The 57,671-nt window shown below is 72.3% G+C and carries 48 protein-coding genes (2 of these 48 running past the window's edge); 32 read left to right on the top strand and 16 right to left on the bottom strand.

Annotation, left to right across the window (positions count from 1 at the left end):
* On the bottom strand, positions 1–983 hold the 5' portion of the coding sequence (locus tag JOF43_RS20600) for a phytoene desaturase family protein (RefSeq protein ID WP_209905009.1). Its footprint begins 535 nt before the window's first position; only the first 983 of its 1,518 coding nucleotides appear in the window; the start codon lies at positions 981–983; the stop codon falls past the left edge of the window.
* Between the two features lie 81 nt (positions 984–1,064).
* Between JOF43_RS20600 and JOF43_RS20605 the strand changes: the two genes are divergently transcribed.
* The 6 genes from JOF43_RS20605 (at position 1,065) to JOF43_RS20630 (ending at position 7,938) form a co-directional block, all read left to right on the top strand.
* Positions 1,065–1,931, top strand: coding sequence for a siderophore-interacting protein (locus JOF43_RS20605; RefSeq protein ID WP_209905010.1), 867 nt, complete (start codon positions 1,065–1,067; stop codon positions 1,929–1,931).
* A complete protein-coding gene (locus tag JOF43_RS20610; RefSeq protein ID WP_209905011.1) occupies positions 1,931–2,578 on the top strand; it encodes a DNA-3-methyladenine glycosylase I in 648 nt (215 codons plus the stop codon). Before JOF43_RS20605 ends, JOF43_RS20610 begins: the two co-directional genes overlap by 1 nt.
* A gap of 95 nt (positions 2,579–2,673) precedes the next feature.
* Positions 2,674–3,993: an O-acetylhomoserine aminocarboxypropyltransferase/cysteine synthase family protein gene (locus tag JOF43_RS20615; RefSeq protein WP_209905012.1), complete on the top strand. Its 1,320-nt coding sequence runs from the start codon at positions 2,674–2,676 to the stop codon at positions 3,991–3,993.
* Positions 3,990–5,144, top strand: a complete 1,155-nt coding sequence (locus JOF43_RS20620) for an FAD-dependent oxidoreductase (RefSeq protein ID WP_377782577.1) — start codon at positions 3,990–3,992, stop codon at positions 5,142–5,144. The genes JOF43_RS20615 and JOF43_RS20620 overlap by 4 nt, the downstream gene beginning before the upstream one ends.
* A gap of 29 nt (positions 5,145–5,173) precedes the next feature.
* Positions 5,174–5,935: a PIG-L deacetylase family protein gene (locus JOF43_RS20625; RefSeq protein WP_209905013.1), complete on the top strand. Its 762-nt coding sequence runs from the start codon at positions 5,174–5,176 to the stop codon at positions 5,933–5,935.
* A gap of 134 nt (positions 5,936–6,069) precedes the next feature.
* Positions 6,070–7,938 (top strand): transketolase, encoded by a 1,869-nt coding sequence (locus JOF43_RS20630; protein WP_209905014.1) that lies wholly within the window; start codon positions 6,070–6,072, stop codon positions 7,936–7,938.
* Positions 7,939–7,988: 50 nt separating this feature from the next.
* Here JOF43_RS20630 and JOF43_RS20635 read toward each other — a convergent pair whose 3' ends face one another.
* The 3 genes from JOF43_RS20635 to JOF43_RS20645 form a co-directional block, all read right to left on the bottom strand.
* Positions 7,989–9,455 (bottom strand): sugar porter family MFS transporter, encoded by a 1,467-nt coding sequence (locus JOF43_RS20635; protein WP_209905015.1) that lies wholly within the window; start codon positions 9,453–9,455, stop codon positions 7,989–7,991.
* A gap of 73 nt (positions 9,456–9,528) precedes the next feature.
* Positions 9,529–11,331 carry a methionine--tRNA ligase gene (gene metG, locus JOF43_RS20640; RefSeq protein WP_209905016.1) on the bottom strand — a complete coding sequence of 601 codons (1,803 nt, stop codon included), beginning with the start codon at positions 11,329–11,331 and terminating at the stop codon, positions 9,529–9,531.
* Between the two features lie 33 nt (positions 11,332–11,364).
* Positions 11,365–12,030: an HAD family hydrolase gene (locus JOF43_RS20645; protein WP_209905017.1), complete on the bottom strand. Its 666-nt coding sequence runs from the start codon at positions 12,028–12,030 to the stop codon at positions 11,365–11,367.
* A gap of 266 nt (positions 12,031–12,296) precedes the next feature.
* Between JOF43_RS20645 and JOF43_RS20650 the strand changes: the two genes are divergently transcribed.
* The 3 genes from JOF43_RS20650 (at position 12,297) to JOF43_RS20660 (ending at position 16,605) form a co-directional block, all read left to right on the top strand.
* Complete coding sequence (locus JOF43_RS20650) at positions 12,297–13,814, top strand: ATP-binding cassette domain-containing protein (RefSeq protein ID WP_209905018.1); 1,518 nt, start codon at positions 12,297–12,299, stop codon at positions 13,812–13,814.
* Positions 13,815–13,857: 43 nt separating this feature from the next.
* Positions 13,858–15,246, top strand: coding sequence for a UTP--glucose-1-phosphate uridylyltransferase (locus JOF43_RS20655; RefSeq protein WP_209905019.1), 1,389 nt, complete (start codon positions 13,858–13,860; stop codon positions 15,244–15,246).
* A 336-nt stretch (positions 15,247–15,582) separates the two neighbouring features.
* Positions 15,583–16,605, top strand: coding sequence for a hypothetical protein (locus JOF43_RS20660; protein WP_209905020.1), 1,023 nt, complete (start codon positions 15,583–15,585; stop codon positions 16,603–16,605).
* Positions 16,606–16,822: 217 nt separating this feature from the next.
* On the opposite strand, the gene JOF43_RS20665 is transcribed toward JOF43_RS20660, so the two are convergent.
* The 3 genes from JOF43_RS20665 to JOF43_RS20675 all read right to left on the bottom strand — a co-directional run bounded on the left by JOF43_RS20665 (position 16,823) and on the right by JOF43_RS20675 (position 22,832).
* Positions 16,823–18,103 (bottom strand): glycoside hydrolase family 76 protein, encoded by a 1,281-nt coding sequence (locus JOF43_RS20665; protein ID WP_209905021.1) that lies wholly within the window; start codon positions 18,101–18,103, stop codon positions 16,823–16,825.
* Between the two features lie 107 nt (positions 18,104–18,210).
* The gene (locus tag JOF43_RS20670) at positions 18,211–19,323 is read right to left on the bottom strand and encodes an acyltransferase family protein (RefSeq protein WP_209905022.1); all 1,113 of its coding nucleotides are present in this window, start codon (positions 19,321–19,323) and stop codon (positions 18,211–18,213) included.
* A 35-nt stretch (positions 19,324–19,358) separates the two neighbouring features.
* Complete coding sequence (locus JOF43_RS20675; RefSeq protein ID WP_209905023.1) at positions 19,359–22,832, bottom strand: bifunctional proline dehydrogenase/L-glutamate gamma-semialdehyde dehydrogenase; 3,474 nt, start codon at positions 22,830–22,832, stop codon at positions 19,359–19,361.
* A 288-nt stretch (positions 22,833–23,120) separates the two neighbouring features.
* Between JOF43_RS20675 and JOF43_RS20680 the strand changes: the two genes are divergently transcribed.
* Positions 23,121–23,507 carry a hypothetical protein gene (locus JOF43_RS20680; protein WP_209905024.1) on the top strand — a complete coding sequence of 129 codons (387 nt, stop codon included), beginning with the start codon at positions 23,121–23,123 and terminating at the stop codon, positions 23,505–23,507.
* A 12-nt stretch (positions 23,508–23,519) separates the two neighbouring features.
* Here the strand turns inward: JOF43_RS20680 and JOF43_RS20685 are convergent, their stop codons facing one another.
* Together JOF43_RS20685 and JOF43_RS20690 are read right to left on the bottom strand one after the other, a co-directional pair.
* A complete protein-coding gene (locus tag JOF43_RS20685; RefSeq protein ID WP_209905025.1) occupies positions 23,520–24,146 on the bottom strand; it encodes a thymidine kinase in 627 nt (208 codons plus the stop codon).
* A gap of 79 nt (positions 24,147–24,225) precedes the next feature.
* Positions 24,226–25,452, bottom strand: coding sequence for a GNAT family N-acetyltransferase (locus tag JOF43_RS20690; RefSeq protein ID WP_209905026.1), 1,227 nt, complete (start codon positions 25,450–25,452; stop codon positions 24,226–24,228).
* A gap of 65 nt (positions 25,453–25,517) precedes the next feature.
* Between JOF43_RS20690 and JOF43_RS20695 the strand changes: the two genes are divergently transcribed.
* The 8 genes from JOF43_RS20695 (at position 25,518) to holA (ending at position 36,463) form a co-directional block, all read left to right on the top strand.
* Positions 25,518–26,471: a sugar phosphate isomerase/epimerase family protein gene (locus JOF43_RS20695; protein ID WP_209905027.1), complete on the top strand. Its 954-nt coding sequence runs from the start codon at positions 25,518–25,520 to the stop codon at positions 26,469–26,471.
* Positions 26,472–26,650: 179 nt separating this feature from the next.
* Complete coding sequence (locus JOF43_RS20700; RefSeq protein WP_209905028.1) at positions 26,651–27,682, top strand: 3-oxoacyl-ACP synthase III; 1,032 nt, start codon at positions 26,651–26,653, stop codon at positions 27,680–27,682.
* A 59-nt stretch (positions 27,683–27,741) separates the two neighbouring features.
* Entirely contained in the window at positions 27,742–30,375 is a 2,634-nt protein-coding gene (locus JOF43_RS20705) for an alpha/beta fold hydrolase (RefSeq protein ID WP_209905425.1), read from the top strand.
* The gene (locus JOF43_RS20710) at positions 30,372–31,370 is read left to right on the top strand and encodes an NAD-dependent epimerase/dehydratase family protein (RefSeq protein WP_209905029.1); all 999 of its coding nucleotides are present in this window, start codon (positions 30,372–30,374) and stop codon (positions 31,368–31,370) included. The genes JOF43_RS20705 and JOF43_RS20710 overlap by 4 nt, the downstream gene beginning before the upstream one ends.
* Positions 31,371–31,425: 55 nt before the next feature.
* Positions 31,426–32,127, top strand: a complete 702-nt coding sequence (locus JOF43_RS20715) for a vitamin K epoxide reductase family protein (RefSeq protein ID WP_209905030.1) — start codon at positions 31,426–31,428, stop codon at positions 32,125–32,127.
* 126 nt (positions 32,128–32,253) lie between these two features.
* The gene (locus JOF43_RS20720) at positions 32,254–33,081 is read left to right on the top strand and encodes a ComEA family DNA-binding protein (protein ID WP_209905031.1); all 828 of its coding nucleotides are present in this window, start codon (positions 32,254–32,256) and stop codon (positions 33,079–33,081) included.
* Positions 33,078–35,441, top strand: coding sequence for a ComEC/Rec2 family competence protein (locus JOF43_RS20725; protein ID WP_209905032.1), 2,364 nt, complete (start codon positions 33,078–33,080; stop codon positions 35,439–35,441). The genes JOF43_RS20720 and JOF43_RS20725 overlap by 4 nt, the downstream gene beginning before the upstream one ends.
* A gap of 35 nt (positions 35,442–35,476) precedes the next feature.
* Positions 35,477–36,463: a DNA polymerase III subunit delta gene (gene holA, locus JOF43_RS20730; protein ID WP_209905033.1), complete on the top strand. Its 987-nt coding sequence runs from the start codon at positions 35,477–35,479 to the stop codon at positions 36,461–36,463.
* 118 nt (positions 36,464–36,581) lie between these two features.
* Here holA and rpsT read toward each other — a convergent pair whose 3' ends face one another.
* Complete coding sequence (rpsT, locus tag JOF43_RS20735) at positions 36,582–36,845, bottom strand: 30S ribosomal protein S20 (RefSeq protein ID WP_209905034.1); 264 nt, start codon at positions 36,843–36,845, stop codon at positions 36,582–36,584.
* Positions 36,846–37,127: 282 nt separating this feature from the next.
* Positions 37,128–37,736, bottom strand: coding sequence for a type II toxin-antitoxin system PemK/MazF family toxin (locus JOF43_RS20740; protein ID WP_209905035.1), 609 nt, complete (start codon positions 37,734–37,736; stop codon positions 37,128–37,130).
* A 72-nt stretch (positions 37,737–37,808) separates the two neighbouring features.
* Here JOF43_RS20740 and JOF43_RS20745 point away from each other — a divergent pair, with 72 nt between their 5' ends.
* The 5 genes from JOF43_RS20745 to JOF43_RS20765 all read left to right on the top strand — a co-directional run bounded on the left by JOF43_RS20745 (position 37,809) and on the right by JOF43_RS20765 (position 42,924).
* Positions 37,809–39,488: a circularly permuted type 2 ATP-grasp protein gene (locus JOF43_RS20745; RefSeq protein ID WP_209905036.1), complete on the top strand. Its 1,680-nt coding sequence runs from the start codon at positions 37,809–37,811 to the stop codon at positions 39,486–39,488.
* Entirely contained in the window at positions 39,466–40,383 is a 918-nt protein-coding gene (locus tag JOF43_RS20750) for an alpha-E domain-containing protein (RefSeq protein WP_245354639.1), read from the top strand. The genes JOF43_RS20745 and JOF43_RS20750 overlap by 23 nt, the downstream gene beginning before the upstream one ends.
* A 21-nt stretch (positions 40,384–40,404) precedes the next feature.
* Entirely contained in the window at positions 40,405–41,028 is a 624-nt protein-coding gene (locus JOF43_RS20755) for a M23 family metallopeptidase (protein ID WP_209905037.1), read from the top strand.
* Between the two features lie 67 nt (positions 41,029–41,095).
* A complete protein-coding gene (locus tag JOF43_RS20760) occupies positions 41,096–42,229 on the top strand; it encodes an L-talarate/galactarate dehydratase (protein ID WP_209905038.1) in 1,134 nt (377 codons plus the stop codon).
* A 2-nt stretch (positions 42,230–42,231) separates the two neighbouring features.
* Positions 42,232–42,924, top strand: a complete 693-nt coding sequence (locus JOF43_RS20765) for a FadR/GntR family transcriptional regulator (protein ID WP_209905039.1) — start codon at positions 42,232–42,234, stop codon at positions 42,922–42,924.
* An 8-nt stretch (positions 42,925–42,932) separates the two neighbouring features.
* On the opposite strand, the gene JOF43_RS20770 is transcribed toward JOF43_RS20765, so the two are convergent.
* The 4 genes from JOF43_RS20770 to JOF43_RS20785 are packed head-to-tail and all read right to left on the bottom strand — an operon-like array spanning position 42,933 to position 46,485.
* Positions 42,933–43,328 (bottom strand): universal stress protein, encoded by a 396-nt coding sequence (locus tag JOF43_RS20770; RefSeq protein ID WP_209905040.1) that lies wholly within the window; start codon positions 43,326–43,328, stop codon positions 42,933–42,935.
* On the bottom strand, positions 43,325–44,866 hold the full coding sequence (locus tag JOF43_RS20775) for a tripartite tricarboxylate transporter permease (protein ID WP_209905041.1): 1,542 nt from the start codon (positions 44,864–44,866) through the stop codon (positions 43,325–43,327). The genes JOF43_RS20770 and JOF43_RS20775 overlap by 4 nt, the downstream gene beginning before the upstream one ends.
* 22 nt (positions 44,867–44,888) lie before the next feature.
* Complete coding sequence (locus tag JOF43_RS20780; protein WP_209905042.1) at positions 44,889–45,398, bottom strand: tripartite tricarboxylate transporter TctB family protein; 510 nt, start codon at positions 45,396–45,398, stop codon at positions 44,889–44,891.
* A gap of 52 nt (positions 45,399–45,450) precedes the next feature.
* Entirely contained in the window at positions 45,451–46,485 is a 1,035-nt protein-coding gene (locus JOF43_RS20785; protein ID WP_209905043.1) for a tripartite tricarboxylate transporter substrate binding protein, read from the bottom strand.
* 155 nt (positions 46,486–46,640) lie between these two features.
* Here JOF43_RS20785 and JOF43_RS20790 point away from each other — a divergent pair, with 155 nt between their 5' ends.
* From JOF43_RS20790 to JOF43_RS20830, 9 genes are all read left to right on the top strand, one after another.
* Positions 46,641–47,525, top strand: coding sequence for a LysR substrate-binding domain-containing protein (locus JOF43_RS20790; RefSeq protein ID WP_209905044.1), 885 nt, complete (start codon positions 46,641–46,643; stop codon positions 47,523–47,525).
* A gap of 138 nt (positions 47,526–47,663) precedes the next feature.
* Complete coding sequence (gene kdgD, locus JOF43_RS20795) at positions 47,664–48,638, top strand: 5-dehydro-4-deoxyglucarate dehydratase (RefSeq protein WP_209905045.1); 975 nt, start codon at positions 47,664–47,666, stop codon at positions 48,636–48,638.
* A 39-nt stretch (positions 48,639–48,677) separates the two neighbouring features.
* Complete coding sequence (locus tag JOF43_RS20800) at positions 48,678–50,285, top strand: aldehyde dehydrogenase (NADP(+)) (RefSeq protein WP_209905046.1); 1,608 nt, start codon at positions 48,678–48,680, stop codon at positions 50,283–50,285.
* A 53-nt stretch (positions 50,286–50,338) separates the two neighbouring features.
* The gene (locus JOF43_RS20805; RefSeq protein WP_209905427.1) at positions 50,339–51,607 is read left to right on the top strand and encodes an enolase C-terminal domain-like protein; all 1,269 of its coding nucleotides are present in this window, start codon (positions 50,339–50,341) and stop codon (positions 51,605–51,607) included.
* Positions 51,608–51,614: 7 nt separating this feature from the next.
* Positions 51,615–52,553 carry an AEC family transporter gene (locus tag JOF43_RS20810; protein WP_209905047.1) on the top strand — a complete coding sequence of 313 codons (939 nt, stop codon included), beginning with the start codon at positions 51,615–51,617 and terminating at the stop codon, positions 52,551–52,553.
* A 78-nt stretch (positions 52,554–52,631) separates the two neighbouring features.
* Positions 52,632–54,557, top strand: coding sequence for a translation elongation factor 4 (gene lepA / locus JOF43_RS20815; protein ID WP_245354640.1), 1,926 nt, complete (start codon positions 52,632–52,634; stop codon positions 54,555–54,557).
* A complete protein-coding gene (locus JOF43_RS20820; RefSeq protein WP_342592248.1) occupies positions 54,554–55,348 on the top strand; it encodes an MOSC domain-containing protein in 795 nt (264 codons plus the stop codon). The genes lepA and JOF43_RS20820 overlap by 4 nt, the downstream gene beginning before the upstream one ends.
* Positions 55,349–55,356: 8 nt before the next feature.
* A complete protein-coding gene (gene hemW / locus JOF43_RS20825; protein ID WP_209905428.1) occupies positions 55,357–56,514 on the top strand; it encodes a radical SAM family heme chaperone HemW in 1,158 nt (385 codons plus the stop codon).
* 48 nt (positions 56,515–56,562) lie between these two features.
* The gene (locus tag JOF43_RS20830) at positions 56,563–56,934 is read left to right on the top strand and encodes an iron chaperone (RefSeq protein WP_209905049.1); all 372 of its coding nucleotides are present in this window, start codon (positions 56,563–56,565) and stop codon (positions 56,932–56,934) included.
* Between the two features lie 80 nt (positions 56,935–57,014).
* On the opposite strand, the gene JOF43_RS20835 is transcribed toward JOF43_RS20830, so the two are convergent.
* A protein-coding gene (locus JOF43_RS20835; protein ID WP_209905050.1) for a DUF4870 domain-containing protein crosses the window boundary here: on the bottom strand, positions 57,015–57,671 show its 3' portion. 153 nt of this gene lie beyond the right edge of the window; only the last 657 of its 810 coding nucleotides appear in the window; its start codon lies beyond the right edge, outside the window; it ends in the stop codon at positions 57,015–57,017.

Here is a 57,671-nt window from a genome sequence, read left to right on the forward strand (position 1 = left end):
CCGCCCAGATGCTGGGTGCCGGCACGGCCCACCTCGGGGTCGCGCCACGGCACGGGGCCGGACAGGACGAAGTCGACCTTGGCCGCGGCGTCCCCGCGCGGGAAGCGCCGCAGCTGTGCCTCGAGGGAGCGGGGGAGCCGGTTCGCGAGGACGTCCGCTGCTGCCCCGGCCGTGGTGTCCAGCAGGACGGCGCGGGCGGCCGGCACGTCGCGCCAGGTGCGGACGCGGTGCCCGGTGATGATCTCGCCTCCGTGGTCCCGGAGATCCGCGACCAGGGCGTCGGCGATCGCCTGGGACCCGCCTTCGGGGATGGGCCAGCCCACGCCGTGAGCGAGGGCTCCCAGCAGGGTGGAGGTCGCGCTCAGGCCGAGGGAGGGGATGCGGCCGATCGCGTGGGCGGCGACCCCGTTGAGCAGGGCGCGGGCGCGGTCGGTGCGGAAGGGCAGGTTCCAGGCCGGCGTCCCTTGGAGGCCGAGCAGTCCACCGAACAGCGGGGCGACCGCCAGAGTGCGCGGGGTCAGCAGCGCGGGCGCCGCGGAGCGCTTGTCGCCGAGTGCGAGCTCAGCCACCAGGTCCCACTGCCGGGACAGGGTCCCGAGCGTCGCCCGCCAGGCAGGGCCGTCGACCCCGAGCCCGTCCGCGGTGCGTTCCACATCGTGCCAGGCGATCGCGGCGGGTTCGTTCTCCAGCGGCTGCGCGTAGGAGGCCTCCGGTGCGATCATCCGCACCCCGCGCGCCTCGAGGCCGAAATCGCGGAAGAAGGGGCTGGCCAGGGCCAGGGGATGCACCGCGGAGCAGAGGTCGTGGACGATCCCGGGGGCCAGCGAGAGGTCGAGGGTGCGGGCGCCGCCGCCGATGGAGTCCTGGGACTCGAGCACCTGGACGCGCAGACCGGCCCGGGCCAGGGTGACGGCCGCGGCGAGGCCATTGGGGCCGGAGCCGACGACGACGGCATCGAGTTCCGGGGACGCGGAGGCGCTCATGACCCCAGCCTAGACGGGCGCGCGCGGTCCGTCCCGCGGTCGACGTATTTACGAAACCCACGTGTCGCGTAATCTGGGGGCATGGAGTCCACCACCGAAGCGACCGCGCCCACGCCTCCCGCCGCCCGGAGCCCCCGCGGTCCGAAGCCGCCCCGGAAGCAGGCAGTGCTCGAGGTCCTCGGCAAGACCCGCATCTCGCCCCGCCTGCTGCGCGTGCGCCTCGGCGGCGAGCAGTACGCCCACCTGAACCGCAACGAGCACAGCGACGCCTACGTGAAGCTGCTGATCGCCGATCCGGCCTCCGGCCTCACGCCGCCCTACGACCTCGAGGCTCTGCGTGAGGAGAGCCCCGAGCTGCTGCCCGCGCGCCGCACGTACACCGTGCGCCGCTGGGACGACGAGGCCCGCACCCTCGACCTCGATTTCGTGCTGCACGGCCACGGCGCGGACAGCGGCACCGCCGCCGGCTGGGCCGACGAGGCGCTGCCGGGGGACCGTCTCGCCCTGATGGGCGCCGGCGGTGGATACACCCCGGACCCCTCCACCTCCGCCCACCTGCTGATCGGCGACCACGCCTCCGTGCCGGCGATCGCCGCGTCGCTCGAGTCCATGGACCCCGACGCCACGGGACTGGTCCTCCTCCAGCTCGAGCACGAGGAGGACGTGCTCGAGCTCGAGCGCCCTGCCGGCATCGAGCTGCGCTGGGTGTTGGGCGAGCGTGAGCAGCTGCTGGAGACCGTGTCCTCCCTGGACCTCTCGGCCACCGCGGGCCTGCAGGTGTTCTGCCACGCCGAGCGCGGGCTGACCAAGCAGCTGCGCCGCGTCCTGGTCACGGAGGCGGGGATTCCCCGCGAGCAGATCTCGATCTCCGCCTACTGGGCGCTGGGCCGCATCGAGGACCAGTTCCAGGCCGAGAAGCGCGAGCCGATCGGGAAGATCGATGAGTGATGAGTGAGGACCTCGTCGTCGGGGAGGACGGGCTGGCCCGGCCCCGCTGGGCCGCCGTCCACGAGGACCTGCGCAGCTATTACGACACCGAATGGGGCCTGCCCGTGCGCGACGAGCGCGGGGTGTTCGAGCGCCTCGCCCTCGAGGGGTTCCAGTCGGGGCTGTCCTGGGCGACGATCCTGAGGCGCCGCGAGGGGTTCCGTCGCGCCTTCGCCGGCTTCGACGTGGACGCCGTCGCCGCCTTCGGCCCCGCCGACGTCGAGCGTCTGCTGGAGGACGAGGGCATCATCCGCCACCGCGGCAAGATCGAGGCGACGATCTCCAACGCCCGCGCCACCTGCGACCTGCGCACCCGTGACGGCCTCGGCGCGGGCGGCGAGCTCGGGCCGGGCAGCGACCTCGCCGAGCTGATCTGGTCCTACCGCCCCGAGCGGACCCCGGTCCCCGTCGCCGCCGCCGAGGTGCCCACCACGAGCACCCAATCGCACGCCCTGGCCAAGGAGCTCAAGCGCCACGGTTTCCGTTTCGTCGGCCCCACCACGATGTTCGCACTGATGGAGGCCCTCGGCCTCGTCGATACCCACCTCGTCGGCTCCCACCGGCGCGGGACCTCCGGCCTCTGGACGGTCGACGGCGCCATCGCCTGAGAGCCACATTCCGTCACAGATCTCGCCCCGCCCCCTGGCGCCGTCACATCCTGGGTCACGACCACCGCATCGTCGACATCTGCCCAGGAGGCCACGTGAGCACTGCAGCGATCCACGCCGGCTGGAGAGCGGACGACATGCACGGCGCCCTCACGCCGCCGGTCTACTCCTCCAGCGCCTACGCGCACGAGGACCACGCCTCGCTCAAGGACCTGTTCGCCCGGCGGAGCGCAGGCTTCGCCTACTCCCGCTCCGGCAACCCCACCACGGCTGTGCTGGAAGAACGGGCGGCCGCTCTCGAGGGAGGGGCCGGCGCGATCGCCGTGGCCAGCGGCCAGGCCGCCACCACCATCGCGCTGTGCGCCCTGCTCGAGCCGGGCAGCCACGTCGTCGCCTCCCAGCTGCTGTACGGCGGGACCACCGAATTCCTCGACGACACCCTCGCCGACCTCGCCGTCACCTCCACCACCGTCGACCCGTGGGACCTGGAGGCCTGGGAGCGCGCGATCACCCCGGCCACCCGCGCCGTCGTCGTCGAGTCGGTCGCGAATCCCGGGGCGCAGCTGGTGGACCTCGCGGCGATCAGCTCGATCGCCCACGCCCACGACGTCCCCGTCGTGGTCGACGCCACGCTCGCCAGCCCGGCGCTGTACCGGCCGGGCGAGCACGGGGCCGATGTCGTCGTCCACTCCGCGACCAAGTACCTCTGCGGCCACGGCACCACGATCGCCGGCCTCATCGTGGACACCGGCCGCTTCGACCCGCGGCGATGTCCCGAGCGCTGGCGGCGACTGACCTCACCCAACCGACGCTTCGGCGTCACCTTCGCCGACGAGTACGACCGCGGCTGCTCGGGACTGCTCGCCTACGCCCGCGCCAAGTACGTCACCGACTTCGGGGCCACCCTCCCCGCCGCCAGCGCCCAGCAGATCCTGGTGGGCATCGAGACCCTCGACCTGCGGATGCGCAAGATCAGCGCCGACGCCGCCGCCCTCGCCGCCCGCCTGCACGGCTCGGTCGGCACAGCCCGGGTCGAGCACCCCACCATCCCCGGTCGGCCCGACGCCCACCTCGCCGACCGGGACTTCCCGCACGGCACCGGCGGGGTGTTCGCCCTCGACCTGGACGGGGGAGAGGACGCCGCCGCCGCGTTCTGCGACGCCCTGGAGCTGTTCACCCTCGCCGTCAACATCGGCGACGCGCGCTCCCTGGTCTGCCACCCCGCCACCACCACCCACTGCCACCTGGAGGAGAGCCAGCGTCGCGCCTGCGGCGTCGGCCCCGGCACCGTGCGACTGAGCATCGGACTCGAGAACGTCGAGGATCTCTGGGCCGACCTCGAGCGGGGCCTGGCCGCCGCTCGCGCCGTGAGCGGTGCCGCCGAGCCGGAACAGGCGGTCGCCCGGCGGGGATGAGCCCCGTCGCCTCCGGGAACATCCCCGGTCCCGAGCGGGTTCCGCCGGGTATGGAGACCTCTGTGCGCACCACCGACGCGGTGGTGGTCGGTGCTGGCCAGGCAGGGCTGTCGGCCGCCTACCATCTGCGCCGTCGCGGTCTGCGCTTCGTGATCCTGGACGCTGAGGAGGGGCCCGGCGGGGCGTGGCGCCACCGCTGGGACAGCCGCACCATGTCCACCGTCAACGGGATCCGGGAGCTGCCCGGGATGCCCGAGGTGACCGCGGAGGCCGCCGAGCCGGCGAACCGGGCGGTGCCCGCCTACTTCGCGGACTTCGAGAGCCGCTTCGAGGTGCCGGTCGAGCGCCCGGTGCGAGTGACCCTGGTCGAGGACGATCCCGTCGCAGCGGAGTCGCCGCATCCGCCGCTGCTGGTCCACTCCGTCGGCCCTGATGGCGCCCGGCGCGCCCCGATCCGCACCCGGGCCCTGCTCAGCGCCACCGGCACCTGGACCCGTCCCTTCGTGCCCGCCCTCGCAGGGGCCGCCTCCTTCCGGGGGCGTCAGCTGCACACCGTCGACTACGTGCGCGCGGAGGACTTCGCCGGGCAGCGGGTCGCCGTCGTCGGCGGCGGGATCAGCGCCCTGGGCTTCCTCCAGGAGATCGCCGGCGTGGGCCGGGCCCTCTGGTACACGCGACGCGAGGTGGAGTTCCAGGAAGGACCCTTCACCGAGGAGGTCGGCCGGGCGGCCGTCGCCGGGGTGGCCGGTCGGGTCCGTCAGGGCCGGCCCGTCGGTTCCGTCGTCTCGAACACCGGCCTGCGATGGACCCCGGAGCTGCGGGAAGCCGCGCGAGAAGGCCTCCTCGCCCGCCGCCCGATGTTCACCCGGATCACGCCCAGCGGGGTGGTCGAGGCCGACGGCACCACCACCGAGCTGGACGCGATCCTGTGGGCCACCGGCTTCCGTCACGAGCTGCGCCACCTGCGGCCGCTGGGGCTGCGGGGCCCGCTCGGCGGTATCGCCCTGGACGGCACCGCCGTGGCCGGGGACCCCCGCATCCACCTGCTCGGCTACGGCCCCAGCGCCTCGACCATCGGCGCCAACCGCGCCGGCCGTGCCGCCGTGAGCTCGCTGCTGCGAACCCTCCAGGGCAGCCTCGCGCCCGCCTAGAGTGGGACCAGCCCACCGGGAGGATCCCCATGACTTCTGCGTCCGAGCACGTCGCCCCCACGGCCCTGCCTGCGCTGCCCGAGGACGGGATCCGGCGCGTGCTGTGCGTCGTCGCCCATCCCGACGACATGGAGTACGGCGCCTCCGCGGCCGTGCGGGCCTGGTCCGAGGCCGGCGTCGCCGTCACCTACCTGCTGCTGACCCGTGGCGAGGCCGGGATGGCCCAGGACCCTGTGGTCGTCGCGCCGCTGCGGGCCCGCGAGCAGCAGCGCGCCTGCGAGGTCGTCGGCGTCGCGGACCTGCGGATCCTCGAGCACCCCGACGGCATGCTCGAGGCGACCCTCGCTCTGCGCCGCGACATCGCCCGGGTGGTCCGGCAGGTGCGGCCGGACCTCGTGCTGACCGCGAACTTCGACCTGGAGGCCTACGGCTCGGTCAATCAGGCCGATCACCGCGCCGCCGGGCTCAGCGCCGTGGACGGCACCCGTGATGCTGCCAACCCCTGGGTGTTCCGGGAACTGCGCGAACGCGAGGGGCTCGAACCCTGGACCGCCCGCGCCCTGCTGGTCGTCGGCCACCCCGAGCCGACCCACGCCAAACCGGTGGGTCCGGCGCAGGTGCAGGCCGCCGTCGACTCCCTGCGCGCCCATGCGGCCTATCTCGAGCACGTCACCGGCCATCCCGCTCCCGAGGACTTCCTCCCCGAGATCCTGCGCGCCGGCGGCGCGAAGGCCGGGACCGAGCACGCCGTGACGATGCGGGTCCACGACCTCGGAGGTCTCGGGGACTGAGACGGGACCACTCGGTCACCCCGGTCCTTGGCGCGCCGCACAGCAGGTTCCTAGGGTGGGGAGCAGACCGGATGACGAGCCACGGATCCTCGGGCGCGACCTCCTCGCAGCCGGGATCCCGGAAGGAGCAGTCCATGTCCGCCACCATGCACGAGGGGCTCGACCTCTCGCAGATCCCCGAACTCGCCGCGCAGCTGCGCGTCGACTCGATCCGTGCCTCCACCGCCGCCGGCTCCGGGCACCCCACCTCCAGCATGTCGGCCGCCGACCTGCTGGCCACGCTGGTGGCGCGTCACCTGCGCTACGACTGGGACCACCCCGAGGCCGACGGCAACGACCACCTGATCTTCTCCAAGGGACACGCCTCCCCGCTGCTCTACTCCGTGTACAAGGCGACGGGCGTCGTCTCCGACGAAGAGCTCATGACCGGGTACCGCCGCTTCGACCAGCGCCTCGAGGGTCACCCCACGCCGGTGCTTCCCTGGGTGGACGTCGCCACCGGCTCCCTCGGACAGGGCCTGCCCGACGGCGTCGGCGTCGCCCTGTCCGGCAAGCACCTGGAGCAGGCCCCCTACCGGGTGTGGGTGCTCTGCGGTGACAGCGAGATGGCCGAGGGCTCCGTGTGGGAGGCGCTCGACAAGGCCTCCCACTACGGGCTCACCAACCTCGTCACCCTCGTCGACGTCAACCGGCTCGGCCAGCGCGGCCCGACGGACCTCGGCTGGGACCTCGATGCCTACGCCGCCCGGGTCGAGGGCTTCGGGGCGCGGGCGGTCATCATCGACGGCCACGACGTCTCCCAGATCGACGACGCCCTCGCCCAGGCCGACGACCCCGGCGACCGCCCGCTGGTGATCCTCGCCCGGACCGTCAAGGGCAAGGGCTACTCCGCGGTCGAGGACCAGGAGGACAAGCACGGCAAGCCGATCCCGCAGGACGAGGAGGAGGAGGCCCTCCGCGAGCTCGGCGGGGAGCGTCATCTGCTGGTGCGCGGCCCCAGGCCGCCCGCCTACACCCGGGACCGGGCCGAGGCCCGCCCGGTCCAACTGCCCACCTTCGAGGTGGGGGAGGAGCTCGCCACCCGCAAGGCCTACGGCAAGGCACTGGTCGCCCTGGGCCACGCCGACCCTCGTGTGGTGGCGCTGGACGGAGAGGTCTCCAACTCGACCGGGACCGGCGACTTCGTCGCCGAGTTCCCCGAGCGCTTCTTCGAGATGTACATCGCCGAGCAGCAGATGGTGGCCGCCGCCACCGGGCTGTCCGTGCGCGGCCACATCGCCTTCGCCTCCTCGTTCGCGGCCTTCCTCACCCGCGCCGCGGACTTCGTGCGGATGGCGCCCGTCTCCCGGGTCGACCTGCGGATGGTCGGCTCCCACGCGGGCGTCGAGATCGGCGCCGACGGGCCCTCGCAGATGGGGCTGGAGGACCTCGCGCTGTTCGCGGCCACCCAGGGCTCGACCGTGCTGTACCCCAGCGACGCGACCTCCACCGCCGCCCTCGTCGAGCAGATGGCCGCGACCTCCGGCGTCAGCTACCTGCGCACCACCCGCGGCGGGTACCCGGTGCTGTACGAGGCGGGCGAGGAGTTCCCCGTCGGCGGGTCCAAGACGCTGGTCTCCTCCGCGTCCGACGACGTCACCCTGATCGGTGCCGGCGTGACCCTGCACCAGGCGCTGTCCGCCGCCGCGACCCTCGCCGAGCAGGGGATCCGCGCCCGGGTGATCGACGCCTACTCGGTCAAGCCGTTGGACGCCGAGGGCATCCGCGCCGCCGTCGACGCCACCGGCGGACGGGTGGTCGTCGCCGAGGACCACCACGCCGAGGGCGGGCTGGGTGCCGCGGTGCTCGCCGCGCTGGCCACAGAGAGCATCCAGGACCTCCATCTCGAGCACCTCGCCGTCGACGGGGTGCCCGGATCGGGCTCCACGGCCGAGCTGCTCGACTGGGCGGGGATCGACGCGGCGCACATCGCGGCCGCCGCGCGCAGCCTGCTGGAGGTCTGAGCTGGTGGAGGTCTCGCGCAGGAGACCAGGAGACGGGCGGCGCCGGCGGCTCAGGTGCCGTGGCGCGCGCTCCCGCCGCGCCTGACCTCCAGATCGTCCATGTCCTCCAGCTCCTTCCCCTTCGTCTCCGGGAGCAGGCGCAGCACGAAGAGGAACGAGATCGCCGCGAAGACGGAGTAGACCCCGTAGGCGAAGGTGAGGCCGATCTGGGACATGGCGGGGAAGGTCGTGGAGACCAGGAAGTTCGCGACCCACTGGGTGGCGCCGGCGACTGCCAGTGCCGAGCCGCGGATGCGATTGGGGAACATCTCTCCGAGCATCACCCACATGATCGGTCCCCAGGTCGTCGCGAAGAAGACGACGAACGCGTTCGCCCCGATCAGCGCGACCGTGGACCAGGGAGCCGGGAGCGACACGGCGTCGCCCGCGCCCTGCTCGGCGAAGGAGAAGGCGAGCGCCATCGTCGCCAGGGAGATCGTCGTGCCGCCCGAGCCGATCAGCAACATGGGTCGCCGCCCCACCCGATCCACGAGAAGGATGGCCACGACCGTGGCGAGGATGTTGATCACCGACGTGATGGTGCTGGTCAGAAAAGCTTGGGACTCGTCGAATCCGACGGACTGCCACAGTGTGGTCGAGTAGTAGAAGATCACGTTGATGCCCAGCAGCTGCTGGAGCGCAGCGAGGAGGATACCGACCCACACGATCGGTTTCAGCCCGAACCGCCGGCCGAGAAGATCCCGGAGGGACTCGCGCTGCTCCCGTTCCAGTGAGGCGCGGATCTGCTCGATCTTCAGGTTCACATCGATCTCGCCGGTGAACTTGTACAGCACCCGGGACGCCTCGTCGAACCTGCTCCTGCCCACCAGGAATCGCGGGGATTCCGGCAGCTTCAGGGCGAGGACGCCGTAGACGACGGCAGGGACCATCTCGATCAGGAACATCCACCGCCACGCGGGCACGCCGAACCAGAGTGTGCCTGCGGATCCGCCGGCGACCCTCGCGAGCACGGCATTGGACAGCAGCGCCGCGAAGATGCCCAGCACGATCGACAGCTGCTGGAGCGAACCGAGCCGGCCACGGTAGCGGGCCGGCGCCACCTCGGCGATGTAGGCAGGGGCGATGATGCTGGCGGCGCCCACGCCGAGACCGCCCAGCGCGCGCCACGCGATCAGGTCCCAGACTCCGAACGCGAGGCCGGAGCCGAGGGCGGAGAGGAAGAAGAGGACCGCGGCGACCACCATCACCTTCACGCGGCCGTACCGGCTGGAGAGGCTGCCGGCGAACCAGGCGCCGACGACGCTGCCCAGCAGGGCGGACGAGACGGCGAAGCCGGTCAGACCGGCACCGAGGGAGAACTCCTCGGACAGCGCGCTGACAGCGCCGTTGATGACCGACGTGTCGAAGCCGAACAGGAAACCGCCGACGGCGGCGGCCACGCTGATCGCGACGACTTTGGGGTTCAGATGCTGGGCCGGCGCCGGTCCGGCTCCGGGCTGCGCGTCGGACGTGGACATGGGAGGATCGCCTCCTTCGCCGGGGACTGCGGTGACCTCACCGTATACCCGGTGAGGACGGACCAGGAGGAGCTCAGCGGTCCTCGGCCGCCGCCTCGAGGCGCTCGAGCTCCTGCTCGGCGATGGCCGGGTCGAGCTTGACGAAGACCGGGGTGGGCTTGAGGACCGTCCGGCCCACCGCCACCGGACGGTGCCCCCAGGCCGGGACGTCGCTGTAGTCGCCCGTGATGATCGGGTAGGCGGGGCCGCCGTCGAGGTCCTCGACCTCCACGATGTGGGGCAGCGGAGCGACCTGGCGATCCCCGCCCAGAGCCCGCTCGACGGCGTTGGCGGACTGCGGCAGGAACGGGGCCAGCATGGTGTTGAGATCGGTGACGGCCTGGGCGAGGACGTGCAGCACGGTCAGCAGGCGCGGGCGCTGCTCCTCGGCCTTCATCTTGAACGGCTCGGTGCGGGAGACGTAGGCGTTCGCCTCGCCCACCAGGCGCATGATCTCGGCGATCGCTGCGCGCTGGCGATGGGCCTCGATGAGCTTCCCGACGGTGCCGAAACCGTCCCGGATCGCCCCCAGCAGATGCTCGTCGACGTCTTCGAGGTCGCCGGCCGGCGGGATCTCGCCGACGTTCTTGGCGATCATCGCTGCGGTGCGGTTGATCAGGTTGCCCCAGCCCGCGACCAGCTCGTTGTTCGTGCGGGAGACGAAGTCGCTCCAGGTGAAATCGGCGTCCTGGTTCTCCGGGCCGGCCGCGGAGATGAAGTAGCGCAGGGCGTCGGGCTGATAGCGCTCGAGCACGTCGCGCACATAGATCACGACGCCCTTGGAGGAGGAGAACTTCTTGCCCTCCATGGTGAGGAACTCGGAGGAGACGACCTCGGTGGGCAGCTTCAGCTCCCCGAACCTCCCGGGTGCGCCGCCGGCGTCGCCCGCGCCGTTCTGGGCGATCATCTCCGCCGGCCAGATCTGCGAGTGGAAGACGATGTTGTCCTTGCCCATGAAGTAGTAGGCGAGGGTCTCCGGATCGTTCCACCACTTCCGCCACGCCTCGGGATCGCCGGAGCGGCGGGCCCACTCGATCGAGGCGGAGAGATAGCCGATCACGGCGTCGAACCACACGTACAGGCGCTTGTTCGGCTGGTCCCCCCAGCCCGGCACCGGGATGCCCCAGTCGATGTCGCGGGTCATCGCGCGCGGCTTGATGTCCTCGAGGATGTTCTGGCTGAAGCGGATCACGTTCGGCCGCCACAGACCGGTGGCCTCCCGCTCGTCGAGCCAGCGGCCGAGCTCGCCGGCCAGGGCCGGCAGGTCGAGGAACCAGTGGGAGGTCTCGATGAACTCCGGGGTCTCGCCGTTGATACGGGAGACGGGGTCGATGAGGTCCGTGGGGTCGAGCTGATTGCCGCAGTTGTCGCACTGATCGCCGCGAGCACCGCCGGCGCCGCAGATCGGGCAGGTGCCCTCGATGTAGCGGTCCGGCAGGGTGCGCCCGGTCGACGGGGAGATCGCCCCGGAGGTGGTCTGCTCGAGCATGTAGCCGTTGTCCCGCACGGTCACGAACATGTCCTGCACCACCTGGTAGTGGTTGCCGGTGGTGGTCCGGGTGAACAGGTCGTAGGAAAGCCCCAGCGCCACCAGGTCCTCGACGATCAGGCGGTTGTTGCGGTCGGCGAGCTCACGGGCGGTGACGCCCTCCTTGTCCGCCTCGACCAGGATCGGGGTGCCGTGTTCGTCGGTGCCGGAGATCATGAGCACGTCGTGGCCGGCCATGCGCATGTAGCGGGAGAAGACGTCGGAGGGGACACCGAAGCCGGCGACGTGACCGATGTGGCGGGGACCGTTGGCGTACGGCCAGGCGACCGCGGACAGGACTGTGCTCATAGCCCTGAAGTCTAGGGGAGGGCGCGCCCGGTCTCAGCCGCGACCATGGCGCACCGCCCGCCAGCCGAACTCCTCGGCCCCGCGCACGTGCCCCGCGGAGTCGTCGAGGAAGGCGACCTGGGCGGGCGCCAGGGGCCCGGCCGGCTCCCGCGAGAGGCGCTCATGGGCGCGGGCGAAGGCCTCGCGATCGGGCTTCGCGGCCCCGAGGTCCGCGGTGTTCAGCAGGAACCGCCGGCGCGGGCCGAGGACATCGCCCAGTCCCAGCTGGTCCAGTTCCCAGGGCACCCGATCGGTGCCGTTGGTCAGCACGAACACGGCCAGTCCCTGCTCGCGGAAGCGCTGCAGCTGTGCGAGCACCTCCTGGTCCACGCACCCCGGGGTCGCGGCCCAGAGCCGCACCGTCTCCCGCGCGGTCCCCGGAGCGGCTCCCTGCGTCACGAGCTCGGCGACGGCGCGCTCCCGCCACTGCGCATGGGTGCCGCGGCCACGGGTGACCTCCTCGAGGAAGGGGTGGCCGAGGATCGCCGCGAAGGCGGTGCCCGGTGCGAGACCGACGTGGTGGTCGAGCCGGTCCCACAGCGAGGGATCGAAGACCCGCAGCACGCCGTCGAGGTCGGAGACCACCGCGCGCACATCGTGTTCGGAGACCACGGTGCGCAGCTGCAGGAGGGACGACGGGGGAGGGAGGGAGGTGGCCATCGAGTCATCGTAGGAGTGTGGGCGAGTCATCGTAGGAGTGTGGGGCGGCGGGCGATCCTCGATGCCGACGGGAATTGCCGTGACAGCGCCCGCGCGGTGCCCTACCGTCGAGGGTATGAGCGTCATCATGTCGAGCGCCGCCCAGGTGGCGCGCCCCCGCGTCCGCCGCTGACGGCGGCGCACGAGCACACCCCCACGCCGTCGTCCGGATCCTGACCGGGCGGCCGTTCCCGCGCGCCCGGTGACCCACCACCGGAAGGCACGACATGACCTCGCACACCTCCTCCCTCCCCTCCACCGGCACCGCGCAGCTGCGCGCCCGGCAGCTCCGCCTGGCCCGCGGTGGCCGCGTGCTGCACGACGGCATCGACCTCACACTCTCCCCGGGCGACCGCCTCGCCGTCGTCGGGGAGAACGGGCGCGGCAAGACCACCCTGCTCGAGGTGCTCGCCGGGACCCTCGAGCCCGACGCCGGCACCCTCGAGCGTCACGGCAGTCTCGGCGTCGTCCAGCAGGACCTGGCGCTGACCCCCGCGACCCGCACCGTCGGGGACCTGCTCGATCAGCTGCTCGCTCGGCCCCTGCGCGCGCTGCGGGAGCTCGACGAGGCGGCCGCGGCGCTGGCGGAGGACGTCGGCCCCGCGGCGAGCGCCCGCTACGACGCGGCGCTCGCCCTGGTCACGTCCGTGGACGCCTGGGACGCGCCGCGCCGGCTCGAGGTCGCTCTCACCGAGGTCGAGGCCGTCACCGAGCGCGCTCGTCCGCTCGACACCCTCTCGGTGGGCCAGCGCTACCGGGTGCGCCTGGCCGGGGTCCTCGCCGCCCGCGACGACCTGCTGCTGCTGGACGAGCCGACCAATCATCTCGACGCCCGCGGCCTCGACCACCTCACCCGCGCCCTGAAGGAGCATCCCGGCGCTCTCGCCCTGGTCACCCACGATCGGGCCCTGCTGACGGACGTCGCCACCGCCGTCCTCGACCTCGACCCGACCAGCGACGGACGCGCCCTGCTGGTCAGCGGCGGCCTGGAGCGGTGGCAGGAGGTCCGAGCACGCGCCCGGGCCGCCTGGGAGGACGCCCACCGCGCCCAGCAGGAGGAGCACGCGCGGCTGAGCTCCCGGGCCGAGGAGGCCCGCTCCCGGCTCTCCAGCGGTTGGCGGCCGCCCAAGGGCACCGGCAAGCACCAGCGCCAGACCCGTGCCCCCGGCGTGGTGCGGGCGATGAATGACCGGCTCTCCCAGCTCGAGGAGCACCGGCTCGACGTGCCGCCCCCGCCGCCCCGGCTCACCCTGCCCGCCGCGAGCACCCCGGGCGGTGCGCCCCTGCTGCGAGCTGACGGCGTGGAGGTCACCGGGCGGCTCGAGCGGACCACCCTGCGGCTCGAGGGCGGTGATCGCCTGCTCGTCGTCGGCCCCAATGGCGCGGGCAAGACCACGCTGCTGCGGGTGCTCGCCGGTGAGCTGGCCCCGGACGACGGTGGGGTGCGGGTGCTGGGCGGGGCGCGGGTCGCTCACCTGTCCCAGGAGGACGACGCCCCCGCAGTGCATCGCGGCAGTCCCGGGGAGCGGCGTCGCCGTGCCCTGGCGGCGCTGTTCGGCCGACGACCGGACGTGCTGCTGCTGGACGAGCCGACGAACCACCTCGGCATCAGCGGAGTTGACGACCTGCTCTCCGCGCTCGAGGAGTCCCCGTCGGCCGTCGTGCTCGCCACCCACGACCGCTGGGTGCTGCGCGCGCTCGGGCACTGGCCGCGGCTCGTGCTCGGCGAGGCACCCGGGCGGTGAGAGGAATGCGGAACCGGAGGCGATCACTGGATACCCTGGGACCATGAGCAACGAAGGACTTCAGGCCGCCCAGCAGAAGATGGCCGACGCGGGGGTCGCCCAGACCGCGATCGACGTCTTCACCCACTACTACGGTCAGCTCGAGGAGGGAGTCACCGGCACGATTGAAGAGGACACGATCGAGCCCTACCTCGACCCGCCGCTGCTCGAGGACGTGCAGATCGATCCCGCCCATGCCAAGCAGGTCTTCGACCAGCTCGCCATCATCGACCTCAACGGCGGGCTCGGCACCTCGATGGGCCTGGACCAGGCCAAGTCCCTGCTGCCCGTGCGGGACGGCAAGAGCTTCCTCGACCTCCTCGTCGAGCAGGTCCTCGCCGCCCGGCGCGGCACCGGGTCCCGCCTGCCGCTGATCTTCATGAACTCCTTCCGCACCCGCGAGGAGACCCTCGAGGTGCTCGAGAAGTACCCCGACCTGCCCGTCGGCGACCTCCCGCTGGACTTCCTGCAGAACAAGGAACCCAAGCTGCGCACGGACGACCTCGCCCCGGTCACCTGGGAACAGGACCCGGCGCTGGAGTGGTGCCCGCCCGGCCACGGCGACCTCTACACCGCCCTGCAGACCTCCGGGCTGCTGCAGCAGCTGCTGGACGCCGGCTTCAAGTACGCCTCCGTCTCGAACTCGGACAACCTCGGCACCGTCCCGAACCCGGTGCTCGCCTCCTGGTTCGCGTCCACGGGCGCCCCCTACGCCGCCGAGCTGTGCCGCCGCACCCCGGCGGACCGCAAGGGCGGCCACCTCGCGGTGCGCACGTCCGACGGCCGCCTCATCCTGCGCGATACGGCGCAGACCCCGGCCGAGGAGATGGACTACTTCACCGACGAGCACCGGCACCCGTTCTTCCACACCAACAACCTGTGGTTCGACCTCGAGAAGCTCGACGCCGTGCTCACGGAGCGCGACGGGGTCATGGGCCTGCCGCTGATCCGCAACGAGAAGACGGTGGACCCGGCCGAGAAGTCCAGCCCCGCCGTCTACCAGCTCGAGTCCGCCATGGGCGCGGCGATCGAGGTGTTCGACGGGGCGACCGCGATCGTCGTCGGCCGCGACCGCTTCCTGCCGGTGAAGTCCACCAGCGACCTGCTGCTGATCCGCTCCGACGTGTACACGCTGGACGAGCGCGCGGCGCTGGTCCAGCAGGTCGACCCGGTGCCGACGGTGTCGCTGGCCGCGGACTCCTACAAGCTGATCGGCGACTTCGAGCCGCGCTTCCCGCACGGAGTCCCCTCCCTCAAGGACGCCGTCAGCCTCGACGTCCAGGGGGACTGGACCTTCGGCGTCGACGTCAGCGTGGTCGGCGACGCGGTGCTCGGCGAGGAGGGCGGCGAGGTGCCCGAGGGCGCCCGCGTCGGCACCGTCAGCCCCGCCTGATCTCGGCGGCGGTGCCGGGCCGCGCCCCCTGCGCCGCCGTCCTGTCCCGCGTCCCGCCACGCTGGTTTCGCGGCGCCGTCCTCCCGCTGCGCCCCTGCGCCGCGCCCCTGCGCCGCCGTCCCGCCGCGCCCCCGCGCCGGCCAACCGCCGAGATCGACATGGGGACCACTTTGCTCGGTTCAAGGTGGTCCCCATGTCGATCTCGATCTGCCGGTGGTGCATCGCGCGACGTGCCCGACGGGGAATCGCCTGGGGAGGGCCGTGCGCTCGGGCCGCTCACCTGCGGGCTGTGGAAACGTCTGCTCCCTCGTGGCGGCACGGCCCGATGCTGTTCGTATGACCGGCAGACCCCGTCCGCTCCCGCCCGAGCTGCCCTACACCGTGTTCACCGCGACCGAGGCACGCCGTGCCGGCATCTCGGCGTCGAGGTTGCGGGCGTCGGACCTCAGATCCCTCAGTCACGACCTGTGGGCCCGGACCGACGGGACCGTGACCGAGCGCGACATCGTTGCCGCGCTCTGTCGACGCGACCGCCACGTCTTCGCCGTCGGGCTCACGGCGGCGCGCCTCTGGGGCTTTCCCCTGCCCGGATCCCTCGGGCGCGAGGTGGTCGCCGCCCCGTCCTCGCCACGCAGGGTCGGCGGACGCCGGGTGTACAAACCGGGCGGACGCGCCGTCGACACCCGGATCCACATGGGCACCTCGGGGACGCTGCGCCGGGAATCGGCCCTCGTGCACTGGAGCCGCTTGTCCGTCGACCGGGTCCGTCTCGGCGAGGAGCCGGGCGTGCGGCTCACCTCGCGGATCCGGACCCTGCTCGACCTCGCGGGGATACTCGGGCAGGACGACCTCGTCATCATCGGCGACCATCTCGTGCGCATGCCCCGCCCGGCGCTGGAAGGGAGGGCTGATCCTCATGCCTCGGTCGAGGAGCTGGCCGAGATCGCGGCGCGGTTCCGCGGACGGGGAGCAATCACGGTGCGGGAGGCGATGGCCCAGGCGCGCGTGAGCAGCGACTCACCGGCGGAGACCCGCCTGCGTCTGGCCGTGGTGAGGGCGGGGCTGCCTGAACCCCTCGTCAACGTCCGCGCCGTGGTGAACTCCGGCGAGAGGCGTGAACCCATCGACCTCGGCGAGCCGGACCTGCACTGGCCACGATGGCGGGTCGCCCTCGAGCACGAGGGCCCGAGGCACCTGCGCGCCGAACAGTTGCCGCGGGACATCGCGCGTGCGGAGCGGCGGGAGAAGGCCGGGTGGATCGAGGTCCGCACGACGGCCGGGGACCTCGGCACTGGTTGTCGCAGGGGCGTGGCGCGAGTCCGGGACGCCCTCCTCCGGCACGGCTGGCAACCTTCCTGACCGTGGGACGTCCGCCGTGGCGCATGATGCAGCGGGGGCGGGCGGTCACGTGGGGAACGGACACGCCGAGATCGACATGGGGACCACTTTCGGCCCAGGAAAGTGGGCCCCATGTCGATCTCGGTTCCCGCGTCTTGATGCCCGGTTCTCGATACCCAGGCACGTGGTGACGTTCTCGGCGGGGTCGTGGCGGGGCGTGCGGTGCGGGGCCGGCGGCTCAGGTCAGGTGGGGCCAGAGCGGGCGCGGGGCGGCGGCGAGGGCGAGGGAACGGGCGAAGCCGGCCTGGTCCAGCAGGTGCGTGCCGACGTCGGTCTCCCGCGAGTCGGTGACCAGATCGGTCTCCGGGTCGCGCCGGGTCGCCCACAGCCGCTGGGCATACGCCTCGGTGATCTTCCGGCCCTGCACCCGGGCGCCCAGGATCGACTCGGCCATCAGCAGGTTCGACAGCAGGATCGCGTTGAACTGGAGCGGCTGCTCGTCGAAAGGGCCGCCCTCCTCGAAGGGCCGGTAGTGCGCGATCACGGCCTCGACCAGGGCCAGGGCGTTCTCGCGGTGGACGGACTCGCCGGTGATCTCGTAGGCGAGGGCCTCGGCACCCAGCGGCACGCCCTGGTTGTAGGTCCAGAAGGTGGTGTCGATCTCCCCGTCGGGCTGGATGTTGTCCCAGTACAGACCCTCCGGGGCCAGCAGGGTCTCCCGGGCCCAGTGCATCCACCGCAGGGCGTCCTCGAGCGCTGCGGGGTCCCCGTTCAGCTGGTACAGGCGCAGAGCGACCTTCGCCGAGGGGACGGTGGAGACGGTGTTGCGACTGCGCATCCCTGCGCCCTGGGTCCAGAAGATGCCGCCGGGGGAGGCGAAGGCCGGGTCGGTCGACTCCCCGGAGCGGAAGAGCTCCAGCAGCGCCGCGGCACGCCCCAGATCACCCGCGGTCCCACCGCTGACCAGGTGCTGCTCGATCTCGAGCAGCGCGATCCAGTCGTTGTCGTCGTAATAGAAGTCGCCGTGGGCGCCCTGGGCGGAGTCGGTCGCGGCGGTGTATCCGGGCAGGCCCGTGGTGCCGCCCGCGGGGTACCAGTAGTGCTCCTGGGCGCGGATCAGGGCGGCGTCGGCCGCGTCGAGGTCGAGTCCGCCGGTGTCCGCGGGCGGGCCGCCGGCCCCGAGCGCGGCGATCAGCTCGGTGACCGCGGCGCGGGCCTGCGACAGCGGCCAGACGAAGGTGAACTCGGGATCGTCCTCCTGGCGGGGGACGCGTTCGATGAGCATGTCCGGGTCCGTCTCGGCGCGGAAATGCGTCAGCAGCGCCTCGGAGGCCGCGATCGCGCGGGCACGGGCCTCCGCGGGGTCGACGCCGGGACCGGGTCGCTCGACGGGCGCCGCGGTGGCCGCGGGCGCGGCGGTGGCCGCGGGCGCGGCGGCGAGGGCCGCCGTGGAGGTGAGGGCGGCGGCGGAGAGCACGCCGCGGCGCGAGGGAGCAGGGGGAGCGGCCGGATCGGTCATGGAAAGGCACCTCGGTGTGCGATCGGGAGTGGGGCGGCCCCCACGGTAGTGGCCGCTGTGACCTGGCGCACCCGCTCTCGCCGATGCCGAGCGGCGGGCGCCGCGCCTCACACGGTGCGGCGCTGACCCCGGGACGCGGCGTCCTCGTCCTTGACCAGGAGGTTCCCGATCGGCGGATCGGTGACCCAGCTCGTCACCGTGGCCACGATGCGCCGGGAGAGCACCGCCGTGATCGCCAGACCGATGACGACCAGCACCAGGGGAGCCCACCAGTTCTCGACCCAGGCGAAGGGCTCGTCGACGTAGCGGATCGGCAGCAGCACCAGCGGATGCAGGAGGTAGATGGTCAGCGAACGGGCCCCGAGCGCGGTCCAGAACGTCTCGCCCAGCGGGGTCGCGAGCAGGAGCGCGACGGTCCCGATCATCCCGGCCGCGAGCACCAGGACCTGCATGATGATCGCGACCGGGGTTTCGTAGGGGCCGTCGGCGTAGCTGCCGCGGAGGAAGAAGCGGGCCACGGAGAACATCTCGTGGGTGGCGAAGGAGAACGCCAGCGCCCCCACCAGCACGAGAACGCCGATCCACACCCGGTGACGCATCGTCTTCAGCTTCTGCAGCATCTCCGGCGTCGTCACCAGCCCCAGCACGAAGAACGGCATCATCTCGAAGAAGCGTCCCAGGGTGAAGGTCCCGTCGAGGCCGGGATCCAGCGGCGCGATGACCGCGATGGCGACGGCGAACACGAGCGGATACCGCAGCGCCCGCAGCACCGGTGTCGCCAGGCGCCACATCAGCAGCGCCAGCAGGAACCACAGCGTCCAGGCGGTGGAGGTGAACTGCAGATGGAACTCCTGGCCCAGCAGCAGGGTCTTGCCGACCTCGTGGAGCATCTGGAAGATCAGGTACGGCACGGCCATCGCCGTCAGCAGACGCCGCACCTGTCTCGGCTCATTGCGGTAGGACCGCGAGAGGAACCCCGAGATCGCCACGAACGCTGCCATGTGGAAGGAGTAGATCCAGGTGTGGATCGCGCCCCCGAGGTAGTCGCCCTTGCCGTCGAAGCACTCGAGTGTGTGCCCGATGACGACGAGGGTGATCAGGATGCCGCGCGCGTTGTCCAGGAACGGATCACGAGGCTTCTTCCCCGCAGCGGTCGGCGGGACCGCCGTACCGGCCTGCGGGGCATCGGGGCGCGGACTTCTCGGGTCGGCGTCGGCCATGGGGCTCCTCGATGCTCAGGTCTGGGAGGACCGCGTCAGGCTACGACGTCGGCGCCTCGACCGCGCCGAGGCGCGCCCGACCCTGCGTGGCCACGGGCATAGCCGCGCCCACCGGTGAGATCCAGCTGGTGCGGCAGGGGGTTGCCGTAGCGGTGGTCGGTGGCGCTGATTGCCTGCTCGCGCAGGAAGGCCAGCATCTCCACCCGGGCGCTGACGAGAACCGGACCGGTGAACAGCGCGACCTCGACGTTCTGGGCGATCGCCGTGCGCAGGTCCTCGTCGGCCTCCCCGAGCAGACGGATCCGCGACTGCGCGAGACCGGGCACCCGGCGGGCGAAGTCCGGCGCGTCCTCGACCTGGACCTGCGCTCCCGAGAGCGCCGCGGCGGTGGCGACCTCGGCCAGCACCGGATCGGCGAGGGAGACCTCCACCTCGGCGTCGACCGTCGCCGCGGCATGCAGCACGCGGGCGAGCTCGGCGGCGGAGGTCCCGGCGGCGGCGCGGATCAGGACCGGGAGGGGCAGGTGGCGCAGCACGTTGATCTCCCCGTGCAGATCCTGCACGTCGCGGGGGCCGAAGGTGTCGGCCCAGTGCTCGCGGTCGGAATGCCGGGCCGCGGCGAGCCACGAGTCCTCGTCGGCGACCGCCAGGGCGGTGCCCGCATCGGCGGCGTCCATGAGGTGGACGAGGTAGTTGGGCCCACCCGCCTTCGAGGTCTGCCCGATCGCCGAGCGCTTCCACCCGCCGAACGGCTGACGCTGCACGATGGCCCCGGTGATGCCGCGATTGACGTACAGGTTGCCGGCCTCGACATGCTCGGTCCACCAGGCGATCTCCGCCGGGTCCAGGGAGTGCAGCCCGGCCGTGAGCCCATAGGCGGTGCCGTTCTGTATCCGCACGGCGTCCTCGAGGGTCTCGGCGTGGATCATGCCGAGCACCGGGCCGAAGTACTCCGTGAGGTGGAAGGCGGAGCCCTCCTCGACGCCCGCGCGGACGCCGGGGGAGAAGAGACGGCCGGACTTGTCCAGCTGCCGGGGGCGCGAGAGCCAGGTCTCCCCGTCGCCCAGCTCGCTGAGGCCCGAGGCGAGCTTCTCGCCGGGCTGCTCGATGACGGGGCCCATCTGCACGGTCGGGTCCGTCGGCTCGCCGACGTGGAGGCTGAGGACCGCATCGGCCAACTGTGCGGAGAAGCGACGGGAGTCGGAGACGGAGCCGACGGTGATCACCAGGGAGGCGGCCGAGCACTTCTGCCCGGCATGACCGAAGGCGCTGGTGGCGACGTCGTGCGCGGCCAGGTCGAGATCCGCGTGCGGGGTGACGATGATCGAGTTCTTCCCGCTGGTCTCGGCGAGGATCCTCAGCTCCGGCCGCCAGGAGGCGAACATCTCGGCGGTGTCCGAGCCGCCGGTGAGGATGAGCTGATCGATCCGGGGATCGGCGATCAGGGCGCGACCCACCTCGTTCTCCGGGACGTCCACGAGGGTCAGGACGCCCTCGGGGACACCCGCCTCGTGCAGCAGGCGGCCGATGAGGGCGCCGCAGCGCCGGGACTGCGGGGCCGGTTTCATGATCACGGCGCTCCCGGTGACCAGCGCCGCCAGTGTGCCGCCGGTGGGGATCGCGACCGGGAAGTTCCACGGCGGGGTGACCAGCGTCAGTCGGCGTGGCGCGAAGGCGACGTCCTCCTCGCGATCCAGCTGCTCGGCCTGCTCGGCGTAGTAGAGGGCGAAGTCGATGGCCTCGCTGATCTCCGGATCGCCCTGCTCGAAGGTCTTGCCCGTCTCTGACGCCATGACCTCGAGCAGGTCGGCGCGGTGCGCGGCCAGGGTGCCGGCGGCGCGGCGCAGCACCTGGGCGCGCCGGGAAGCCGGCAGCGCTGACCAGGCCCGCTGGGCCTCGACCGCCCGCGCGATCATCGACCGGACGCCCTCGACCGTCTCGATCCGGGCAGCGCGGACCTCCTCCTCGCCGAGGGTGGAGGCCCGGATGCGATGGGTGATGGTCTCGGCCCACGCCTGGTTCGCGGGCGTGGACAGATCGGTGTCGGGAGTGTTGCGGAAGGCGCCGGGGACGGCGGGCAGGGTCGGGGTGCCCAGCGCGATGGGCTCGCCGCCGCGGGTCTCGAGCGTACGGTCCTGGTCGCGGTGGGTGTTTGCCGAGGTCTCGGTCAGGGCCCGTTGGAGGGCGCGGGTGAAGCGCTCCTGCTCGCGGCCGAACAGATCCGGCTCGGTGTCGAGCTCGAAGGCGGCCGACAGGAAGTTCTCGGAGGAGGCGTTCTCCTCGAGGCGGCGCACCAGATAGGACACGGCGACGTCGAAGTGGTGGGGGTGGACCACCGGGACGTAGAGCCGCATGGTCCCGGTCGCCTCGCGGACCACCGCCTGCTGGCCGGGCGCCATGCCGGCGAGCATCTCGAATTCGACGCCGCTGCCGTCGCCGGCGGGGATGTTCCGCTCGCCCATCAGCAGATGCGCGAAGGCGACATCGAAGAGGTTGTGGCCGGCCACGCCCAGGTGCACGGAGGCCAGCTGCTGGGGATGCAGGGCTTCGAGCAGCATCCGCTTGTACTGCGCGTCGGTCTCCTCCTTGCTGAGCAGCGGAGCCTGCGTCCACCCGTGCACGGAGGCGTCGACCTTCTCCATCGCGAGATTCGCCCCCTTGACCAGGCGCACCTTCACCGGCGCACCCCCGGCGGCCACGCGGCGTTCGGCGAAGCGACGCAGCCGCTCCATCGCCGAGGGCGCATCGGGGAGATAGGCCTGCAGCACGACCCCGGCGTGCAGCTGCGCGAGCTCGGGACGGTCCAGCAGCTTCTCGAAGACCTGCAGGGTCAGCTCGAGGTCCCGGTACTCCTCCATGTCCATGTTCACGAAGGTGGGATGGTCCCCGCGGGCCGCATCGAGGTACAGCGGCAGCAGGGTCTCGACGATGTGCTCGACGGTCTGGGAAGCGGCCCACAGGGGAAGGTGGTCCACGATCGAGGAGACCTTGATCGAGACGTAGTCGAGGTCAGGGCGGGCGACGAGCTCGCGCACGCCCGCCAGCCGTCGCGAGGCCTCCTGCGCGCCGAGCACCGCCTCGCCGAGCAGGTTGATGTTCAAGGTGGTGCCATCGGCGGTCAGCCGTGAGATCGCGGAGGTCAGCGGGCCGCTGCGGGCGTCGAGGATGAGGTGGGAGACCATCCGGCGCATCGCGGCCTGGGCCGTGGGGACCACGACGGAGGGCGCGAGGCGCGAGGCGCTGCCGCCGAGGGAGACCACGCGGCGCAGCGCGGGCGGGAGGAAGGCGGGCGGGTCCTGGGCCAGACGGCGCAGCTCGACGGCCGCGGCCCGCGGGTCCTCGGGGCGGATCACACGGTCGACGAAGGCGAGCGTGAAGTCCAGGCCCTGCGGATCGCGCAGGAGGTCCGACAGCATCTTCGCGGGCCCGGGCACCGGGCGGGTCGCGGCGGCCTCGACCCAGGTGCGCACCTGGGCGGCGACGTCCTCGATGGTCAAGGTGGTGGTCATGCGCTCATCGAGCGGGAACTGCGACGGGGACAACGGGTCATCTCCTCGGTCGCCGTGCAACCACGGCGGGAACGGTCGGCGCGGGGCGTCCTTGCCCTGAAGCGATCGTAGAGCCTTCCGGGCGGTGGTGTCCGCACTGCTTAGCGCGCGCGCGTGGAGGTTCTGTGACCAGAAGGGGACGAGACGGGGACGGGACGCGACGGGAACCGGTCGGTAGGGTCGAGGTCGCATCGTGATGCTCCTGTGACACGATGCGATCCACGACAACGACGATCCCTGGAGGCAGCGATGAAGAAGCTCATTTTCCTGGCAGGTCTCGCCATCGGCTTCGTGGTCGGGTCGCGAGCCGGCCGAGGCCCTTACGAGTCCCTCGAGCGCACTGCCCGTCACGTGGCGGACGACCCGGAGGTCCAGCGCCGGGCCACCCAGGCCAAGGAGACGGCGGGACGCGTCGCGCAGGACACCGCGAGCACGGTGAAGGAGAAGGCTCCCGAGGTCGCCTCCAACGTGCAGGGAGCGGTGACGGGCGCCGCCGGCTCCGCCAAGGACCGCCTCGGCGGCGGCTCCGAGGAGTCGCTCGACGAGGACGCCGAGAACCTGGCGTCGAGCTCCGAGGACACCGCGGCCGCCGGCGGCGACGGCGAGGTCGGCGAGGACCGCCCGCTCAGCTCCTGACGCCGTGGGGCATCAGCCGAGCACGGTGACGCCGGCCCGCTCCTGCTCCTGGAGGAAGCACGGGCCGCACAGCGACACGTAGGTGACGGGGTCGACGGGGCCGGATCCGGCCTCGTCGATCGCGACCTGGGCACCCTCGAAGACGTGACGACCGCCGACCACCCGGCAGTTGAACTCCGCCTGCGATCCGCAGCGGCACATCGTCGGGAGCTTCTCGATGTTGTCCGCCAGCTCGAACAGACGCTGCGCGCCGGGGAACGTCGCGGTGCGGAAGTCGGTGCGCAGCCCGTAGCAGATCACCGAGATGCCGTCCTGCTTGGCGACGCGGAACAACTGATCGATCTGGGCGGGGTCGAGGAACTGCGACTCGTCGACCAGCACCGCGTGCAGGGGTCGCAGCCCTCGCTCGTCGGCGACCGCGTGGACGTGCTCGCGCAGCTCCTCGCCGCTGCGGGCCAGGACGTCGACCCGGCGTCGTGCCCCACCGCGCGCGACCACCCAGTCCTCGCCCTTGGTGTCCAGCGCCGGCTTCACCGTGAGCGTCGCGAGTCCCCGCTCGTCGTAGTTGTAGGCGGTCTTGACGAGGGTGTCGGACTTCCCGGAGTTCATCGCTCCGTACTTGAAGTGCAGCTTGGCCATGCGGTGGGCTCCGGGATCGGTGGTCGGCGGGTGCGGGGACCCAGCGTACGGCGCCGATCATCGTGCTCGGCGCGCAGCCTCAGAAGGAATCCAGGACGCTGGGCCGGGGCCCGGCCAGCAGCTCGTCGAGGAAGCGCTCGGCGGAGGGGTCCGCGACCGCCCCCAGGTCGAGCCGACGGGCATCGGCGAGGGTGCGGCCGCCGACCAGGAGCAGGGAGGCGGCATGGACGTCCAGGCGTGCCGTGCCGAGGACGAGCTCGGCCGCGTCACCGTCCGTGTCCTCCGGCGTTGCGGTGATCCTCCCGTCGGCGGCCGTGAGCAGCCAGCGCCCCGCGGCGCGGCAGGTCCCCGGCGGGACCGTGTCGTCCTCGACCACGAGCCGGATCGTGCCCCGCAGCGACGCCGGCGCACGGCGCGCCTCGAGGGTCGCCGCGGTGTCGATCACACGCATCATCACCAGCGGCACCGGGCCGGGCGCCGGGCGCGCACCACCCCCGGGCAGCGCATCGAGCACCGGGTCCTCCGTGCGCAGACGCAGGGTCGCCTCCTCGACCACCGTCGACCAGGACCCCAGCGAGCGCAGCAGCGCGAGACGGTCCTCCCGGGTGCGGCCGAGGATCTCGTGGACCTGCAGACCCGGGCCCTCGCCCCCGGATCTGGTCCACGAGAGGTACCCGTGGTCGGTGCCGGCCTCGTCCTGGAGCAGCAGCGCGGACCAGCCGCCGCCCGGCATCCCCTGCTCGAACAGGGGCCCCTCGCGCAGCAGCATCCCGTTGTCCCCGGCGGTCAGCTCCCGGTACACCGCGTGCAGCCGGGGCAGCGTGGCAGCGGTGACCGGAACCAGATGCCGCCCCGGGACCGGCGGCAGACGCTGCAGATCCACCAGCGGGACGATCAGGCGCTGCCCTCGGGCGACCACCTGGTAGCCGCAGCGACGGTAGATCGACGGATTCGAGGGGTACAGCATCGAGACGGCCATCGATTCCTCGGCACAGCGGGCGATGACCCCGGTCAGCAGCGTGCGGAAGACCCCGCCGCCGCGATGGGCCGGGTGCACGGCGAGCCCGCCGATGCCGCCGCTGCGGGCCACGCCGCCACCGAGGGCGAGGCGGTCGTGCCGGATCCGGGCGCCGGCGGCGAGCACGCCGTCGACCCCGCCGGGCAGCCCCGCGGAGTCGATGCCCACCGCCGTCTGGCCCGGGTCGAAGGGTCGGGGGCCGGTGTCCTCCCAGGTGCCGCCGAAGGCGTCGGCGGTCAGGGAGCGGTAGGGGACGTAGTCGTCGGGAGTGAGGTCACGCACGCGCATGCCGCCGAGTCTAGGGCGGGCCTGTTGCATACTGACAGCGCCCGCCCTGCAGCTGAGGAGATGCCGTGAGCCCACGCCGTGACGGCCCCGCGACGAGCACGCCACGCGGTGGCGCCCGCAAGCCCTACACGCGAGCGAACAAGGCGCAGCGCTCCAGTCGGGATGCCCTGACCCGTCGGCTCTCCGCCGGCGACCCCCGCAGCGAGCAGGCGCCGCAGCGCCGCATCCCCGTCGGCCTGTCGACCTCCTCCGTCTTCCCCTCCGGGGTGGAGGAGGCGTTCCGCCTGGCCGACCGGATCGGGTACGACGGGATCGAGGTGATGGTCTCCTATCCGCGGGACAGTCAGGACCCCGAGCTGCTGCGGCAGTACTCCGAGCGCTATGACCTGCCGATCCTCTCGCTGCACGCCCCGACCCTGTTCTTCCTGCAGGGGCTGTGGGGGCGCGACGCCTGGGTCAAGGTCGAGCGCACCGTCGAGATCGCCAAGGAGCTCGGAGTGCCCACCGTCGTGGCGCACCCCCCGTTCCGGTGGCAGGGCCGTTACGCCCGCGACTTCGTCACCGGCGTGGCCGAGCTCGAGGACACCCACGGCATCGCGATCGCGGTGGAGAACATGTACCCGTGGCGCCTCGGCGTGCGGGAGCTGCTGAACTACCTGCCCGATCACGACCCCACCGACGAGGACTACGCGCACGTCACGGTCGATCTCTCCCACGCCGCCACCGCCGGTGACGATGCGCTGGAGATGATCGACCGGCTCGGGGACCGCCTGACCCACCTCCACCTGGCCGACGGCTCCGGACGCACCACCAAGGACGAGCACCTCCCGCCGGGTGAGGGCAACCAGCCCTGCGCCGAGGTGCTGCGGAGACTGGCCAACCGCGGCTGGGAGGGCTCGGTGCTGCTCGAGGTCAGCACCAGCAACAACGACGACAAGCGGGAGGCGATCCTGCGCCAGTGCCTGCTGTTCGCCCGCCACCACCTGGGCCATCACCTCGACGACGACGAAGGGGCCTGACGGCACGACGTGGGATCCGCCACCCGGACAGACAGCCCTCAGCTGACGGTGTGAGAATGGCCGGTGCATGGGCCCGACCCGGTCGTGACCGCGCCGTCGCGTGAGCCGCACCGGACCGGCGTCCGTCCCGCGGCCATGCCACCAGGAATCGCACGAGACGAACGAGGTAGCGCACGCAGATGGGGAACGGGAACACAGGATTCGTCCACCGCAATGCCTCCCTGCTCTCGGTCGAGATGACCCTGCCGCAGGTCACGGTCACCTCCGACGAGATCGACGACATGCTCGCCCCGGCCCGCAAGCGGCTGCGGCTGCCCAAGGGCGTGCTGCAGCGGGTCGCCGGCGTCTATGAGCGGCGATGGTGGAAGGACCGCGACTCCGGCTGGAAACAGGGCGTCGTGCTCGCCGCCGAGCGCGCCATGGCCAAGGCAGGCATCATGCGCGACCAGGTCGGTCTGCTGATCAACGCCTCCGTCTCCCGCCAGCACCTCGAGCCCGCCGTGTCCACCGGGATCCACCATTCCCTGGGCATGCCACCCGGCTGCATGAACTTCGACATCACCAATGCGTGCCTCGGCTTCGTCAACGCCATGACCATGGCCGCCGGGATGATCGACGCGGGCCAGATCAAGTACGCCCTGATCGTCGGGGCCGAGGACGTCGAGGACGTCCAGCGCGGCACCATCGAACGCCTGAACTCCAAGACCGCCACCAAGCACGACTTCAACAACCAGTTCGCGGCCCTGACCCTGGGCTCCGGGGCCGCCGCCGCGGTCATCGGCCCCTCCGACGAGCACCCCGAGGGGCACCGCCTCACCGTCACCCAGGCCCGCGCCGGCACCGAGCACCACGAGCTGTGCGTGGCGGACATGCAGGACATGCGCACCGACTCCGCCGGACTGCTGGAGAACGGCATCTCCCTGATCCTCGACACCTGGAAGGGCGCCAACGACGCCGGCCACGACTTCAAGAGCATCGAGCACGTGATCCCGCATCAGGTCTCGATGGTCTACACCCGCAACTTCTCGAAGATCACCGGGGTGGGCATGGAACGCATCCCCGTGACCTTCCCCGACTGGGGGAACATCGCGGCCGAGGCGGTCCCGATGACCCTGGCGCACATCCAGGACGACGTGAAGCGGGGCGAGCGGGTGCTCCTGATGGGAGTCGGTTCCGGCCTGAACACGGCGATGATGGAGGTCCAGTGGTGAACGCCCGAGCCACCGGCCGCCGTCGGGCCCCGCTCCCCGAGACCCCGGCTGCGCAGAGCATGCCCGACGTCGATCCCCGCATCAGCCGCACCCTCGAGGTGCGCGACCACGCGGGGGAGCTGCGCCGCTGGCACCTGCTGGACTCCGGTCCGTGGCTCGCCGAGCGCGGCATCACCCCGCAGGGCACGCTGCTGGCGGTGCACGGCAACCCCACCTACTCGTTCCTGTTCCGCTCCCTGGTGCGTGAGGACATCCCCTGGCGCCTGGTGGCCGTGGACCAGCTGGAGATGGGCTGGTCCGAGCGCACCGGGGTGAAGCGCCGCTACCAGGACCGCATCACCGACCTCTCGCTGCTCACCGATGCGCTCTCGCTGCGGGGACCGGTGGTCACCGTCGGCCACGACTGGGGCGGTCTGATCTCCGCCGGCTGGGCGCTGGACAACCGCCACGACCTGGCCGGGATGATCCTCACCAACACCGGCCTGCACCAGGACCTGGGGGAGTCGCTGCCCAGGGCGCTGCAGCTGGCCACGACCCCGGGATTCCGCACCGCCTCCACCTCCGTGACCGATGCGTTCGTGCGCACCACCCTCTCGCTGTCGAGGCCCGCGCTGGCGCAGGAGGTCCAGGACGCCTATCTCGCGCCCTACCGCACGCGGGGCCGGCGCAAGGGCATCGACCAGTTCGTCGCCGACATCCCCGCCGGCGCCGATCACCCCTCCCGGCCCACGCTCGAGCGGGTCGCCGAGGGCATCCGCGACCTGACGGTGCCGACGCTGCTGGCCTGGGGCCCGCGGGACATCACCTTCTCCGACCGCTTCCTCCGCGACCTCCTCGAGCGCGTGCCCCACGCCGACGTCCACCGTTTCGAGAAGACCTCCCACCTGGTGTGGGAGGACGCCGATGTCGCCGGACTCGTCGCCGAGTGGCTGCGTTCCCGCTTCGGCCCCGAGGCCGCCCAGGACGAGCCCGCGGGCACCTGGCGCCCGGTCTCCTCCTTCGCGCAGCAGGCTCCCGAGCAGCACGTCGGCGAGCCGATCGCCCGCCTGGCCGCCGACCCCACCCACGCCCACCGGCCCGCGGTGGTCGAGATGGCCGACGCCGACGGGCGTCGCCGCGAGATCTCCTGGTCGCTGCTGAACCGACGGGTGGACGACATCGCCGCCGGCATGCTCGGCCACGGCATCCGCCCCGGCGACCGCGTGAGCATCCTGATCACTCCCGGCGCGGACCTCACCGCCGTGCTGTACGCCTGCCTGCGCCTCGGCGCCGTCGCCGTGATCGCCGACGCCGGGCTGGGCGTGCCCGGCCTCACCCGCGCCGTGATCGGCTCGCACCCGGACTGGCTGATCGGGATCCCCCGGGCGCTGGTCGGCGCCCGCGCGATGGGCTGGCCCGGACGTCGGATCAGCGTCGAGCAGCTGCCCACCGTCGACCGCGCCGCCCTCGGGGTCGAGACCTCGATCGCCCAGCTGGCCCGGTCCGGCTCGATGATGCGCGACCTCGGCGCGCCGCTGGACGCCGCCTGGCCCGCTCCGGACGCCGACGCGGCGATCCTGTTCACCTCCGGCTCCACCGGGCCCGCCAAGGGCGCCGTGTACACCCACCGGCAGATGAGCGCCATGTTCACCGCCGTCGGCGACACCCTCCAGCTCGATCCCGAGCGCGGGCTGGTCGCCGGCTTCGCGCCCTTCGCACTGCTGGGCCCCGCGCTCGGGGCGCCGTCCGTGGTGCCCGACATGGACATCACCCGCCCCGGGGAGCTGACCGCCCCCGCCCTGGCCGCAGCGATCGACGCCCTCGGCGAGCCCGCCGTCTTCACCGCCCCCGCGGCCCTGCGCAACATCCTGGAGACGGCCCCGCAGCTCGACGAGTACGGACGGGCCGCGATCGCGAGCGCGGCGAGCTTCTTCTCCGCCGGCGCCCCGATCCCCGCGCACCTGCTGCGGGAGCTGCGCAGCCTGATGCCGCACGCGAGGGCGCTGACGCCCTACGGGATGACCGAGTGCCTGGCCGTGGCGGCCATCGACCTCGAGGGCATCGAGGCGGCGGGCGAGGGCTCCGGCGTGTGCGTCGGCCGCCCCGTGCCGCGGGTCGAGCTCGCCGTGGCCGTCATGGACGGTGAAGGTCGCACCCCCGGCGAGATCTCGCAGCAGGCCGACGTAACGGGCGAGGTGCTCGTGCGCGCCCCGCACGTGCGCGACCGCTACCTGATGCTCTGGGGCACCACGCACCGCTCCATGCGTTTCACCGGCTGGCACGCCACCGGCGACGTGGGCCACCTGGATGCCGAGGGGCGACTGTGGATCGAGGGCCGCGCGGACCACGTGCTGGCCACGGCCGATGGACTCTTCACCCCCGTGCAGGTCGAGGACGCCGCCGAGACCGTGCCGACGGTGCGGCGGGCCGGTGCCGCCGCCGTCGGCCCCCGCGGCACCCAGCAGGTCGTGGTGGTCCTCGAGACCGAGGACGGCTACCGGGCCGGAAAGGCGGGACGGCCCCGCGCCGCCTCGACCTCTTTGCAGGAGGCCGTGCGCCGCGCCGTGCGCGAGCGCTCCGGGGCGGAGGTGGTCGCGGTCTTCACCACCAGCGCCCTGCCCACCGACATCCGGCACAACTCGAAGATCGACCGGGCTGCGCTGTCCCGCTGGGCCGGTCAGACCCTGCGCGGGGAGTGGGCCGACGCCCTGTGAGCGCCCCGACGATCGTGGTCACCGGCGCCTCCGGCATGCTCGGCGGTGCCGTCGCCACGACCCTGCGTGACCGCGGCGCGCGGGTGCGCGCCTTCCAGCGCCGCCCGGCCGGCCTCCCCGGCGTCGAGGACGTCACCGGTTCGCTGACCGCCCCCGAGGAGGTCCGTCGCGCGGTCGACGGGGCCGACGCCGTCGTCCACCTCGCCGCCAAGGTGTCGATCTCGGGGCCCGAGCACGAGTACCGCGCGATCAACATCGACGGCACCCGGAACGTGCTGGACGCCCTGCGCGCGGGAGGAGGCGGGTCGCTCGTGAACGTCTCCTCCCCGTCGGTCGCCCATCTCGGCCGCGCGATCGAGGGGGACGGGGCCGCACCGGCCGACCCGACCCGTGCTCGCGGCCCCTATTCCCGCACCAAGGCCGCCGCCGAGCTGCTGGCCATGGGGGCCGACGGCGAGGACGGCCTGGCGGTGACCACGGTCCGCCCGCACATCGTGTGGGGCCCCGGGGACACGCAGCTGGTGGGCCGGATCGTCGACCGGGCACGGCGCGGACGGCTGCCCCTGCTGGACGAGGGCATGGCCCTGATCGACACCACCTACGTCACCAATGCCGCCGACGCGATCGTCGCCGCCCTCGACCGCATCGAGGACGTCCACGGCGAGAGCTTCGTGATCACCAACGGTGAGCCCCGCACGGTGCGGGACATCTTCGGCGGCTGGTGCGACGCGGCCGGCGTCCCCCGTCCCAGCGTGCGCCTTCCCGGCTCCGTGGCCCGTTTCGCCGGCCGCGTCGTCGAACGGGTCTGGGAGCACCGCCCCGGGCATGACGAACCGCCGATGACCGAGTTCCTCGCCGAGCAGATGTCCACCGCGCACTGGTTCGACCAGCGCCGCACCCGCGAGCGCCTGCAGTGGACCCCGCAGGTGACCCTGGACGAGGGCAACGAGCACCTCGCCGCCTGGTTCCGCGAGCACCCGGTCGCCGCCGGATGAGGTTACGGTGCTCGGTGTCCTCCCTCCCCTCCGCACGGAAGATCCCGGACCCGACATGAGTCAGAACGCCCCCGCCCCTGAACCCGACGGCGCCGAGCCCGCCGAGCCCACCGAGGCCGAGCTGCTGGCGGAGATCGACGCCGAGCTCGCCGCCGAACGCTCCGCGACGCAGCGGGCCGGGGCGCGGCTGACCGGTGCTGTGCTGCTGATCGGCGGGATCATCGGCTGGATCGCGGCGCTCGCGCTGCAGATCGACAAGGACTACCTGCTCGCGCACCCCGGGGAATCCCTGGCCTGCGACATCAACCCGTTTATCTCCTGCGGCAACGTGATGATGACCTGGCAGGCCTCCGCCCTGGGCATTCCCAACCAGGCGATCGGGCTCGCCGGCTTCGGGATCATGGCGGCGATCGGCTCGCTCATGCTCAGCGGCGCCCACCTGCCCACCTGGTTCCGCTGGGCCCGCCTGGGCGGTATGACCTTCGCGTTCGGGTACATCCACTTCCTGGCGATCTCGGCCATCTATCTGATCCGGGCGCTGTGCCCCTGGTGCATGGTGATCTGGGCCGTGACCGCCCCGATGTTCTTCGCGAACCTCGCCCATCAGATCGAGAGCGGCGACGTGCGGGTTCCCGGCCTGCTCGGGCGCGTGCTGCGCCACTGGGTGCTCCTGTCCCTGGCCTGGTATGCGCTGGTGATCCTCGCGATCCTCGCCGGCTTCTGGCGGCAATGGCTCGCGATGGCCGGGCTGCTCTGAACCTTTCGGCGCTCCGGAGGGTGCACGCGGCCTCGCCGCGCTGATCCTTCCTCCCCAAGGGGTCTTCGTCCCCAGCGACGCCGTCGCCCATGATCCCGGGTGGCCGCTGTCCCTAGGGTCGCGGGCATGGGAGCACACGCAGGATCCGGCGGCGGAAGTCGCGGCCGGGCCGGGCGGCACCGCCGCACCGGTCAGGCCCTCGTCGAGCGCCGCGACCACACGGACGGCGACCGCCCTCGTCGCCTCGCGCTGCCGTCCCCCTCGCCCTCCGCGCTGGTGGGCATCGCCGTGCTCGTGCTCATCGCCGTGGGCGTCATCCACCTCTCCGGAGCGGGCTCCGCCGTCCCGCTGGAGACCCCGCCCGTGACCGCGGCGGAGACGAGTGCGGAGACGCCGCGCGAGACCGCGGGCGACCCCTCGGACGGCGGCGGGGACGGTGAGGACGGCGAGGACGGCGGGGACACCGCGAGCTCCGCGGCGCCCTCCGGTCCCGCCGAGCTCCTGGTGCACGTCTCCGGGGCGGTGGCGACACCGGGCGTGGTGCGCCTGCCCGCCGGAGCGCGCGTGGACGACGCGCTGCGCGCTGCGGATGGGGCGAGCGAGGACGCGGAGCTCTCCGCGGTGAATCTGGCCCGACCGGTGGCCGATGGGGAGCAGATCCACGTGCCCCGTCCCGGTGAGGAGCCGCCGGTCCCCGCCGCAGGCAGCCCCGACGATGCCGGGGCGACGGGGGAGCCGGCCGACGACACGGGAGCCGACGGCGGCCCGATCGACCTCAACTCCGCGAGCGCCGCCGAGCTGGAGGAGCTGCCGGGTGTCGGTCCCGCGATCGCCCAGCGCATCGTCGAGCACCGTGAGAAGAACGGCCCCTTCGCCTCGGTCGACGACCTGCTCGAGGTCTCCGGGATCGGCCCCGCCACGCTCGAGGAGATCCGCGCACAGGCAGCCGTATGACCTCCGCCGATCTCCGCCTCCTCCCGGCCGCGACCTGCGTCTGGGCCCTGGCCGTGCTCGGTGTCACCGCAGGGACGGCGGCGGCGGTCGCCGGCGGCGCCCTGCTGATCGCCGGGGTGCTGACCGCCCTCCTGCTCACCGGTGGGATGCGCACCCGGCACGGACTGCTCGCCCATCTCGGGATCATCGCCCTGGCCGGGGTGCTGCTGTTCCCCGCCCTGGAACGCCACGGCGGCAGCGACCGGCAGCTCGAGGACGCGGCCGGTGACGGCCTGATCGTCGAGCTCACCGTGATCGCGGGGGAGGATCCTGCCCCTCCCGAGGCCGGCCCCGCCTGGGCCCGCAGCGGGATGCAGATGATGGCGCGCACCGTGGCCGGTCCCGCGCGACTGGGACGCGAGCAGGCCGAGCTGCCCGCCTCGCTGCCGCTGCTGGTGCGCGCCGAGGGGGAGAGCGCCGACGCCCTGGCCCGGATCCGGGACGGACAGGCGATCCGCGTGCGCGGCGTCCCGAGCACCAGCGGCGATCTGCTCGTGCTGCGAGCCACCGAGGTCTCCCCGGCCGAGACCGCGGCCGGGTCCGAGCGGCTCCGTGCTGCCCGCGCGGCGCTGCGGGACCGGGCCCGTGAGCACACCGCCCATCTGCCGGACGACGAGGCTGCTCTGGTGCGGGGCATGACCACGGGGGACACCTCCGGGCTCGGTGCGGAGACGGAGGAGATGATGCGGCGCGCGGGGATCTCGCACCTGGTCGCGGTCTCCGGGGCGAACATCGCCCTGGTGCTCGCCGCGGTGCTGGGGCCCCTCCTGCTGGCCGGGGTCCGGCGCCGCCCCCGGCTCGCCGTGGCCGGCGCGGTGATGGCGGGCTACGTCTGGCTGGTCGGGGACGAGCCCAGCGTCCAGCGCGCCGCCACCATGGCCGCCCCGCTGCTGGCCGCCCGCTTCGCCGGGGTGAGGGCCTCCCCGGTCGCGGCACTCGCCCTCACCGTCGCCCTGTGGTCGGTGCTCGACCCGGTCACCGCCGCCTCGGTCGGCTTCCTGCTGTCCGCCCTCGCCACCGCAGCGATCCTCCTGGCCGCGCCCCCGGTCGCGGGTGTGCTCCGCGAGCTCAGCGGCGAGCGGCTGGGCAGGACGCCGGCGCTGGTGATCGCGGTGCCGCTGGTCGCGCAGCTCGCGTGCACGCCCCTGCTGATCCTGCTGACCCCCGAGGTCTCGGTCTGGGCGGTGCCGGTCAACCTGCTGGTCGGGCCCCTCGTCGGCCCCACCACCGTGATCGGGCTGCTGGCCCTCGTGATCGGCCTGTTCTGGCCCGCGGCGGCGCAGGCCCTGGACTCGGTCGCCGCCGGGGGAGCGCACCTGGTGCTGCTCATCGCGCGCACCGCGGACTCCCTGCCCGGCTCCCGGATCGCCGTACCCGAGGGCGGGACGGGAGCCCTGCTGGCCGTCGCGGTGCTGCTCGGCCTGACCCTCGCGATCGCCGCCCGCCGGGTGCCGCTCGTGCGCTGGGTGACCGCTGCGGTGCTGGTGGCCGCGCTGGCCCCGGGCATCGGCCGGATCCTCCCGGGCGGGAGCGTGCCGGGGTGGACCCTCGCCGTCTGCGCCGTCGGTCAGGGGGATGCCCTGCTGCTGCGAGCCACCGGTGACCCGCAGCGTGCGCCGACCGTGCTCATCGACACCGGGCCGGATCCCGCTGCACTGGGCCGCTGTCTGGATCGTCTGCAGGTCGCGACCATCGACCTGCTGGTCCTCACCCACCCCCATCTCGACCACACCGGCGGTCGTACGGCTCTGACCGGAGCCCGCGCTCCCGAGGCGCAGTGGATCTGCCCGCTGCCGGAGGCCGCGGACGAGGCCGTCCCCGGCGTCCCGGCGACCGTGGCCACCGCCGGGCGCACCTGGCGGGAGAGCGGCATCGCCCTGGAGGTGCTGTGGCCGGGCTCGGCCGAGGACGCCGTCGCCGCCACCGCCCGCGAAGAGGGCTCGGGGGAAGGGGACGCCGCCAACGACTGCTCCGTCGTCCTGGCGGCGACCTGGGCCGACGGCACCCGTCTGGTCTCGCTCGGGGACCTCGAGCCCGCGGCCCAGGCGGAGCTGCTCACCGCAGACCCGGGGCCCGCCGACATCGTCAAGGTCGCCCATCACGGCTCCCGCCGTCAGGACGAGGACCTGTACCGCCTCCTCGACCCGGAGCTCGCGCTGATCACCGTCGGCCGGGAGAACACCTTCGGCCACCCCACCGACGAGGTGCTCGGTCTGCTCCGCTCCCTGGGCACCCCGGTGATCCGCACCGACGTCCACGGCACCGTCGTCCTGTCCGCCGCGGGGCCCGACACGGCACGATCCGTCGGCCCGGCCCGATAGGATCGACCCTCGTCCCCGAGCAGTGAGGAGATCCCGTGAGCGATGTCGAGTGGCACAGCGTCGCCCTCGCACCGATCGTGCTCGTCCACGGCACAGAGACGCTGATCGCCGAGCGCGCCGTGCGACGGCTGCGGACGCTCGCCAAGGAGGCCGACCCGTCGGTCGCGGTCCACGACCTCTCCGGGGAGGCCGCCGGTCCCGGCGCCCTCACCCAGGTCGCCAGCCCCTCCCTCTTCGGCGAGCCGCGCTTCGTGCTCGTGCCCGATCTGCAGTCCGCACCGGACGCCCTCGTGCTCGAGATCCAGGAGTACGTGAAGAACCCCGAGCCCGAGGTCGCCCTCGTGCTCGTCCACCGCGGCGGCAACCGCGGCAAGAAGCTCCTGGATGTCCTGAAGATGGCGGGAGTCCCCCGGGTCGACGCGAGCCCGGTCAAGCGCGCCGGCGACAAGCAGGCCTTCGTAGCCGCGGAGTTCGCCCGGGCAGAGCGCCGTATCCAGCCCGAGGCGGTGGCCGCCCTGGTCGACGCCTTCGGCACCGACCTGGCCGAGCTCGCGGCCATCAGCCGCCAGCTCATCGAGGACACCACCCCGGACGAGGGACAGCAGGCGCCCCGGATCACCGCGCAGGACGTGCACGCCGTGACCGCGGGCCGGGTGGAGTCCACCGCCTTCGCCGTGGCCGATGCCGCGATCGCCGGCAAGGAGCAGGAGGCCCTCCAGCTGCTGGCTCAGGCCCAGCTCGCCGGAGCCGACCCGGTGCCGATCGTCGCCGCGATCGCCTCCAAGATGCGCTCGCTCGCGAAGGTGACCGCGTCCGGGGCGAGCCCCCGCAGCCTCGGCATGCCCGACTGGATGCTCCGCAACCTCTCGCGCGAGGCGAGGAGCTGGACCGATCGCTCCCTGGCCCGCTCCCTCGAGGCCGTCGCCCGCGCCGATCACGAGGTCAAGGGTGCCGGGCGCGATCCACGGTGGTCCGTGCAGCACATGGTGATGGAGATCTGTCGTGCCCGCCGGGCGCGCTGACCAGGTGACCGGCAGCCGCTGCACAGCCGCGTGCGAGCACGCAGAAGGCCCGGTACGGATCGTTCCGCACCGGGCCTTCGCGCACCCCGTCAGGCGGGGCGGCAGCTGAGCTGCGAGATCACCGAGCGCCGGCGACCAGCTTCGCGAGACCGGACTTGCGGTTCGCGGCCTGGTTCTGGTGGATGACGCCCTTGGAGACGGCCTTGTCGAGCTTGCGGGAGGCGACCTTGAGGGCCTCGTCGGCCGCGGCGGGGTCACCGGTGGTGACGGCGGCGCGGACCTTGCGGATGTGCGTCTTGAGCTCGGACTTCACAGCCCGGTTGCGCAGACGCGCCTTCTCGTTGGTCTTGTTCCGCTTGATCTGGGACTTGATGTTTGCCACGAAGACTCTTCTCTAGTGCTGCTGAGGTGGATCATCCGGGACGGCCGAGGAACGGAGCCGGCGGGGACGGCGGTGGGGATTCGCCTGGAGACGCCGGTACCGGGTCGCTGCCACGGGTACACGTCCGGGTCGCACCACCGTCATCCCTGACACGGCGGGACCACGGCATGCGCACACCGAACGGTATGTCACACATACGAGGCAAGACCTTACCAGAACCCCTGCTCGAGCAGTGCTCGGTGTGCGGCGTGTCTCCTGCCGGTCCGGGCAGGTCATGCCCGGTCAGTCCCGTCGGTCGTGCACCCTGCGCACCGCCTCGGCCACCCGGGTGAAGCGCTGCTCGTCCAGACGTCCGCCCTCGCGGCGCACTGCGTCAGGATCCAGCCGCAGCAGACGATCGGCCCGCACCTCGGAGGGCCGGCTCTGCCGGTCCGAGTCCCCGGCACCGATGTCGACCCAGGTGGACCCGTGCTCATCGGTGGTCACCTCGCCGGATGCGGCCCGGTCGCGGGAGGTGAGCATCAGCGCCACCAGCACCTCGCCGGACCCGTCGGAGCCGCCGGTGGAGGCATCCTCCCGGGCCAGGACCAGCACCGGGCGGTCCTTGCCGCGAGTGATGTCCTCCTCGTAGGGCACGAAGGCCCACACCACCTCGCCCGGATCCGGGCGGTCGTCCTCGTGGGGGGCGTAGGCGATCTCGGGCGGACGGGACGGCTCCCGGTCCCGCAGCGCCCCGGCGGCCTCGGCGAGGGCAGCGTCGCCGGCGCCGTCGGTGCTCGGCCGGCGGGCGGCGCGGACCGCGGTGCGAGCGAGGTCCCGCGCCCCGCGACGCACGGCGGGGGAGCGCGAGGCGGTGCGGAGCACGGAGGTGAGGCGGGTCAGAAGGGACATGCTGCTCGCTTCCTGGCGTGAACCCGGGGGTGAGTGCCTACGTCGATCGGGGACGGTGTGAGAATGGTAGGCATGTCAGCCAGCTCTCTGTTCCGCCGTGTCGAGACGGGCTCGGGCTGCGACGAGATGTTCGCGCCCGACGGGTCGGTGCGGTCCACCTATGCGGCGCTGCACGACGCTCTCGCGGGCCTGGGCCCCGAGGAGTTCCGCGCACGCTCGGAATCCCTCGCGCACAGCTACCTCGACCAGGGCATCACCTTCGACTACGCGGGGGAGGAGAGACCGTTCCCGATCGACGCGATCCCGCGCGTGATCGCCGCTGACGAATGGTCCGGTGTCTCCCGAGGCGTCGCCCAGCGCGTGCGTGCCCTGGAGCACTTCCTCGACGACCTCTACACCGACCAGCGGGTCATCGCCGACGGGGTGATCCCCGTCGAGCTCGTCAGCTCCTCGAGCTCCCTCGTCGAGGTCATGCGCGGCTACCGTCCCCCCAACGGCGTGCGCATCCACATCTCCGGCATCGACCTGGTCCGCGACGGCGACGGGGAGTTCCGGGTGCTCGAGGACAACGTGCGCACCCCCAGCGGAGTCAGCTATGTGCTCTCGAACCGCCGCGCGATGGCCCAGACCTTCCCGGAGCTGTTCGCCCACCGGCCGGTGCGACGGGTCGGGGAGTACCCGGGTCGCCTGCTCAGCGCCCTGCAGGCCGCCGCCCCCGACACCGCGGGGGAGGAGCCCACCGTGGTGGTGCTCACCCCGGGCCGGTACAACAGCGCCTACTTCGAGCACTCCCTGCTGGCCCGCACCATGGGCATCGACCTGGTGGAGGCCGACGACCTCGTCGCCCGCAACGAGCGCATCTACATGCGCACCACCGCCGGACTGCGTCGCGTGGACGTCATCTACAAGCGCACCGACGACGACTTCCTGGACCCCGAGGTGTTCCGCCCCGACTCGGTGCTGGGGGTGCCCGGCCTGGTCCGTGCGATCCTCGCCGGCAACGTCGTGGTCTCCAACGCTCTCGGCAACGGCATCGGCGACGACAAGCTCACGTACACCTACGTGCCCGCTCTGATCCGTTACTACCTGGGCCAGGACCCGATCCTGCCCAATGTCGACACCTGGCGCCTGGAGGAGCCGGACTCCCTGGTCGAGGTGCTGGATCGTCTCGACGAACTGGTGGTCAAGCCGGTCGACGGCTCCGGCGGCAAGGGGATCGTCATCGGTCCGGCCGCCACCCGGGAGGAGCTCGACGCCCTGCGCGAGCGGCTCCTGACCGATCCGCGGGGGTGGATCGCCCAGCCCGTCGTGCAGCTGTCGACCATCCCCACCCTGGTCGACGAGGGCCCGGAGGCGCGGCACGTGGACCTGCGACCCTTCGCGCTGAACAGCGGCGACGAGGTCTGGGTGCTGCCCGGCGGTCTCACCCGGGTCGCCCTGCCCCGCGGAGAGATGATCGTGAACTCCTCCCGCGGCGGAGGCTCGAAGGACACCTGGGTGCTCGCGGCCGCACGGGCCGCCGCGGCGGTGCCCGGGTCGGGCCGGGCACCCGACGGGACCGTCGCCCCGCCCGACGAGCGGATCGAGGATCCCCTCGACGAGGACTACGACGGGTTCGACGACCTTCCCGAGGAGCGCACGGAGCTGCCGGCGCAGCAGCCCGACCCCGTGACCTCGGCGATCCCGATGCTCGATCACGACGACCTCGACGACGCCGAGGAGGGGGACCATGATGCTCAGTCGGATCGCTGATTCCGTGTTCTGGATCGGCCGTTACGTCGAGCGCGCCGACCAGACCGCCCGCATCCTCGACGTGATGCTGCAGTCGATCACCGAGGACGCCTCCCAGGACGAGCACCTCGCCTGCAGCGGCGTCTACGAGATCTTCGGTGTCGCCGAGCCGGTGGAGGCCGACCTCAGGGTGCAGCGGGTGCTGGACCTCCTGGTCACCGACCGGCAGAACCCCTCCTCGGTGGCCGGAGCACTGCAGATCGCCCGCGAGAACGCCCGGGGTGCCCGCGAGGTGCTGACCACCGAGGTGTGGGAATCGCTGAACAGCACCACGCTGGGGATGCCCCGTGGGGTGCGGCCCTCCCGCATGCACGGCGCCTTCCAGTTCGCCAAGGACCGCTGCGCCGTGGTCAACGGACTGGTCGACGCCTCCATGACCCGCGACGAGGCCTGGCTGTTCCTGCGGATCGGCCAGCTGCTGGAGCGGGTCGACATGATCGCCCGGATCCTGCAGGCCCACGACCTGGAGGACTCCTCCGACGGTGCGACCGTGATGCTGCTGCGCAGCTGCAGCGCCCACGAGGCCTACATCCGCTCCTACCGCGGGCGGGTGCGGGCCGCCCAGGCGATCGAGTTCCTCCTGCTGGATTCGATCTTCCCCCGCTCCGCCGCCCACTGCCTGCTCGAGATCGACGAGGCTCTCGAGACCCTCGCCAAGCTCCACGGCAGCAGTTTCGACCGGATGGGGACCTCGGAGCCCGGCCGTCGCATCGTCGGCCGGGCGACGGCCAGCCTGCGCTTCCGCTCGCTCGAGGACATCGTCGCGGACTTCGACGAGGAGATGGAGCAGCTGCAGAGGGTCACCGGCGCCATCACCCGCTCGCTCGGCAGCACCTACTTCCACCCCGCGAACTGACGGCGCACCCGGGGGAGCGGTATGGGTTCACCGGTGATGCTGGCCCATCCCTTTCGGGGACGCTGGCGGGTCCAGAACTCTCCTGCCGACCGGGTGCCGAGCCACGGCACCTCCCTGTTCGCGCTGGACCACTCGATCGACCTGGTCCCGGTCGATGCCCGCGGTCGAAGCGCACCGCTGCGTCCGCGCTCCCTGCTGCGCCCGGAGCCGCCGGAGTGGTTCCCGGGTTTCGGGCGCGAGCTGCTGGCCCCGGTCGCCGCAGTGGTGGTAGCGATCGACGACGGCGCGGACGACCATGCGGCGCGGCGCGGCCTGCCCTCGGTCACCTACGCGCTGACGCAGCGCGCCCGTCTCGCCGAGGGCTGGGCCGGCCTGGCCGGCAACCACGTGATCCTCCGCGCGGGTGAGGACGACTCCGTGTTCCTCGCCCTCTGCCATCTCCGGCGCGGCAGCATCGCGGTGCGGCCGGGGCAGCGGGTCGAGGTGGGGGAGCGTCTGGGCGCCTGCGGCAACTCCGGCAACAGCACCGAGCCGCACCTGCACCTGCAGGCGATGACCGCCGCGGACCCGTCGCGGGCGCGTCCGCTGCCGATTACCTTCCCGGGCGGACTGCCCCGCACCGGGGAGCTCCTCGACATCCACTGAATCACTTATCATTCAGGTTGTCAGCTTGTATGATAAGTGGATCCCGCTCCGCCGACGAAGGAACCCCATGCCCTACGCGTCCGACGCCATCCGCCACATCCGCCTGTCGACGGCGACGCTGCCGCTGGCCACCCCGATCTCCGACGCGAAGGTCTTCACCGGCCGGCAGCGGCCGATGACCGAGGTGGTCTTCCTGTTCGCCGAGATCACCACGGAGCAGGGACACGAGGGTCTGGGATTCAGCTACTCCAAGCGGGCCGGCGGACCTGCCCAGTACGCGCATGCGAAGGAGGTCGCCCAGGTCGCGCTCGGTGAGGATCCCAGCGACATCGCCAAGCTCTACACCAAGCTGCTCTGGGCCGGGGCGTCCGTCGGCCGCTCCGGGGTCGCCACCCAGGCCCTCGCCGCGCTCGACATCGCGCTGTACGACCTCAAGGCGAAGCGTGCGGGCCTGCCGCTGGCGAAGCTGCTCGGCGCCCACCGCGACAGCGTGCGCACCTACGACACCTCCGGGGGCTTCCTGCACGCCTCCCTCGAGGAGGTGCGCGAGCGTGCGGACCGCTCCCTCGCCGAGGGCATCGGCGGCATCAAGATCAAGGTCGGCCTGCCCGACGGTGCCGAGGACCTGCGCCGCGTGGCCGCCGTCCGTGAGCACCTGGGGGACGCGGTGCCGCTGATGGTCGACGCGAACCAGCAGTGGGACCGCCGCACCGCGCTGCGCATGGGCCGCCGGCTGGAGGAGTTCGACCTGGTCTGGATCGAGGAGCCGCTGGATGCCGACGACGCCGAGGGCCATGCCGCCCTGGCCGGCACGCTCGACACCCCGATCGCGACCGGCGAGATGCTCGCCTCCGTCGCCGAGCACGAGCGCCTCATCAGCGCGCGGGCCTGTGACGTGATCCAGCCCGACGCCCCGCGCGTCGGCGGCATCACGCCGTTCCTGAAGCTCGCCACCCTCGCCGACCACGCGGGACTCGACCTCGCGCCGCACTTCGCCATGGAGATCCACCTGCACCTGGCCGCGGCCTACCCCCGCGAGACCTGGGTCGAGCACTTCGACTGGCTGGACCCGCTGTTCGAGGAGCGGCTCGAGACCCGTGACGGGCGCATGCTGGTCCCCGACCGCCCCGGCCTCGGCGTCACCCTCTCCGAGCAGGCGCGGGCCTGGACCACGGAGTCCGTCGCGTTCGGCACCGCCTGACCATGACCGCGCACCGCACCGCGGACCTCGTCGCCGCCCTGCGCCGCCGTATCGTCGACGGCGAGATCGCCCCCGGCGAGAAGCTGCCCAGCGAGAACCAGCTGATCGCGGCCCACGGGGTGAGCCGCACGGTGGTCCGTGAGGCCGTGACCCGCCTGCAGGCCGAGGGCCTGGTGCGCACCCGCCGCGGCGCCGGCAGCTTCGCCCTCACCCCGCCCGCCGAGCAGGGGAGCGGCTGGCCGGCCCGGCCGGTGCGCACGGTGGCGGAGCGGCGTGCCCTGCTCGAGCTGCGGACCGGCCTCGAGTCCGAGGCCGCCTCCCTCGCCGCTGTCCGCCGCACCGCGGCCGACCTGGCGGCGATGGGGGACGCCCTCGCGCGTTTCGAGGACTCCGCCGGCGCCCCGGCCGCCGCGCTCGAGCACGACTTCGCCTTCCACCGCGCCGTCGCGGAGGCCGCCGGGAACCCCCTGCTGCTGGAGCTGATCGATGCCCTCGGCCCCGCGATGATCGCGATGCCGCGCCACCGCCTCGACCCCGCAGGTGCCGACGGCGCGGGCGGTGGCCGGGGGAGCGGCGCGGTCGGTCACGAGCACGCCGCCGTCCTCACGGCGATCACCGCGGGCGACGCCCAGGCGGCGGCCGCGGCGATGCGCACGCACCTGGCCGGCTCCCGGCGACGGCTCGACGGGAAGTGACCTCGGGTCTACGCCGGGAACTTCGCCGCCAGCACCGGCCGGTCGGCCTGCAGCAGGATCCGCTGCGCCGTCGAGCCCATGATGAACTTGCCCACCTGGGTGCGGTTGCGGACGCCGATCACGATCAGGGATACCTCGCGCTCGGCGGCCAGGGCGAGGATCGCCTCGGCCAGGTTGTCCCCGTGGTGCAGGCGGTGCAGCTCCAGCTCCACACCGGCGGCGCGGACCTGCTCGCGCAGCCGGTCGCGGTCCGCCTCGGTGGCGGTCGACTGGTCGACCGCGACGCCCTCACGGCGGGAGTTGACGATCAGCAGGTCCTCTCCCCGCAGACGTGCCTGCTCGATCCCCAGGGTCACGGCGGCGTCGCCGACCGGGGTCGGCGCGTAGGCGATCAGGATGGTCATACGTTCTCCTTGGCACGGTCCTCGGCCCCCGCGGGAGCGTCGGAGGAGGTGGACGGGGTGCGCCGGCGGGATGCCGACCGGATGATCGGCAGCACCGCGACCAGCACGAAGACCGCCAGCAGCGCCCCCGAGATCGGGCGGGTGACGAAGCCGGAGAGATCTCCGCCCAGGACCAGCAGCGAGCGCCGCAGGTTCGACTCCAGCAGGGCGCCGAGCACGAAGGCGAGCACCAGCGGTCCCGGCTCGAAGTCGAACTTCTTCATCAGATAGCCGAGAGCGCCGAAGAGCACCACCAGCAGCACGTCGAACATGGAGTTGCGGACCGTGTAGGCACCCAGCAGCGTGATCAGTGCGGTGATCGGGGCCAGGATCGCTCCGCGCACCCGCAGGATGCGGACGAACAGGCCGACCAGCGGGATCGCCAGGATCAGCAGGATCAGGTTGCCGATGTACATCGAGTTCACGACGCCCCAGAACAGCTCCGGGTCGTCGTTGATCAGCTGCGGGCCGGGGGTGACGCCCTGGATCAGCAGGGCTCCGAAGATGACTGCCATGGTCGCGTTGGCGGGGATGCCGAGCGTCAGCAGCGGGATGAAGGAGCTGGTGGCAGCTGCATTGTTGGCCGATTCCGGGGCGGCGACGCCTTCGACGGCGCCGCGCCCGAAGCGCTCGGGATGCTTGTCGCGCTTCTTCTCCATGGCGTAGGCGGCCATGGACGAGATGGTGGCGCCGCCGCCGGGCAGGATCCCCAGGAAGAAGCCGAGCACCGAGCCACGGCCGACGGGGGCCACCGACGCCTTCAGGTCCGACCGCGTGGGCCAGACGTTCTCGACGGCGATCGGCGCCTGCGCGAGCCGATGGCGCTCCTCCATGGTGGCGAGGATCTCGCCGACGCCGAAGAGCCCCATCGCGACCGTCACGAAGCTGATGCCGTCGGCCAGGGCCAGGTTGTCGAAGGTGAAGCGCTCCGCACCGGTGAAGGTGTCGCGGCCGACGGTGGCCAGCAGTAGCCCGACGGAGGCGGCGATCATCGCCTTGAGCTTCGAGCCGCTGCTGATGGTGGCGACCAGCAGGATGCCGACCAGCGCCAGGGCGGTGTACTCGGGCGGGCCGAAGTCGAGGGCGAAGCCGGCGACCAGCGGAGCGAGCAGAGACAGCCCGATGATGGAGACGGTGCCGCCGACGAACGAGGCGATCGCCGCCACGCCGAGGGCGGTGCCGGCCCGGCCCTGCGTGGCCAGGGCGTAGCCGTCGAAGGTGGTGACCACGGTGCTGGCCTCGCCGGGCAGTCGCAGCAGCACCGAGGTGATGGTGCCGCCGTACTGGGCGCCGTAGAAGATGCCGGCGAGCAGGATGATCGCGGTCACCGGCTCGACGCCGTAGGTCAGCGGCAGCAGGATCGCGATCGTCGCCGCGGGGCCGAGGCCCGGCAGGACGCCGACCAGCATGCCGATCACGACACCCAGCAGGCAGTACAGCAGGTTGGTGGGGTCCGCGACGACGCCGAAGCCGTCGAGCACGGGTTGCAGGAAATTCACAGGGGTGCCTCCCGGTCGGCGGTCAGAACAGGTGGGGGATGGAGGTGCCCAGCGCCGCGATGAAGATCAGGTAGAAGACGAGGGGGATCAGGACGGCGCCGAGGATCGAGGACCGCCAGGACTCCCCGCCGAGGACCTTCAGCCAGAGGAAGCACAGCAGCGCGGCGGGGATCTCGAAGCCGATCACCGGCATCAGCGCCACCATCCCCAGCAGGGACACGAAGCCGACGACGGGGATCAGCGAGGCTCGTGTGAAGCGCTCACCGCCGCTCCCGCGGCGGCCGACCAGGAGCTGGGCGAGAGCCAGCACGGCGATCACGACGCTGATCACGAACGGCCAGGTGCCGGGTTCGGGCCGGGCGGGCGATCCCAGTCCCAGCGAGAACGCACCCACGATCCCGAAGGCCGCGAGGGCGAGCGCTGTCAGCGAGGCAACGAGGTTGGCGCCCGGCCCTGCCGGCAGCGCGGCCGGCTCCTCGTGGTCGACGCTCTCGGTCGGCGGGTCGGGGGCCCGGTCGGTGGTCGAGGTCATGGTGCGGCTCTTCTCCGTGCGCCTGGGGTGGGTGGGTGGACGGGCAGCGCTCTCATTCGGCGGCGAGCGAGATGCCGTGCTCCTCGGTCAGCTCGCGGTACCGCGCGGCCAGATCGTTCCAGGTGGCCACGACCTCTTCACCGGGGATCCCTGTAGGGGTGAACATGTTCTTCTCGTTGAACTCCCGGTAGGTGTCCATCCCGATCGTCGCGTCGATGCCCGCGATGAGCGCCGACTTGACCTCCTCGTCGAGTCCCTTGGGGGCCGCGATCGCCCGGAACTGGGAGACCGGGACCTCGTAGCCCGACTCGATCGCGGTGGGAGCGTCGGGCAGGTAGGTGTTGCGCTCCTGCGAGAAGACGACGATCGGGACGACGGTGCCGCCGTCGATCTGCGGCTTCGCCTCACCCAGCTGGATGGTGGCGACCTGGACCTGGTTGCCCATCACGGCGGTCAGCGCCGGCGAGCCGGAGTCGAAGGGGACTTCGCTGCCGGTGATGCCGGCCTGCGCGAACAGGATCGCCTGGGACAGCTGCGAGCCGGTGCCGACGCCGGTCGTGCCCATGGTGAGCTCGCCCTCGGCGGCTTTGAGGTCCTCCAGGCTCGTGAAGCCCGAGTCGGCGCTGGCGACCAGGACGTAGTCGTCCTGCGAGAGGCCCTTGAGCACGTCCAGCTCCTCCAGTGCCGGGACCTGGTCCTCCCCGAGCGCGAGCGGGGTGATGGTGATCAGGGAAGCGTTGAGCAGGATCAGGTTCTGGCCGTCCGGTGCCATGCCGATGACCTCCTGCGTCGCGAGCGCGCCGTTGGCGCCCGGGCTGTTGACCACGGGCACGGAGACGCCGAGCTCGGTGGCGAGACCCTCCGCGGTGGTGCGCGCGATACGGTCGGTCGACCCGCCCGCGGCCTGGCCCACGTGCAGGGTGACGGGGCCGGCGGGGAAGCTGCCGCCCCCGGCGCCGCTCTCGGCGCCGCCGTCGCTGGTCCCGGACTCGGCCCCGAGGTTCCCGCCGCAGGCCGCGAGGGCGAACGCGGTCGCGGTGGCGGCGGACAGCCCCAGGACTAAGCGGCGGTTCGGTGTGGGAATCACGGGAGAGCTCCTTGCTCGTGAACGACGATGTTCGGCGCGGCGGTGATCGGGCGGCGAGCGGCCGGATCACGGATGCTGCGATGCGACGACCGTAGGGACGCCCTACGATGCCTGTCCAAGCCCGTTACGGCATCGACTGATACCCGGAGTGCATCGTGTTCACGTTGGACCAGGCCCGACACTTCATCGCCGTCGCCGAGGAGCTGCACTTCGGCCGCGCCGCCGAGCGGCTCGCGATGACCCAGCCACCGCTGAGCCGCCAGATCCAGAAACTCGAGCGCAGCGTCGGCGTCGCGCTGCTCGAGCGCGACAGCCGGAAGGTGTCGCTGACCGCGGCAGGTCACGCGTTCCTCGCCGAGGCCCGCCGACTGGTCGTCGCCGCGGATCGCGCCCCCGCCGCGGCCCGTCGCATCGCCGACGGCCGCGCCGGGGAGATCCGGATCGGGTTCACCGCCGCCACCGGCTTCAGCCTGCTGGGGCCCCTGCTCGCCGAGATCACCCGGGCGCTCCCGGACATCGATCTCACGCTGGAGGAGCAGGTGACCGGTGAGCAGGTGCAGGCCCTCCGGCGCGGGGACCTGGACCTGGGGCTCGCGCGACCGCCGTTCGACTCCGACCTGTTCGAGTCCTGGCTGCTGTTCTCCGAGCACCTGCTGCTGGCCGTGCCGGCGGGGCACGCCCTGACCCGCCTGGGCCGGCCGCTGCGCGCGGCGGACCTCGGCGACGTGCCGCTGATCATGCACCACCCCACACGGGCCCGGTACTTCTACGACCTGGTCGTCCGTCAGCTGCCGGTCGAGCACGACAACGTCGTGCACACGGTGAGCCAGATCCTGACGATGATCTCCCTGGTCGCCGCCGGCCGCGGAGCCGCCTTCGTCCCGGAGTCCGCCCGCGTCCTGGGGATCGAGGGGGTCGCCTACCTCCGCCTCGCAGATCTCGCGCCGGACGCGGTCGAGCTGCACGCGATCTGGAGCCGCGAGGCCCACAATCCCGCGCTGTTCCGAGTGCTCGACACGCTCCGCAGGAACGCGGCCTGAGCCGGCCGGCAGCCTTTCGATACCTTTAGAGCATCAATGGATGCCGAATCGGGCTTGGACAGGCATCATCCCGGGTTCCTACGGTCGGAGCACGATCCCGTCCCGCGCCGCCGGCGCCTCGCCCGAAGGATGATGCACGTGGCCCGCTACACGCCTCTGGAACTCGCCGCCACCCTCAAGGAGGGGCTGCTGTCGTTCCCGGTCACCCCGTTCGACGCCGAGCTCGCCGTCGACGAGACCGCGTACCGCACCCATCTCGCGTGGCAGGCGAGCTTCCCCGTCGCCGGTCTGTTCGCCGCAGGAGGCACCGGGGAGGGCTTCAGCCTCTCCCCGGCCGAAGCCGCCCGGGTCACCCGCGCCGCCGTCGAGGAGGTGGGCGATCGCGTGCCGGTGCTGGCCTCGGCCGCCGGCTCGACCGTCCAGGCGGTCCAGAACGCCCGGGACGCCGAGGCCGCCGGTGCCGAAGGGCTGCTGCTGCTGCCGCCCTATCTCACCGAGTGCGACCAGGAGGGGCTGGCCTCGCATGTGGCCGCCGTCTGCGACGCCACCCGCCTCGGCGTCATCGTCTACAACCGCGGCAACGCCGTCTACTCGGCCGAGACCGTGGAGCGTCTGGCGCAGCGGCACCCGAACTTCATCGGCTTCAAGGACGCGATCGGCGACATCGAGCAGCTCACCCGGGTCCACACCCGCAACGGCGACCGGCTGTTCTACCTGGGCGGCCTGCCCACCGCCGAGGTCTACGCCCTGCCCCTGCTGCAGCTCGGCATGAGCACCTACTCCTCGGCCATGTACAACTTCGTGCCCGAGTTCGCGCTGTCCTTCTACGGTGCCGTCCGCCGCCAGGACCGGGCCGCGGTCACGGAGAAGCTCGAACGGTTCGTACTGCCCTACCTCGAGATCCGCAACCGGGTGAAGGGGTACGGCGTCTCGATCATCAAGGGCGGCCTCAAAGCGGTCGGGCGCGACGTCGGCCCGGTCCGCACCCCGCTGCAGGACCTCACCGAGCGTGACGTCGCCGACCTCTCCGCCCTGATCGACGCCGCCGGCGTCCGCCCCGGCAGCCCGGCCGCCGCGGACCGGGCATCCGCGTCCGCGGCGCAGCCCGCCTGAGACCCTCCACCCCGCCCGTCCCGTTCCGAAGGAGAAGCGATGACCCTCACGCAGACCGACCTGACCGGCCGTTCGATCCTCGCCGGTGAGTCCGTCGCCGGCACCGGCGCCACGGTCCACGGCGCCGATCCCGCGACCGGGGAGGCCCTGGAGCCCGGCTACACCCTGATCGACGAGGACCAGCTCGCCGCCGCCACCGCAGCGGCCGAGGAGGCCTTCGCGAGCTTCAGCCGGCTGGACCCCACCGCCCACGCCGACTTCCTGGAACGGATCGCGGACAACATCGAGGCCGTCGGCGAGGAGCTGGTCGCCCGCGCGATGGCCGAGACCGGGCTCTCCGAGGCACGGCTGACCGGCGAGCGCGGCCGCACCACCGGCCAGCTGCGCCTGTTCGCGCGCGTCGTGCGCCAGGGCGACCACCGCGGCGTGCGGATCGATCCGGCCCTGCCCGAGCGCACCCCCGCGCCACGGACCGACATCCGCCAGCGGAAGATCCCCCTGGGACCGGTCGCGGTCTTCGGCGCATCGAACTTCCCGCTCGCCTTCTCGACCGCCGGCGGCGACACGGCCGCAGCCCTCGCCGCCGGGTGCCCGGTCGTCTTCAAGGCGCACAACGCCCATCCCGGCACCAGCGAGATCGTCGGCCGCGCCCTCGCCGACGCCGTCGCCGAGGCGGGGCTGCATCCCGGCGTCTTCTCCCTGGTCTACGGGCAGGGATCGCGCATCGGGCAGGCGCTGGCGGCCGACCCCGTGATCCAGGCGGTCGGCTTCACCGGGTCGCGGGGCGCCGGCCTGGCCCTGGTCGCGACGGCCGCGGCCCGTCCCGTCCCGATCCCGGTCTACGCCGAGATGAGCTCGATCAACCCCGTGTTCCTGTTCGACGGCGCCCTGCAGGGGGACGTCGACGCGCTGGCCACGGCCTTCGTCGGCTCGGTCACCGGCTCCAGCGGGCAGCTGTGCACCGCTCCCGGCCTCGTGTTCGTCCCGGCCGGTCCCGCGGGCGACGCCTTCACGGCCTCCGTCGAGCGGGCGCTCGCGACGACCGCGGGCCAGACGATGCTCACCGCCGCGATCGCGGACTCGTGGGTGGCCGGCGTCGACACTCTCGCCGCGCAGGAAGGGGTCTACCTGGTCGGCCGCGGCCGGGAGGGCGATACCGAGAACGCCCCGGCACCGGCCGTCCTCGGCACCGACGTGGCCACCTTCCTCGACAACGAGGTGCTGCACGAGGAGATCTTCGGCGCCGCCTCGCTGCTGATCCGCTACTCCTCGCCCGAGGAGCTGGTGCATGCCGCCGGTCAGCTCGAGGGGCAGCTCACCGCCACGCTGCATCTGAGCGAGGACGACCACGCCACCGTGGAGACGCTGCTGCCCGTGCTCGAACGCACGGCCGGCCGGATCCTCGCCGGCGGGTGGCCGACCGGCGTCGAGGTCGGCCACGCGATGGTCCACGGAGGGCCCTTCCCTGCCACCTCGGACGGCCGCACCACCTCGGTCGGAACACTGGCGATCGAGCGCTTCCTGCGCCCCGTCGCCTACCAGGACCTTCCCGACGACCTGCTGCCGGAGCCGCTGCGACGGGCCAACCCGTGGCACCTGAACCGTCGCCTCGACGGCCGCCTCGAGCTCGCCGGGGAGCAGGCGTGAGCGGCCCCACCGTCGTGGACCTCGAGGTGGTCCCGGTCGCCGGGCACGACTCGATGCTGCTGAACCTCTCCGGCGCGCACGGCCCGTACTTCACCCGCACCATCGTCATCGCGACCGACTCCGAGGGCCGCGAAGGTCTCGGCGAGGTCCCCGGCGGCGAGCCGATCCGGGCCACTCTCTCGGAGGCCGCCGAGCTCGTCGTCGGTCGGCCGGTGGCGCAGCTGCGGTCGCTGCTGCGCGAGGTCGGGTCCCGGTTCGCGGACCGCGACAGCGGCGGGCGCGGTGCCCAGACCTTCGACCTGCGCACCGCGATCCACGCCGTGACCGGCATCGAGTCGGCGCTGCTCGACCTGCACGGTCAGTTCCTGGGCGTGCCCGTCGCGGAGCTGCTGGGCAGCGGCCGGCAGCGTGACGCGGTCCCGGTCCTGGGATACCTCTTCTACATCGGCGATCCCGACGGCACCGATCTGCCCTACCTGCGGGAGGTGGACGGCGCCGACGCCTGGACGCGGCGGCGCCGCGAGCAGGCGATGACGCCCGAGGCGATCGTCTCCCTCGCCGAGGCCGCCCGGGAGCGCTACGGGTTCCGCGACTTCAAGCTCAAGGGCGGCGTCCTGGCGGGCCAGGAGGAGGCCGACGCCGTCACCGCGTTGAAGGAGCGCTTCCCCGAGGCCCGCATCACGCTCGACCCCAATGGCGGCTGGCTGCTGGAGGAGGCGATCGGGCTCGGACGCCGACTCCGGGACGTGCTCGCCTATGCCGAGGACCCGGTCGGCGCCGAGGGCAGGTTCTCCGGCCGCGAGACGATGGCCGAGTTCCGCCGCGCCACCGGTCTGCCGACGGCGACGAACATGGTCGCCACCGACTGGCGCGAGCTGGCGCACACGGTGCGGACCGACGCGGTCGACATCCCCCTGGCCGACCCTCACTTCTGGACCATGGCGGGCTCGGTGCGGGTGGCACAGATGTGCCACGAGTTCGGCCTGACCTGGGGATCGCACTCGAACAACCACCTCGACATCTCGCTGGCGATGTTCACCCAGGTCGGCGCCGCAGCCCCCGGGCGGATCACGGCGCTGGACACCCACTGGATCTGGCAGGACGGCCAGGGGCTGACGAAGCGACCGCCGGCGATCAGCGGCGGCGAGATCGCCGTGCCGCAGCGGCCGGGCCTCGGCGTCGAGCTGGACCGCGACCACCTGGCCGCGGCGCACGCGCTGCATCGCGAGCACGGTCTCGGCGCGCGCGACGACGCCGCGGCGATGCAGTACCTGGTGCCGGGATGGGTGTTCGACCCGAAGCGCCCCTGCCTGGTGCGGTAACGGCCGCGTGAGCGGAGTCCTGCTCGGCTTCGGCATCGTCCTGGTGCTGGCCGGGATCGGCGCGGGCGCGGCTGCGCTGCTGCCGGGACGGGCTCCGGAGATGGAGCGCGGGCTGCAGCCCGCCATCTACTACGTGACCAATCCGGCCCTGATGCTGGTGCTGATCTCGGATGCCGACCTGGTCGCCATCGCCGGTGTCTTCACCCCGATCGCCCTGCTCACCGCGGCGGTGACCGGCGGGTCCTATGCACTGGTCAGTCGTCTCGTGCTGCGGCGTCCGGCGGCGCCGACGGCCGGCGGCGCCATGGCGTCCTCCTACGTCAACGCGGGCAACATCGGGGTGCCGATCGCGATCTACGCGGTGGGCAGCACCGACCCGGTCGTCGCCGTGCTGCTGGCCCAGCTGCTGGTGATCGCGCCGGTCTACCTCACCCTGTTCGCCTGGTGCGGCCCCGACTCCGGCCCGACAGCGGGAGCACCGACCTGGGGGACCGTCCTGCGGTCGCTCGCCAATCCGGTCACCATCGCCACCGCAGCCGGCGCGCTGCTGTCGCTGTCCGGGCTCTCGCTGCCGGCGGTGTTGTGGACCCCGGTCGAGATGCTGGGCCACGCCTCGGTCCCCCTGCTGCTGCTGGTGTTCGGGATGAGCCTGGTGGGGCAGAAGCCGCTGGGCGACCGGGAGATGCGGGTCGACGTCCTGCTCGCCACGGCGGTGAAGCTGACCGTGATGCCCGTGGCCGCCTGGGCACTCGCCCGCTTCCTGTTCGGGGTGGACGGCACGGAGCTGTTCGGGGTGGTCGTGATGGCGGCCCTGCCGTCCGCCCAGAACGTCTTCCTGTTCGCCACCCGGTTCCATCTGCGACCCTCGCTGGCGCGGGACGTGGTGTTCCTCAGCTCCCTGCTGAGCATGCCCGCCGTCCTGGCCGTCGCCCTGGCGCTGGGGTGAGGCACCCGAGCGTGTGACGTCGGCCCGTCGACCGGGGCCGAATGGGTCCGGGAGCTGCCCCCGTGAGAAGATGGATCGATGCCCCGTGCTCGTGCGCGGCGGCCCACATCGACGAGAGGACGAAAGCCGGTGAGCCCGAGGATCGCGGCCGACGAGGCCCGGGACATCCTTCCCGCGTCGACACCCCAGGAACGCCTGCGCAACTTCTGCATCATCGCGCACATCGACCACGGCAAGTCCACGCTGGCCGACCGCATGCTGCAGATCACCGGGGTCGTCGAGGCGCGCGCCATGCGCGCCCAGTACCTGGACCGCATGGACATCGAGCGCGAGCGCGGCATCACCGTCAAGAGCCAGGCCGTGCGCATGCCCTGGCAGGTCGAGGGCACGAACTACGCCCTGAACATGATCGACACCCCCGGGCACGTCGACTTCACCTACGAGGTATCCCGCTCCCTCGCCGCCTGCGAGGGGGCGATCCTGCTGGTCGACGCCGCCCAGGGCATCGAGGCGCAGACGCTGGCGAACCTCTACCTCGCCATGGAGCACGACCTCACGATCATCCCCGTGCTCAACAAGATCGACCTCCCCGGGGCGGAGCCCGAACGGTACGCGGCCGAGATCGGGCAGCTGGTGGGCGTGGATCCCGACGATGTGCTGCGCGTCTCCGGCAAGACCGGTCTCGGCGTCGAGTCATTGCTGGACCACGTCGTCAACACGCTCCCGGAGCCCGTGGGTGAACCGGACGCCCCCTGCCGCGCGATGATCTTCGACTCCGTGTACGACACCTATCGCGGAGTGGTCACCTACATCCGCGTCGTCGACGGGTACCTGAAGTCGCGCGACCGCATCGACATGATGTCCACGGGCGCCCACCACGAGCTGCTCGAGATCGGGGTCAGCTCCCCGGAGCCGCACCGCACCCCGGGCATCGGCCCCGGCGAGGTCGGCTACCTGATCACCGGCGTGAAGGACGTGCGCCAGTCCAAGGTCGGCGACACGATCACCACCTCGGTGCGCGGCGCCGACGAGCCGCTGCCGGGCTACTCCGAGCCCAAGCCGATGGTGTACTCCGGCCTGTTCCCGATCGACGGCTCGGACTACCCGATCCTGCGCGACGCCCTCGACAAGCTCAAGCTCAACGACGCCGCCCTGAACTACGAGCCGGAGACCTCCACCGCGCTCGGCTTCGGCTTCCGCGTCGGCTTCCTGGGCCTGCTGCACCTGGAGATCATCCGCGAGCGCCTCGAGCGCGAGTTCGACCTCTCCCTGATCTCCACCGCCCCCAGCGTGGTCTACCAGGTGACGATGGAGGACGGCACCGAGGTCGAGGTCATGAACCCCTCCGACTTCCCCGAGGGGAAGGTCGACTCGATCACGGAACCGATCACCAAGGCCACCATCCTGGTGCCCAGCGAGTTCATCGGCGCCGTCATGGAGCTGTGCCAGTCCAAGCGCGGCAATCTCGGCGGCATGGACTACCTCAGCGAGGATCGCGTCGAGCTGCGCTACACCCTGCCGCTGGCGGAGATCGTCTTCGACTTCTTCGACCAGCTGAAGTCCCGCACCCGCGGCTACGCCTCCCTCGACTACGACGTCTCCGGCTCTCAGACCGCCGACCTCGTGAAGGTCGACATGCTCCTGCAGGGCGAGCCGGTCGACGCCTTCAGCGCGATCGTCCACCGCGACAAGGCCTACGGCTACGGAGTCGAGATGGCCGGGAAGCTGAAGAAGCTGATCCCGCGCCAGCAGTTCGAGGTGCCGATCCAGGCCGCGATCGGGGCCCGCATCATCGCCCGCGAGAACATCCGCGCCATGCGCAAGGACGTGCTGTCGAAGTGCTACGGCGGCGACATCTCCCGCAAGCGCAAGCTGCTGGAGAAGCAGAAGGAGGGCAAGAAGCGCATGAAGAACATCGGCTCCGTCGAGGTGCCGCAGGAGGCCTTCATCGCCGCGCTCTCCTCCGACGAGGGCGACATGCCCAAGGACAGCAAGAAGAAGTGACAGCCCCTGTCGCCGCCCCCGGACCGCTGGCCGAGTCCGCTCCGCGACCGCTCGGGGACCTCGCTGTGCGCATCGCGGACGGCCCGGGCCGGGTCGCGGCGGTCTGCAGCGTCGCCCAGCTGTTCCCGGTGCCGGACCGCGGCCTGATGAGCGGGATCGACAAGCGCCCCGTCGACGGGCCGCTCCGCCTGCTCACCCACGGAGTGCTCGGCGACGTCCAGGGCGATCGTGAGCACCACGGCGGGATCTTCAAGGCCGTCTACGCTTTCTCCGGCGAGGTCCGCGAGGCTTTCGCCGCCGCGCTGGAGCAGGAGCTGCCCGAGGGGTTCTTCGGCGAGAACCTGGTCACCGCCGGGCAGGACACCGACGAGACCGTGATCGGGGAGCGCTGGCGGCTCGGCACCGCCGAGCTCGAGGCCACCTGCCCCCGCAACCCCTGCGGCACCTTCGCCGCCTGGATGGGGGACCGGCGCTGGGGCCGCAGCTTCACCGGCGCCGGCCGCTGCGGCGCCTACTTCCGGGTGCTGGTCGAGGGCGAGGTGAGCGCCGGTGACGAGATCGAGGTGCTCGAGCGCCCCGCCCACGGCGTCACCATCGGCGACGCCTTCCGCGGGCTCGACGCGGCTCAGGCCCGGGCACTGCTGGACTGGGCCGAGACGGGCGGCACCGTGCTGTACGACTCGCTGGTGGGCAGCGCGCGGACCGTGCTGCGACGCGCCGGTGAGGAGGCGGAGTTCCCGGAGCGCCTGCGCTCCACCGGCCGCGGCCTCGGATTGGGGATGGGGCTGTGAATATCGCGATGGCCTCCGGCCGGAATCTCTCCGTCTACATCCACGTCCCCTTCTGCGCCGTGCGCTGCGGGTACTGCGACTTCAACACCTACACCGCGACCGAGCTCGGCGGCGGCGGCTCACAGGCCGAGTATCCCCGCAACGCCATGGCGGAGATGGACCTGACGCTCGCGGACGACCGCGCCGCCGGGTACGACTACGACCGGGTCTCGACCGTCTTCTTCGGCGGCGGCACCCCGACCCTGCTGCCCGCCGACGACCTCGTCGCGATGCTCTCGCACCTGCGCACGCTGATCCCGCTGGCCGAGGACGCGGAGGTCACCACCGAGGCGAATCCCGACTCCGTCAGCCGCGCGTCCCTGTCCCGCCTCGCCGACGGCGGCATCACCCGCGTCTCCTTCGGCATGCAGTCCGCCGTGCGCTCGGTGCTGGCCACCCTGGACCGCACCCACGACCCCGAACGGGTCCCGCAGGCCGTGGCCTGGGCCCGCGAGGCGGGCCTCGACGTGAGCCTGGACCTGATCTACGGCACGCCGGGGGAGACCCTCGCCGACGTGGAGACCTCCGTGAAGTCGGCCCTGGCCTGCGGCGTCGACCACATGTCGGCCTACTCCCTGATCATCGAGGGCAATACCGCGATGGCCCGTCAGCTGCGTCGCGGCGAGCTCGAGGCCCCCGACCCCGACGACATGGCCGACAAGTACGAGCTGATCGAGGACCTCGCCACCGCCGACGGCCTGTCCTGGTACGAGGTCTCCAACTGGGCACGCACCCCGCAGCAGCGCTCCCGGCACAACCTCGCCTACTGGCGGGGCGGGGACTGGTGGGGGATCGGACCAGGCGCCCACCGCCACCGCGACGGCCTGCGCTCCTGGAACGTGAAGCACCCCAGCAGGTACGCGAGGACCCTGGCCGAGGGCACGCTCCCCGTCGCCGATTCCGAGCAGGTCCCCGCCGAGGATCGCCGGGTCGAGCGGATCATGCTCGAGCTGCGGATCGCCGACGGGCTCCCCGTCGAGACCGTCCCCGAGCAGACCCGCGGGATGCTCGAGGTCCACCGCGAACGCGGGCACCTCGATCCCGCGGCTCTCGCCGCCGGGCGGGCGGTGCTGACGCGCCGCGGCCGGCTGCTGGCCGACGCGGTGATCCGTGACCTCGTGCCCTGACCCCCGCGAGCGCTCGACAGCGGGTTCCGTGCTGGTCAGAATGGAGCCATGACGAAGCCCATCACGATCGACCAGTACGTCGCCGGTCTCGACGAGCCCGCCGCGACGCTGCTGGGCGAGCTGCGCGACCTCAGCCGCGAGGCCGCCCCGACGGCCACCGAGGCGATCAAATGGGGCTGCCCGGCACATCTGCACGCCCGGGGCACGATCCTGTTCGTCTACAGCGCCCACAAGCACCACGCGAACTTCACCGTCACGCCGAGCACGAAGGAGGCCTTCGAGGACGAGCTGACGGATCTCGAGACCGGCAAGGGCAGCGTCAAGCTGCCCTACGGCGATCCCCTCCCTCGCGCGCTGCTGCGGCGCCTCATCGCCCACCGGATCGAGGAGTTCGAGCAGCGGGGCGTGACCTGGATGTGAGGACCGACGGCAGCGGAGCGCCCCCGGAGATCACGCGGATCTCCGGGGGCGCTCCGTTCACGGCCTGCAGGCCGCTGAGGTCACTTCACCAGGCGCAGGTTCGCCGGATAGTTCCACCATTCGCCCTGGTAGGCCTTGACGGCGCCGATGATGGCGAAGATCGCCTGCACCAGCGTCGGCAGGAACATGAGTCCGAACAGGAAGGCCCCGATGCCGAAGGTGACGATGGTGATGACCGTGAACACCGCGCCCATCGCGAGCGAGATGATCAGCGCGGCCAGGGTGCCGTTGAGCGCCTCCGCCGCGTTGTAGCGCACGAAGCGGTGACGGCCCTTGAACAGCACGAACAGCACGATCTGAGCGATGAGCCCGCCCACGAACGGGATGATGAACTGCAGCAGCGCGGCCAGGTGCACCACGAGCGCCCAGGTCTTCGCGTCGGAGTCCTTCATCCCCTGGCCGGACAGCGAGCCCTCGTAGATGCCCTTGAAGCCGGCCGGGGGAGTGTTGAGGTCGACAGGGCCGGGGGCGGCGTACGCGTCCTGGCTGCCGCCGTAGGGGCCCTGGTGTCCGGGCTGGCCGGGATAGCCCGAGGCGCTCTGCTGGCCGGGGGCGGCGCCGTAGGGGTCCGGGCCGGCCGACGGGGATCCGTCGGTGTGGCCCCCGGCCTCGGGAGCGCTGCCGTCCTGCGGGGCGGGCGGATCGTAGGCGTAGGGGTCGTGGGGGTGCAGCGCCGG

This window comes from Brachybacterium sacelli (genome assembly GCF_017876545.1).
Lineage (GTDB): Bacteria > Actinomycetota > Actinomycetes > Actinomycetales > Dermabacteraceae > Brachybacterium > Brachybacterium sacelli.

Bases quoted from the DNA above. Each gene is read 5' to 3' on its own strand.
- JOF43_RS20700 (WP_209905028.1), top strand. From the start codon at position 26,651: ATGGGGAACGGGAACACAGGATTCGTCCACCGCAATGCCTCCCTGCTC.
- JOF43_RS20660 (WP_209905020.1), top strand. From the start codon at position 15,583: ATGACCGGCAGACCCCGTCCGCTCCCGCCCGAGCTGCCCTACACCGTG.
- JOF43_RS20760 (WP_209905038.1), top strand. From the start codon at position 41,096: ATGCCCTACGCGTCCGACGCCATCCGCCACATCCGCCTGTCGACGGCG.
- JOF43_RS20800 (WP_209905046.1), top strand. From the start codon at position 48,678: ATGACCCTCACGCAGACCGACCTGACCGGCCGTTCGATCCTCGCCGGT.
- JOF43_RS20670 (WP_209905022.1), bottom strand. From the start codon at position 19,323: ATGGCCGACGCCGACCCGAGAAGTCCGCGCCCCGATGCCCCGCAGGCC.
- lepA (WP_245354640.1), top strand. From the start codon at position 52,632: ATGCCCCGTGCTCGTGCGCGGCGGCCCACATCGACGAGAGGACGAAAG.
- JOF43_RS20755 (WP_209905037.1), top strand. From the start codon at position 40,405: ATGGGTTCACCGGTGATGCTGGCCCATCCCTTTCGGGGACGCTGGCGG.
- JOF43_RS20655 (WP_209905019.1), top strand. From the start codon at position 13,858: ATGAGCAACGAAGGACTTCAGGCCGCCCAGCAGAAGATGGCCGACGCG.
- JOF43_RS20715 (WP_209905030.1), top strand. From the start codon at position 31,426: ATGAGTCAGAACGCCCCCGCCCCTGAACCCGACGGCGCCGAGCCCGCC.
- JOF43_RS20690 (WP_209905026.1), bottom strand. From the start codon at position 25,452: ATGCGCGTGCGTGACCTCACTCCCGACGACTACGTCCCCTACCGCTCC.
- JOF43_RS20740 (WP_209905035.1), bottom strand. From the start codon at position 37,736: ATGTCCCTTCTGACCCGCCTCACCTCCGTGCTCCGCACCGCCTCGCGC.
- JOF43_RS20780 (WP_209905042.1), bottom strand. From the start codon at position 45,398: ATGACCTCGACCACCGACCGGGCCCCCGACCCGCCGACCGAGAGCGTC.
- JOF43_RS20770 (WP_209905040.1), bottom strand. From the start codon at position 43,328: ATGACCATCCTGATCGCCTACGCGCCGACCCCGGTCGGCGACGCCGCC.
- JOF43_RS20630 (WP_209905014.1), top strand. From the start codon at position 6,070: ATGTCCGCCACCATGCACGAGGGGCTCGACCTCTCGCAGATCCCCGAA.
- JOF43_RS20625 (WP_209905013.1), top strand. From the start codon at position 5,174: ATGACTTCTGCGTCCGAGCACGTCGCCCCCACGGCCCTGCCTGCGCTG.
- hemW (WP_209905428.1), top strand. From the start codon at position 55,357: ATGGCCTCCGGCCGGAATCTCTCCGTCTACATCCACGTCCCCTTCTGC.
- JOF43_RS20650 (WP_209905018.1), top strand. From the start codon at position 12,297: ATGACCTCGCACACCTCCTCCCTCCCCTCCACCGGCACCGCGCAGCTG.
- JOF43_RS20610 (WP_209905011.1), top strand. From the start codon at position 1,931: ATGAGTGAGGACCTCGTCGTCGGGGAGGACGGGCTGGCCCGGCCCCGC.
- JOF43_RS20665 (WP_209905021.1), bottom strand. From the start codon at position 18,103: ATGACCGATCCGGCCGCTCCCCCTGCTCCCTCGCGCCGCGGCGTGCTC.
- JOF43_RS20745 (WP_209905036.1), top strand. From the start codon at position 37,809: ATGTCAGCCAGCTCTCTGTTCCGCCGTGTCGAGACGGGCTCGGGCTGC.
- JOF43_RS20675 (WP_209905023.1), bottom strand. From the start codon at position 22,832: ATGACCACCACCTTGACCATCGAGGACGTCGCCGCCCAGGTGCGCACC.
- JOF43_RS20830 (WP_209905049.1), top strand. From the start codon at position 56,563: ATGACGAAGCCCATCACGATCGACCAGTACGTCGCCGGTCTCGACGAG.
- JOF43_RS20605 (WP_209905010.1), top strand. From the start codon at position 1,065: ATGGAGTCCACCACCGAAGCGACCGCGCCCACGCCTCCCGCCGCCCGG.
- JOF43_RS20645 (WP_209905017.1), bottom strand. From the start codon at position 12,030: ATGGCCACCTCCCTCCCTCCCCCGTCGTCCCTCCTGCAGCTGCGCACC.
- JOF43_RS20635 (WP_209905015.1), bottom strand. From the start codon at position 9,455: ATGTCCACGTCCGACGCGCAGCCCGGAGCCGGACCGGCGCCGGCCCAG.
- JOF43_RS20685 (WP_209905025.1), bottom strand. From the start codon at position 24,146: ATGGCCAAGCTGCACTTCAAGTACGGAGCGATGAACTCCGGGAAGTCC.
- JOF43_RS20680 (WP_209905024.1), top strand. From the start codon at position 23,121: ATGAAGAAGCTCATTTTCCTGGCAGGTCTCGCCATCGGCTTCGTGGTC.
- JOF43_RS20720 (WP_209905031.1), top strand. From the start codon at position 32,254: ATGGGAGCACACGCAGGATCCGGCGGCGGAAGTCGCGGCCGGGCCGGG.
- JOF43_RS20805 (WP_209905427.1), top strand. From the start codon at position 50,339: ATGCTGCTGAACCTCTCCGGCGCGCACGGCCCGTACTTCACCCGCACC.
- JOF43_RS20750 (WP_245354639.1), top strand. From the start codon at position 39,466: ATGATGCTCAGTCGGATCGCTGATTCCGTGTTCTGGATCGGCCGTTAC.
- JOF43_RS20620 (WP_377782577.1), top strand. From the start codon at position 3,990: ATGAGCCCCGTCGCCTCCGGGAACATCCCCGGTCCCGAGCGGGTTCCG.
- JOF43_RS20765 (WP_209905039.1), top strand. From the start codon at position 42,232: ATGACCGCGCACCGCACCGCGGACCTCGTCGCCGCCCTGCGCCGCCGT.
- metG (WP_209905016.1), bottom strand. From the start codon at position 11,331: ATGAGCACAGTCCTGTCCGCGGTCGCCTGGCCGTACGCCAACGGTCCC.
- JOF43_RS20725 (WP_209905032.1), top strand. From the start codon at position 33,078: ATGACCTCCGCCGATCTCCGCCTCCTCCCGGCCGCGACCTGCGTCTGG.
- JOF43_RS20705 (WP_209905425.1), top strand. From the start codon at position 27,742: ATGCCCGACGTCGATCCCCGCATCAGCCGCACCCTCGAGGTGCGCGAC.